Here is a 56,778-nt window from a genome sequence, read left to right on the forward strand (position 1 = left end):
TGGGCACACGCCCGCAATCCTTCACGCTTCCATGGCCGACTTCCCACCCGCACCAGCTGACCGAACCCAACCCGTGCCACCCCCCGAGACCCAAGCCGGCGTCGAGTCGCTGGGTGCGGGCGGTGCTGCCGATGCCCGCATCCAGGCCATCTGCACGTGGCTCGCCACGGCACCGGCCGGCCTGCACGCCGATGCCACGACCTTGCAGCCTGCGTCCAGCGATGCCAGCTTTCGGCGTTATTTCCGCGTGCACATGCAAAAGCCGCCGGCAACCACGCTCATCGTCATGGATGCGCCCCCTGGCCGTGAGGACATTGAGCCTTTCCTGCGAGTCGCCACACTGCTGAGGGCTGGCGGGCTTTCCGCACCCAAGATCCTGGCAAGCAGCGTCGAACGCGGTCTGGTGCTGCTGAGCGACTTTGGCTCCACCACCTATCTCAAAGCCTTGCAGGGCGCACGCGCCGAAGGCGACCTGTCACGCTGCGATGCACTGATGCGTGATGCGCTGACCGCGCTAGTGCGCCTCCAGGGCATCGGCGCACCCGACCTCCCCCTGTACGATGCAAGCCGGCTGCGCGCCGAGCTTGAGCTGTTCCCCCAGTGGTATGTGGCCCGCCATGTTGGTGCGGAGCTCTCGGTGGCCGAACGCAACGCACTGCAGGGCATTTTCGATGCGCTCCTGGCCAACAACCTGGCCCAGCCATGCGTGCTCGTCCACCGCGACTACCACAGTCGCAACCTGATGGTGCTCGAAGCTGACCAGGAGCTGGGCAACCCGGGCGTGCTCGACTTCCAGGACGCCGTGCGTGGCCCGATCACCTACGACCTGGTCTCGCTGCTGCGCGACGCCTACATCAGCTGGCCCGAGGAGCAGCAGCTCGACTGGGCCATCCGCTGGTGGGAACAGGCGCGCAAGGCGGGCCTGCCGGTCGACTCAGACTTCTCGGTCTTTTATCGCGACTTTGAATGGATGGGGCTGCAGCGCCACCTCAAAGTGCTCGGTATTTTTGCGCGTCTGTTTTACCGCGACGGCAAGGCTGACTATCTGGCTGAACTGCCCACCGTCATGGGCTATGTCCGGCCGGTGGCTGCGCGCTACCGCGAGTTCACCCCTCTGCTGCGTCTTCTCGACCGCCTCCAGGGTCTGGCCGTGCAGACGGCTTACACGTTTTGATGCGCGCCCTCATTCTCGCGGCTGGGCGCGGGTCACGCATGCAACCGCTTTCCGATCTGACGCCCAAACCGCTGCTTCCCCTTGCCCACAAAAGCCTCATCGTTTGGCAAATCGAGCGGCTGCGCAATGCGGGAGTCGCCGAGTTTGTCGTCAATACTGGCTGGCTTGGCGCGCAGATTCCTGCAGCGCTTGGCGATGGCAGCGCCTTGGGCGTGCGCATTGTGTACTCCGAGGAGCCTGAGGACGCCTACGAGACCGGAGGGGCCATCGCCACGGCCCTGCCGCTGCTGACAAGCCGCGACCACGAGCCGTTCATCGTGGTGAGCGGCGATATCTACACGGACTACGACTACGCCCTCCTGCGGGCTGCTGCAGCACGCATTGCGGCCGATCCGCAAGCCACCACCGCTCATTTCGTGCTCACCGACAACCCGCCCCATCATCCCCGCGGCGACATGGCGCTGGGCCCCGACGGCCGCGTGCGCAGACTGGGTCACCGCCTGTTCAACTATGGCAACATCGGCGTGTTCCACCCCGACTTGTTCGCCACCCAACCGGCGCGTCAGGCATGGAAGCTCTTTCCGTGGATGTACGCCGAGGTGGATGCGGGGCGCGTCAGCGGCGAACACTTCCGGGGCGTTTGGCACAACATCGGCACCCCGGAGCAACTTGCCAGCCTGGACGCCGAACTGCGGACACGCGCATTCCACCCTGCCGTCAGGGCGACGCCCTTGGGACTAAGCTGAGACCTGAAATTTGCACCGACCCATGAACCATCCAGACGCCACCCTCCTCGCCCGCTGTGCACAACGCCGCGCAAGCCTCGCCACGCAGATGGCGCGAGCCGGCGGCGGTGTGGCCATCGTCCCCACCGCGCCCGAAGTCATGCGCAACCGCGACAGCGACTATCCGTACCGGCACGACAGCTATTTCTATTACCTGACCGGCTTCAGTGAGCCGCAAAGCGTTCTGGTCCTGGTTGTTGAACCCGACGGGGGCAGTCGCAGCACCCTCTTTTGCCGTGCCAAGGATCCCGAGCGCGAAATCTGGGATGGCGTTCGGTTCGGCCCGGACGCGGCACGCGAAGCCTTTGGTTTTGATGCGGCTCGGCCCGTGACCCAGCTTGATGCGGAGCTGCCCCCAATCCTGGCGGACCGAGCCGGGGTGTGGTGGCCGTTTGCTGTGCACACCGGATTCGAGACCCGGGTCGAGCAGTGGCTTGCCGCCGTGCGCAGCCAGTCCCGGGCGGGGCACCGCACGCCGGCGGCACAGTATGACCTGTGCGCCCTGCTGGACGAGATGCGCCTGTTCAAGGACGACTTTGAGCTGTCCGTGATCCGCCGTGCCGCCTCCATCTCGGCTGCGGGGCACCGTCGGGCCATGCAGGCCAGCGCCCGCGGCTGCCGTCAGCCGCCCTCCGAGGGCCTGCGTGAATACCACCTCGAGGCTGAACTGCTGCATGCCTTTCGCGCTGGGGGTGCGCAGTCTCCGGCCTATGGCAGCATCGTTGCCGCTGGGGCCAATGCATGCATCCTGCATTACCGCGCCGACAGCGCACCGGTCAACCCGGGCCAACTCGTGCTGATCGACGCTGCCTGTGAACTTGATGGGTACGCCAGCGACATCACCCGCACGTTTCCCGCAGACGGCCATTTTGATGGCCCTCAGCGCACCCTGTACGCCATTGTGCTCGAAGCGCAAGAGGCGGCACTGGCGGCCTCTTGCGCGGGCAATCGCTTCCACGACCCGCACGACGCCGCGTTGCGCGTGTTGGCGCAGGGCCTGCTCGATACGGGGCTGGTGGCGCGCGACACCGCGCCTGACGTGGACGCCGTGATCGCCACGGGCGCGTACCGCCGCTTTTACATGCACCGGACCAGCCACTGGATGGGCATGGACGTGCACGATTGCGGCGAGTACACCGAGCCCGATGAACCCCCGCAAACGCTGCCCGACGGCACCACGCGGCCCGCTCCGCGGATCCTGCGCCCGGGCATGGTGATGACCATCGAGCCGGGCCTGTACATCCGAGCCGCAGCGGACGTCCCCGCGGCCTTCCATGACATTGGCATCCGCATCGAGGACGACGTGCTCATCCGTGAGAGCAGCTGCGAGGTCCTCACTGCGATGGCGCCCAAGAGCATCGCCGAAATCGAAGACTGGATGCAGGCGGGCTGATGCCAAGGCACGCCATGCGCGGGGCTTCCCTCCATCCATCGAACCTGCCCATGCACGAGCAGGCGGTTGGCCATACGCCTGGTTTGAACGCCAAGCGGTTGCGCGCGGCCATTATCGGCGCGGGACCTGTCGGCCTGAGCATGGCCCTGCACCTGCAGCGACTGGGCGCAGGCGTGGACGTCACGGTGTTTGATGCCCTGCCCGACCCCGGCACGGCTTTGGCCGATCCGCGTGTGCTGGCCCTGTCCGAAGGCAGCCGGCAGTTGCTCGTGGCGGCTGGCGCCTGGCCCGATGCGGCGGCAACCGCCATTACCCGCATCCACGTCTCCCAAGCCGCGCCCGGACTGGCTTCGCTGCCCCGCGTGTGGCTGAACGCGCAGGACGCCGGATTGCCTGCACTCGGTTACACGCTGCGCTATGGGGAGCTGCTCGCAGCGCTGCAGGCCGCAGCGCTGCGAGCAGGCATCGAGGTGCAGTACGGCCAGGCGGTACAGGCGCTGCCCACCGAGGGCGGTGTGCTCTTGCGTCGGGGCTCAACCGAAGACGACGGGGCGCAGGCGCGCACACAAAGCCCTCAGGCCGCGTCCGCGGCTCCAGCCTACGAGCTTGCCATACTCGCCGAAGGCGGCGCCTTTCACACCCAGACACCACGGGCCTTGCGCTACGACTATCACCAGACCGCCCTGGTGGGCCGCGTGCGCTGCGACCGTCCGCATGCAGGCCTGGCGATTGAGCGCTTCACGTCCGACGGCCCGGTGGCTTTGTTGCCGCGCGGCGCCGACTACGCGCTTGTGTGGTGTGTCCCGCCCGCCCAGGCCGATGTGCTACGCGACACGGACAAGACCGCCCAGATCGCTGCACTGCAGGCCCTTCTTCCCGCGGCGTGCGGCCGCGTGGTGGAGCTGGCAATTGCCGGAAGCTACCCTCTGGGGCTCAACGCCCAATGGCGCACGCGCCTGGGGCGCATCGTGCAACTGGGCAACGCGGCGCAGACTCTGCACCCGGTGGCCGGTCAAGGCTTAAACCTCGGGCTGCGCGATGCGGCAACCCTGGGGCAACTGCTCGGATGGACGCTCGCGCAGTCGTCACACCCTGACCATGACCTGGACGCGCTGTTGCTGCGCTACGACCGCGCCCGCCTCCCCGACCGCGCTGCCTTGGTGGGCCTTACGGATCTTCTCGCGCGCGGCTTTACCTGGAAGGCCCCAGGCTCTGCGGCAATCCGTGCCGGCTGCCTCGCAAGCCTGGCCATGCTGCCACCGTTGCGCCGCCTGCTTCAAGACCGCATGGTATTTGGCTGGCGGCTCTGACAGGGCCGGCTGGCGCCGGACGAACGTTGTCCGGGCACACACAGCGGTGGGCTCAGCATTCGTTGACCGGTTTTTTTGCAACGCCTGTCATGCGCAAGCCATCGAATCACGTTCATACTGTGTCTTCAGACACCTTGGAGTTCCGCCATGGGCCCGTTTGCTCGTACCTCTAGCCTGCTTGCCGTCGTGTTCGCCTGCATGGTGCCCGCCGCGCATGCCGAAGAGCCGCCAGCGATCGTGGGGCGACTGGACAATTTCGTGGGTCAGGTGAGCCTATTGCCCGCCGGCAGCGAGACCTGGATTGCGGCAAGCCTGAATCGGCCCATCAGCCTGGGTGACCGGATTTGGGTTCCACAGGGTGGCCGCGCCGAAATCCTGGCCGGACCGGATGCCGTGCGCATCGGCCCGGGAAGCGAGCTTGGCGTGCTTGACCTGCAGGAGCGGGACATGCAGCTTTCCTTGTCGCAAGGCACGGTGGAACTGCGCGTGCGTGACTTCGGGTCGCAGCAGCGTGTGGAGGTGGACACACCCAACCTTGCCTTGCAGTTGGAGGGGGCTGGGGACGCGCGTTTGGACGTGGATCCTTTCGCCGACACCACCACGGTCACGCTGCATGACGGCCAAGCCGCTGTCTTTGGGGACACGGCTGCACCGGCTTCCGTGCAGATGGGACAGCAGGTGCGCTTTGCGGGGCGTGATCTTACCGTCATTGCCGCCGAGAATGACCCGGCGCTTGATGCCTTCGACCACTGGGTCGTCGAGCGCAACAGGCGTGAGGATGCCTCGATCACGGCACGCTACGTTTCACCCTGGGTCACGGGTTACGAAGGCCTGGATGACTGGGGAACCTGGCAGGACAACACAGCGTTCGGCGCCGTGTGGTTCCCGCGTGTGCCCGCAGGCTGGGTTCCGTACCGGGATGGCCACTGGGCATGGATTGCGCCCTGGGGCTGGACCTGGATCGCCGACGAGCCTTGGGGATTCGCCCCCTTTCATTACGGCCGCTGGGCGTGGATTGCCGGATCGTGGGCGTGGGTGCCGGGGCCCGTCGCGGTGCGCCCGGTGTACGCGCCTGCCTTGGTGGCGTTTATCGGCGGCGGCTCATTCACGGCGGACATGGTCAACGCATCGGCTGCGGTGGCCTGGTTTCCCCTCGCCCCGGGGCAGCTCTACAGACCGCCCTATGCCTATACACCCACCTATCTGGTCGCCGTAAATCGCTGCACGGCCATCCGGCGCGAAGATGAGGACTTCAACGTACGCCGCACCGTGACACCCGGTCGCCTGCCCCCGCAATCGCTGACCGTTGTGCCGCGCGACGTGTTTGTTCGCGGCCAACCCGTGCGGCGTGCGACACGCCCCTTGCCGCTCGCGCGCATGCAATCGCTGTCCGTCGCCGATGGGCCGCACGTGCAGCCGCGAACTGAGAGCGTGCTCGGCCAAGCCCGGCCGGTGCCGGCCCCGCGCGGCGGACCGCAGCGTCCGGTGCTGGCCACGCGCCAGCCGGCGGCGCCGCCAGTCCTTCCCTACACACCGGGTCCAGGCGCAGGCGCCGCACCGCGCCTGTGGCCGGGCCATGCGGTACGCGTGGTGCCGCACCCATCGGAAGGCTACCGGCCGCAGCGACGTGTGGCGCCGCCGACCACCGTGATGCCGCTGGAACGCGCAGGCATGGTCCCACCCACGCCGCGCGATCGTGCTCTGGGGCAGCCCGGCCTTTCCCAGCCGCGCCCGTCTGGCATGCGGCCCTATGCGCCCTATCCTTCGCCCCGTCCTGCACCCAGCGCAACACCGCAGCCTGGCCTGTATGCCCCGCACCCGGGGTTTTCACCGCCACCGCCGGATCAATCCCACAGGCAACAAGGCCAGCGCCCCCTGCCGAGGTCCGTTGTGGAACCGCCGCGGACCCTGATGCCGCTGGAGCGCGCTGGCATGCTGCCGCCCCCGCAAGGTGTTCCACGCAGCATCGAGCGGCCTGGTGGCGCACGTCTTGACCACGGCTCCCCACCCGAACACCCGGCAGAGGGTCGTCGCGCCACCACCAACGAACGTGGAAGCGACCGGCCCAGCACGGCGAGTCCCTTGCAGCGCGCGAACATGGCCCCCTAGGACAGGGTGACCACGGTGCGCTCCTGCGTTGCGCCGCCAGGCGCGACCAGGACCCGGCGGGGATGCGGTACCGGGGGCCCGATACGCCCCCGGTCAGAACTCCAGATGCACGCGCACGCCCAGGACGGTACTCCCCGGGTTGCGTCCGCCTGGGTGCCAGATGCGCTGCAGGTCTGGCTGGATGAATACCGTGCGGCTGACCGCGTATGCGTAGTTCAGTTCAAGCACGGTTTCCGGATGCTTCTGCCCGGCCAGGCTTGCATGGGCGATGCCGACGCTCGCGTTATCCGCTGGACGGCTGGCGAAAGGCCGCTGCACGCGCAACCCGGCGCCCAGGTAATACGGCACCGCATTCACCCGTCCATTGCTGGCGGCCAGCTGCACGAACGCGCCCAGCCGCGGACCTTGCGCGACGTCCCATCGATGTTCGCCCAGCGCGTAGACGCCGCCGGTGGATGGCCCCAGCAACGCGTCGTTCTGACGCTCATGCCACACCCCAAGCTTGAGCACATCCTGAGCCTGGCCGTCAGCCAGGCGTCCCGTGCGCTTGGCCAGTTCCAACAGGCTGAGGGCTCCGCTGCGCAGCGCGGTGCGGAACGCCGGAGGATTCGCCTGCCACACTCCGGCCTGCGCCGACCAGCGGCCACCGAGCTCGGAGCCGGCCATCAGCCCGATCCCCGGCGTGGGAAACGTGGCGATATCGGCATTGGCCGTCAGCGTCGGGACCGGTCCAAATGAAGCGTTTTGCAATTGGCCGGCGAGGCCGACGTTCGCAAAGTAGTAGTTCATGTCCATGATGCCCGCGCGCACGAAACTCGGGCCGATGTCCTGTTTGTAGGTGAGTTGATAGATGCGCAGGAAATTGGCCGCCCAGTCGTTGCTTGGAGTCTGCAGTGCGCCGGTCTGCGCAGGCAGGTTGCCATTGGTTTTCAGCCCCATCGCGCTGAACTCGAACAAACCGTTGCCCCACAGCCCGGCCTGCGCCGTATCGAGCTGCCCACCCACCTGCAATAGCGTGTCGGAGGCAGCCTGGCGGCTCAGCCCCCCAGCGGTCACCGCCATGATCTCGCTGTCCAGGTGTCCGGACAGAACCAGGCCATTTTTCGGCGCCCGGGCAAACGGCAGCGCAGGCGCGTTGAATGGCGCAATCTGGAATTCGCCGGGCTTATCGGCGGTGCCCGATCCTTGTGCTTCGGCCATCGCCGGAACAGGCGCGAGTGCCGCCAGCACCGCCACCTCAAGCAAGAGCAGGCAGCCGCGACGCATGGCCGAGTGCTGTGTGTCATGCGCCACGCCAACCCTGCAGCGGCAGCTCCGGGCCATGCAAATCAAGTTGAGTTGTCGCCGGCAGGCGGCCAACCTTGCCAGCTTGGAGCCAGATCGTGCGTAATGCCGAACTGCTCCAGCACCCGACCGAGCGTGTGGTCGACCATCTCATCCAGGGTTCGCGGACGTTGGTAAAAGGCCGGTACCGGGGGAAAGATGCTGCCGCCCATTTCGGCCACCAGGCTCATGTTGCGCAAGTGCGCCAGTGTGAGTGGCGCCTCACGCACCAGCAAAACCAGCCGACGGCGCTCCTTGAGGCAGACGTCAGCGGCCCGCGTCAGCAGATTGTCCGACAAGCCGTGGGCAATGGCGCCCAGCGAGTTCATCGAACACGGGGCCACGACCATGCCACCGGTGGAAAATGATCCGCTGGCAATGCTTGCAGCCACGTCGCCAATGGGATGCACCGTGTCGGCCAGCGCCTCCACCGCCCTTCGGTCCAGGTCCAGCTCGGCCTTGACACTCAGCCAACCCGCGCTGCTAACGACCAGATGCGTGTGCACGCCACCGCGTTCGCGCAGGTGTCGCAACAGGCGTACGCCGTAGATCGCGCCCGTGGCTCCTGTGATGCCGATAATGAGACGCACGCCAAGGCCCGCGCGCGCGATTCAGGCAGCAGCCTTGTCAAGCAGTTGCTTGAGTTCACCGCTCTGGTACATCTCCATCATGATGTCCGAGCCACCAACGAACTCGCCGTGGACGTAAAGCTGCGGGATCGTGGGCCAATTGGCGTAGTCCTTGATGCCTTGGCGGATCCCCTCATCCTCCAGCACGTTGACGCTGGCGTACTGATTCACGCCACAGGCCTTGAGGATCTGCGCCGCACGCCCCGAAAAGCCGCATTGGGGAAACTGTGGCGTGCCTTTCATGAACAGCACCACATCGTTGGATTTGACAATCTGGTCAATGCGCTGGATGACGTCGGACATGGGAGCCTCGAAATAAAGTGGACGCGGCCTTGGCCGCATGCCGTGAATTGTAGGTTTGCGGCAGCCCGCACGTGCCTGCGGGGACTCCCGCCAGTTGCAGCCCGGGCGAATTCCCCTCGCGCCCTGCCCCCGCAGGGCACACGGCATCAGCGGCCTTCGACCGGTCGCTGACCGAATGTCATACGCGGGATGCCGGCCAGATCGGGCTGCGTGCCCACTGCGGTCAGCCCGGCTGCGCACAGCATCGCTCGCACCGCCTGTGCCTGGTCGTAACCGTGCTCCATGGCCAACCATCCACCCTCGGCCAGATGCGCTGGCGCGGCGGCAACGATGCGTCGGATATCAGCCAATCCGTCGCCGCCCGCAGCTCCAACGAGTGCCAGCTGCGGCTCATGCTGCAGCATTTCCAGGTGCACATCGCCCTTTGCGACGTACGGCGGATTACTCAGGATGATGTCGAAACGCGGCGGATGCGGCGGCAAGGCGGCGAACCAATCGCCAGCGAGCAGCCGCAGCGCACCGCCCGCTCGATGCGGGGGCAGCAGCGCCCGCGCGTTTTGCGCGGCAACCGCCAGTGCGTCCTCGCTCGCATCCACCGCCCAAACCTCGGCATGGGCCCGCTCGTGCGCCACAGCCAATGCGATGGCGCCGCTGCCGGTGCCGAGATCAAGAATGCGCGCACGGCCTTGGGGCGCGATGCGCTGAAGCGCAAACTCCACCAACAGCTCGGTTTCCGGACGTGGCACGAGCACCGCCGGGCTCACCGCAAAACGCAGGCCGAAGAACTCGCGCCACCCCAGGACATAGGCCAGAGGCTCGCCAGCATGGAGCCGAAGCGCCGCCTCCTGCAAGCGCGCCGCAACGTCAGCGCCAAGCAACGCATCGGGGTGCGCCAGGAGGGTGGCGTGCGACAGCCCTGCCACCTCACGCAGCAAAGCCAGCGCCTCAACGCGCTGCAGCTCGCAGCAGGCCATCCACTGCGCAGCGGTCATCGGAAAAAGCTCCTTCGCGTCATCGCAATCTGCTCAGACTTGCGGAAACGCCGGGCGCATCGAATCATCATGCCCCCACCACCTGCGTGGTTCGTACCGCAGCCACGGCTCGGCGCGACGCATCATCCACCGCACGTCGCGTGACCGCTTCCCTATGCCGCGCGCATGCAACGGGCTTCACGTCTCCCCCAGCGCCGTCAACAACTCGGCTTGATGCTCTGCGTGCAGCGCATCAAGCAACTCGTCGAGGTCTCCATTCAAAATCGCATCGATCTTGTAGAGCGTGAGGTTGATGCGGTGATCCGTCACGCGACCCTGCGGGACGTTGTACGTCCGAATGCGATCGGAACGGTCACCGCTACCCACAAGGCTTTTGCGGTGTGCTGCCTCGCGCTGCTGCGCCTCCTGTCGTTGACGCTGCTCAAGCCGCGCGGCCAGCACGGTCAGGGCCTGGGCCTTGTTGCGATGCTGCGAACGGTCGTCCTGACACTCCACCACGAGCCCCGTGGGCAAGTGCGTGATGCGCACGGCCGAATCGGTCTTGTTGATGTGCTGGCCGCCAGCGCCAGAGGAACGGAAGGTGTCAATCCGCAGTTCGGCCGGGTTGATCGCAACGGCCGTCTGCGCATCCGGCTCGGGCATGACTGCGACGGTCGCCGCGCTGGTGTGGATGCGGCCCTGGGATTCCGTGGCTGGAACACGCTGTACACGGTGCCCACCGGATTCGAACTTGAGCCGCCCGTAGACACCATCACCGCTCACGCGAAGAATGGCCTCCTTCACACCTCCGAGGTCGCTGTCGGAATGGCTCACCACCTCGGTGCGCCAACCCCGGCGTTCGGCGTAGCGGGTGTACATCCGCAGCAAGTCGGCTGCGAACAGCGCCGACTCCTCACCGCCGGTGCCGGCGCGCACCTCGACGAAAGCGGGCTTGCGGTCATCGGGGTCGCGCGGCAGGAGGGCGCGCTGCAACTCGCCCTCAAGCGTTTCGATGCGCGCATGCGTGGCCTGCACCTCGTCTTGCGCCAAGGCCCGCATTTCGGGGTCCGCAAGCAGCGCCTGCGCGCCTGCCTGGTCGTCTTCGGCGTGGCGCAACTGCGCATAGAGCTGCGCCACGGGCGCCAGTTCCGCGCGCTCACTTCCGAGCGCACGCAAGCGCCCGGGATCGGCTGCAGCATCGGGGGCTCCCAGCAGGGCGTCGATCTCGTCCAAGCGGCGCAGCATGGCGTCGAGCTTGTCACGAAGTGATGGTTTCATGGAATGGCACGCAGGCGTACAGGTGCGGGCAACGCGGGTGAAGCACCCGCCCGCGCTGCCCCGATCTGCTAGCTGTTGTTGGAGTCGCCGCCGCAGCCCGTCGAGCCGCGATGGGGTGTGAGAAACAAGCGCTGCACGGCGCGCGTCACCTGCTCACGGTGCGCCGGGTCCGTGTGGTGCATGGCGGCGAACGCGTTATGCAGAAACTTCTGCGACAGGTTGCGTGCCAGCATGTCCATCACCAGATCCGGTGATTCGCCGCGCGCCAAGAGCTTGCGCGCGCGCTCCAGTTCGGCGCCTTGCCACTGCCTGCTTTGCTCCTGCAACTGCAGGATGAGCGGCACCTGTTCGCGGTTGTCCATCCACTGCAGAAAGCCCTGCACACGCGTCTCGATGATGGCCTCGGCCTGCTCGACCGCGGCTTGCCGCTTTTCGGTGTTTGTACGGACCAGTTGCGTGAGGTCATCCACCGAGTAGAGATACACGTCGGGGAGTTTGGCCACCTCGGCCTCAATATCGCGCGGCACGGCCAAGTCCACCATCACGACGGGCTTGTGGCGACGCTGCTTGACCATCCGCTCCGCCGCGCCCAGACCGATGAGCGGCAAGGTGCTGGCGGTGGAGGTGACGACCACGTCGAACTCAGCCAAGCGCTGGGGGACATCCGCCAGGCGCATGGCCTCGGCTCCAAACTGCTGGGCAAGGCGCGCGCCGCGCTCAAGTGTCCGGTTGGCAATCGCCATGTGGCGAGGACGGCGCGACGAAAAATGCGTCGCGACGAGTTCAATCATCTCACCCGCGCCAATGAACAGGATGCGGCAGTCGGCAAGATTCTCGAACACGGTCTCAGCAAGCTTCACACTGGCGGCAGCCATGCTGACCGAGTGCGCTCCGATTTCCGTTGTGCTGCGCACCTCCTTGGCCACCGCAAATGTGCGCTGAAACATCTGACCCAGCGTGCTTCCCAGCGTCCCGGTGTCGGAGGCCGCACGCACGGCATCCTTCATCTGGCCCAGGATCTGCGGCTCGCCCAAGACCATGGAATCCAGGCCGCTGGCGACTCGAAACGCGTGCCGCACGGTACCGTCCTGCACCAGGCGGTAGCTATGCTCGTACAGATCACCCTCGCTCAGGGCGCGCGACTCGGCCAGCCAGTGCACCAGCGCCTCGCGCGGATCGTTGTCGGCGGCGCAGTAGATTTCCGTTCGGTTGCAGGTGGAAAGTATGGCCGCCTCAACCGCGCCCTCGCCACCCGGCACGCCTGTTCGATGCGCCAGAAGCGTGTCGCGCAGCGTGCGCAACGCGTCCTTCAGGCCTTCAGCTGAAAATGCCAGACGCTCGCGCACATCGAGTGGCGCGGTCTGATGGTTGACTCCGACGGCGGCTAATAACATGATGAAATTGCTATTTTACGGACGCGGCCCGCTTTTGGCGGCTGATGCAGATCAATCCACCTCGCGATACGGGACCCGGTGGCTGAAACGCCGCACACCGCGACAATGCCCCCGGCCACTCCCTCATCGTGGAGCGACTCCCATTTCCGGGCGGGTTTGACGTCGTGGATCAGCGACGTTTCGACTTCCACCCACCTGCTGACGCACATCAACCCCTTTCGAATGCAAACCCCATGCTGAGCCTATTGCTGTCATGGCTGGCCTCGACCAGCGTCATGCCGATTGCCGTGGGCGGCGCGATCGGCGCCGTTGGCAGGCGCGTTCTGCGTCCCTGCCGCGGCCGGCTTTTGCGCCAGGTCCTGTGGGGCGCGGCTGCGGCACTCATCGTGCATCTTGCGCTTGTCGGCAGCGGCTTCCTGCGCGAAGGCGCCATGATGGATTATGGCGCCGTCATGGCCAGCGCCGTTATCGCCTGCGTATTGGCCTGTCGCCTCGGCTGACCGGCATCAGGCGGCGACGCTGCGCCAGCGCAGCCGCACCAGCCCTTCGGCCAGATACACGGCTATGCCAACCCACACCAGCCCGAAGCCGATCGCCTTGTCGACGCCAAATGGCTCGTGATAGAGCCAGACCCCCAGACCAAGCAGGACCGTGGGCGTGAGGTATTGCAGAATCCCCAGTAACGAGAAGGGGATGCGCCTCGCTCCAGCAGCGAAAAGCAGCAGGGGTATCGTGGTCACGGGCCCAGCGGCGATCAGCAGCCAGCGCAGGCTCCAGTTGCCGGTGGCAAACGCATTGGCGCCGTGCGCGCCCTCCCAGCCCAGGTAGACCAACGCCAGGGGAAAAAGGACCGCTGTTTCGACTGCGAGCCCCTCAAGCGACCCCAGCGGCGCCGTCTTGCGCAGCAAGCTGTACCCGGCGAAAGTGACCGCCAGCGAAAGCGCAATCCATGGCACGTGCCCGACTTCAGTGGTCATCCAGGCCACACCGCAGGCGGCGATCGCCACTGCCACCCACTGCGCCGGGCGCAAACGCTCATGCAGAATGACCGTGCCCAGGGCGACGTTCATGAGCGGATTGATGTAGTAGCCCAGGCTCGCCTCGACCACATGGTCATGATTCACTGCCCAGATATAGGTGCCCCAGTTGCAGGCCAGCAGCAACGCACTGGCGGCAAAGCGCGCGAGCACGGCCGGTTGTTCGCGTAGCAGGCGCATCCAGGTCCAGCGCCTGCGCACGAGCAAAATGCCGAAAACCAGCAAAAGGGACCATACCATCCGGTGCGCCAGGATCTGCATCGCGGGCACGGCATGCAGAAGCTTGAAATACAGCGGAAACAGGCCCCACAATGTGTAGGCGCCCAGGGCGTAAGCAACGCCTGGATTCATGATCGTCGATCGTAATGTGAACGCAACCGTCCATCGTACGCGGCGCGGACAAAATATGCCGAAGTCGCGCGTGATCCCTTACGCTGCAGTGCCTGTCTTGATGGGGTTGCTCCCTCAGGGGACGGCATGCGCTGGAAGATTAACGTTGGGGCGGTACGCTTCGAGTGGGCTTCTTCCCGCCCTTGGCCCAATGCCACCGACGGCGCGGGAAGAGATCAGACTTCGGCGGCGCTGCGGGCGTGTCTGACCCCGAGCTAAACGTTAAACAGGAAGTTCAGAACGTCGCCATCCTTGACGACGTAGTCCTTGCCTTCGGCGCGCATCTTGCCGGCATCCTTGGCACCCTGCTCGCCACCGTACTTGATGAAATCGTCGAAGGCAATGGTCTGGGCGCGGATGAAACCGCGCTCGAAATCGGTGTGGATCACTGCAGCAGCCTGCGGCGCAGTGGCACCGATCGGAATCGTCCAGGCGCGCACTTCCTTCACCCCCGCGGTGAAGTAGGTCTGAAGCCCAAGCAACTTGTAGCCGGCGCGGATCAGCCGATTCAGCCCCGGCTCGTCCTGGCCAAGCTCGGCCAGGAACTCCCGCTTCTCCTCGGGCGTCATTCCCGCCAGCTCGCTTTCCAGCTTGGCGCAGATGGCGACCACCGGCGCGCCCTCGCGAGCCGCGTATTCCCGCAGGCGGTCAAGGTGCGGGTTATGCTCGAAGCCGTCCTCCATCACGTTGCCGACGAACATCGCCGGCTTGGCGGTGATCAGACACAGTGGCTTGATCAGGGCCAGTTCATCCTCCGACAGCCCCATGGCACGCACGGGCCGCGCCTCATTCAACGCCTTCTCGCAGCGCTGCAGCACTTCGGCCGTTTTCAGCGCTTCCTTGTCGCCCGCCCGGCCCTGCTTGTTCATGCGCACCAGTGCCTTTTCCACGGTGCCAAGATCGGCCAGGCAGAGTTCCGTCTGGATCACGCCGATATCGGCCAGCGGGTCGACGCGTCCGGCCACGTGCACCACGTTTTCGTCGTCGAAACAACGCACCACATTGACGATGGCATCGGTCTCGCGGATGTGGGCAAGGAACTGGTTGCCAAGCCCCTCGCCTTGGGAGGCGCCCGCGACCAGGCCGGCGATGTCGACAAACTCGACCACGGCCGGCACCATGCGCTGCGGCTTGACGATATCGGCAAGCCTCTGCATGCGCGCATCGGGCACTTCGACGATGCCGACATTCGGCTCGATGGTGCAGAAGGGATAATTCTCGGCCGGGATGGCGCTTTGGGTCAGCGCGTTGAAAAGGGTGGACTTGCCCACGTTGGGCAGGCCCACAATGCCGCATTTGAGGCTCATGAAAATTCCTTGGAAATCAACCCTCTATGCACCATCGAACCGAATGTCGGGACCGTGGATGTGTCCGGTCAGTGCCGGGCAAGGGGGCGTGAATGGAGCGAAGCCAAACCAGACTGCGCAGCACGTTTGCGCCACTTTTGTCCTGGTTTTGTCCTGAAAAACTGATGCCGATTGTAATGTTGAGCGACGCGTCGCTCCGTCGCAGCACGGCCGTGGATGGGCGCATCCTCCGCGACCGGATCCTCCGCGGATTTTGTATCCGCCTCGCTCGCACGCCCTGGAGTTGATGCGGACATGTCGCAATCGCGGGCATCAAAATTCGTCATATTTTTTGTTGGAGCCGTAAGCCCTGCCAATGGGGTATTTCTCGGCATTGAGCTTGAGCTTTTGAGATGCCGCCCGATTGAGATCGACCCCTAAGACGTCCGCTAACCGAACGAGGTAGAGCAGCACATCCGCGAGTTCCTGCTCGACCTTGATCGCTTTGGCGGGATCGTCGCAAGCCTTGCGGGATTCGTCTTCGGTCATCCACTGAAACAGTTCCGTCAGTTCGCCAAGCTCACCGGTGAGCGCCATCACGAGGTTCTTTGGGGAATGGAACTGTCCCCAGTTGCGATCAACGGCGAATGCCTCGAGCTTTGCGGCAAGCCCGCGAGCATCGATGAGCGGGGCATCCTCCTCGCAGGAGCTTCGTTCTGGCATCTTGACGTCCGTTGAAAACGATGGATCCATTATGTGCCAACGCCCTTACGCCTGCCTGCAGGCTCGCTCAGGGCTCGCGGCTTTCAAGCAATGCTCGCCTTGCAGTAAGTTGGCCGAGGCCAGCGTCTCTCCCGCGAAAGCCCGACGATTGTTACGATCTGCGACAACACAGCACCACCCGGATCTGCCGCCATGTTCCTCGTCGTCGTCATCGCAGCCCTTGCCGTTGCCCTGCTGCTCTACGGGGTGATGATCTACAACAACCTCGTGGGCCTCAAGCATGCGGTTGCGCAGGCTTGGTCCAACATCGACGTCCTGCTCAAGCAGCGTCACGACGAACTGCCCAAGCTTGTGGAGGTCTGCAAGCAGTCGATGCACTTCGAGCAAGAAACACTCGATCGCGTGATCCGCGCGCGTCAACAGGTACAGGAGGCGCGTGCCGCGCAGAACGTTGGCGCGCTCGGCCGTGCCGAGGGTGCGCTGCACGGCAGCATGGCAAGGCTTTTTGCGGTCGCCGAAAGCTACCCCGATCTGAAGACCAACGAAAGCTTCGGTCATCTGCAGGCGCGGATCAGCGGCCTGGAGGAGAGCATCGCGGACCGGCGCGAGTTCTACAACGCAGCGGTCAACGCCAACAATGTGCGCATCGAGCAATTCCCCGACGTGCTGGTTGCGCGGCTGTTCAGCTTTAACCCTGCGGTCTTCTTTAAAGTCGTCGATGCCGACAAGGCCGACGTGGATCTGAAGATTTCTTTCGGCGGGGCAGCGTGACACCTCGCCCCTCGCCATCCGCTGCATCAGCAACAGATCAATTGCAGCTGTGACGGCCATGGCGCGATGGCTGCCGCATGACCCCGAAGGCGCTGTCATTCTGCTCTTTGCGGCAGTCCTCGGCGCGGTGCAGTTTTTCCGGCTGCAGCGCCGCAGGCGGCTCATGGAGGACACCCCCACTGCGCGCATCCGCTCGGCTGCACAGGGTTATGTGGAGCTCAGTGGCCGGGTGCGGCTGCCCGATGCGCCATTGCACTCGCCGCTCACGGCCACACCCTGCGCCTGGTGGCGGTTTCGCATCGAGCGGCGCAAAAGTGAGGGGCGCAACGCCGGCTGGGAGCTTGAGCAGCGCGGCGTCAGCGAGGCTCAGTTCTGGCTGGACGATGAAAGCGGGCGTTGCATTGTCGATCCCGCCGGCGCGGAGGTGCGCGCAGTCAACCACCGCTCCTGGGTGGGTGCCACGCCCGTGCTTATTCCGGAGTCTCCTGGAACGACGATTTGGTCGGGAGATGCCGAGCATCGCTACACCGAGGAACTGATCTTGCCTGGCGAAACCCTCTATGCCCTGGGCCAGTTCACCAGCATCGATCCGCTACAGACTTCGGCCCGCGACGATCTGCGCGATCTGGTCATTGCCTGGAAGGCCGAACCCGCCCGGCGCGCGGCATTCGACAGCAACGGCGACGGCGAGCTCGACGCCGCCGAGTTCGACCAACTGCGCTCAGCTGCGGCGCAGCAGGTTGCTGTGAACCGCCGCGAGGAGGCTGCCCGGCCGCAAACCCATGTGCTGCACAAGCCGCCAGGGCGCCAGATCTTTCTCCTGTCCACCGTGCCGGCACAAAGGCTTGGGACCCGTCTGCGCTGGCAATCCTGGGCATGGCTCGCGGCGTCCTTGATCGCCGCAGGGTTGGCTGGGTCGACGTTGCTGGGCTGACGCGCGCTACTCGAGGGCATCCAGCAGACGGTCGCTCTGCCGCGCCGGTTCCCCGCCCTTCGGCCCCAGAAGCGCATAAAGCAATATGGCGCCGAAGGTCGCGGTCCCGATGCCGCCCAAGGCAAAGCCGCCAAACTTCAATGTGAAGTCCGCCGTACCCAGCATGAGCGTAATGGCGACGATGATGAGGTTGCGACTTTCGGAGAAGTCCACCTTGTTGTCCACCCAGATGCGCGCGCCCGACACGGCGATGAGCCCGAAAATCACGATGGCTACGCCGCGCAGCACCGGCGCCGGGATGAGGTGAATGAGCGCGCCGAACTTGGGGCTGAAGCCCAGGACGATGGCGACAACCGCGGCCGTGGCGAAGATGAGCGTGGAGTAGATTTTGGTCGCCGCCATCACGCCAATGTTCTCCGCATACGTGGTAACCCCGGTTCCACCCGCCGCGCCCGAAACGATGGTTGCAAGCCCATCGCCGAGAAAGGCGCGACCCATGTAGCGATCGAGATTCTGCCCGGTCATGGCCGTAACGGCCTTGATGTGCCCAAGATTCTCCGCGACGAGGATCACCACCACAGGCACGATCAATGTCATCGCTCTGGGGTTGAACACGGGCGCCGTGAAGTTTGGCAGGCCAAACCAGGCGGCGCCGGCCAGGTCCGAGAAGTTCATCGGCGTACCCAGACCCAGACCATTGGCCAGGATGGCGTAGACGACGCTGGCAATGACGAGTCCGACCAGGATGAGCAGTCGCTGCACCATACCCCGCGTGTACACCGCGACCAGTCCGACCGCCAGGAACGTCACCACGGCCATCCAGTCCTCGAAGTTGCTCGCGCCATGCGATTTGATGGCGATGGGGGCAAGATTCAGGCCAATCACGGCAACCACGGAGCCGGTGACGACCGGAGGCATCAGGCGCTCGATCCAGCGCGTGCCTATGCCCATCACGATCAGGCCGATTGCCGCATACACCACGCCACAGGCAACGATGCCGCCCAGCGCCACAGCGATGTTGGGATTCATGCCACCGCCCGAATAACCGCTGGCGGCGATGACCACGCCGATGAACGAGAACGACGAGCCCAGGTAGCTTGGCACCCTGCCGCCCACGACAAGAAAGAAAATCAGCGTGCCCACCCCGCTCATCAGAATCGCGATGTTGGGCGAGAAACCCATCAACAGCGGAGCAAAGACGGTAGAGCCGAACATGGCCACCACATGCTGCAAACCCATCGCCAGTGTCTGGGCCGGGGGTAAGCGCTCGTCAGGCGCAACGACGCCCCCGGTATTCAAGCGCCATTTGGGAAAATACGCATCAGCCATCTTCACCTCCCTGGTTGTCGGTCATGCCGCGTGCGCCGCCGCCTGATTTTGAACGCTCAACGTCGCCTCTTCCCTGCACCCGAAATCATGGGACCTTCTGCACGACTTGCGCATTTTCGTGGATCCGATGCCGCGAGTGCAGATGCAGCCATTGGCAGCGCCGCGTCGTGCCGGCCCCGCGGCGCACCCCGGCGTGCAGCTCGATGACGCGCCCGTCAGCGTTGTGTCGCATGCCGATGCGAAAGGCCGCGCTCACGCGCCGCAACCCCATCGCGCAAGGCATGCCTGCACGACGGGCTGGCGCAGCCATCACTTCGTGCCAAAAATGCGATCACCCGCATCGCCCAGGCCGGGGACGATGTAGCCATGTTCATTCAAACCCTCGTCGACCGCGGCAAGGGTGATGGGGACGTCGGGATGGGCTCGGTGCACGGTGCGCACGCCTTCTGGCGCAGCCAAAAGATTGACGAGCTTGAGCGTGGTGGCCCCCGCCTGTTTCAGCCGGGACAGGGCCGCGGCTGCCGAATTGCCCGTCGCCAGCATGGGGTCGACCACAATCACCAGACGCTCGGCCATGTCATCGGGCACCTTGAAGTAATACTCCACCGGCTCCAGGGTGGCGGGATCCCGGTACAGGCCAATGTGGCCCACGCGTGCGTTCGGCAACAGATCGATCATGCCGTCGAGCATGCCATTGCCGGCGCGCAGGATTGACACCAGACACAGCTTCTTGCCGGCAAGGATGGGCATGCGGCAATCGGCAACCGGAGTACTCACATCCACCAGCTGCGTGGGCAAATCACGCGTGGCCTCATACGCCAGCATCGCGGCGATTTCACGCACGAGCCGCCGGAAGTTGTCTGTGGTGGTATCACGGCTACGCGCAAGCGTGAGCTTGTGCTGCACAAGCGGATGCTGGACGACTTGGAGCATGGGCAGATCCATGGCGGATTCTCCGGTGTTTTCGGGTTGGGTCGCAGTGGCATTATCAGACCACAGCGTTGGCGGTGGCCCGACGCGCGTACGGCACACCCGCAGGAGCCAGGCCGGGGCCGCGCGTGCTGCACCTCGACGTGGAGTGCCACCTGCAAGGAGCTGAACGCTCAACAGGCTGGCGCACCTCCATCGACTGCGGTTCGAGCAAAGCTCGTGGCGGACATTTCGGCGACTGGCGAACTGCATGGGTGCGCGGAAGCGACGTCATGCCATCAACCACGGATCCCCCGCCGATGCAAACCATGAAGCATTCAGTTGCATTTAAGTGCAGGCCATGCGTTGACCTGCGATGCGTCGACAACGAGAATCAAAAGTGACAATTCAATTCAAAATCACTTCACAATCGAACCGCAGTTTGGCCACGCGATACAGGCCAAGAACCCAGGAGACTCTCTCATGCAAATACGCATGCCCAAAGCCATGAAAGCCATGGCAGCAGCCGGCGCCCTCACCCTGTCCACGCTCGGCGCACACGCCGCAACGGCCCCAGCAGAACTCAAGATCGGCACGCTGTATGCGACGAGCGGCCCATTCGCGGTGGCCTCGCAGGGGCAGTACGAAGGCTTGCAGTTCTGGGCGGCCGCAGTCAACAAGGACGGCGGCGTATTTGTGAAATCGTTTGACAAGAAAATTCCGGTCAAGATCGTGGCCTACGACGACCAGAGTTCCACCTCCACGGCAACCACGCTGTACAACCAGCTCATTACGCAGGACAAGGTGGACATCCTGGTGGCCGACTTCGGCTCCGTGCTCACGTCCGTTGCGGTCCCGCTGGCGGCCGAGCACCATATGTTGCTGATCGATCCAACGGGTTCCGGAGCCAACTTCTTCACCAAGAAGACCGACTACCTGGCCGATGTGAGCATTCCGTCGTCGACCGTGTGGCCTGTGCCCCTTGGGAAGTATGTGCTGCAGCAGAAAATCAAACGTGTTGCCATCGTCTATGACGCCAACGACTTCGATGCATCGCAAGCCAACACCCTCAAGGACGTCCTGGTCAAGGGCGGTGTGACCCCGGTGTATTTCCACGCCGTGCCGACCAGCGAGTCGAACTACACCATTCTTCTGCACACCGTGGCGGCCACAAACCCGGATGCCGTGCTGGAGTTCGGCTATGCGCCCAACGACATCGCCTTTTTGCGCGCGCTGTCGCAAAGCGGGCTGCACTTCAACATGACGTTCACGATCTTCCCCGGTCAGCTTCTGAGCCTGATCACGAAGAACGTGGGGGCCAAGGCTCTGGCCTACACCTACACCTACCCCACGCCCCCGCTCGTGAAATACGACAAGGTGAGCTATGGCATGAACACTGCACAGTTCGTGCAGGCCTTCCAGGCAGCCCAGCACAAGGAGCCCAATTTCCTGGATTCGGCTGGCTACAACACGGGCCTGATCATCCAGCACATGCTGGACATGGCGCCCAAGTTTGAACAACTCGCTTTTCATCAGGCATTGATGGACATGTCGGGCAAGACCACCACGCTGCTGGGTGAGTTCAAGATCAACGAAAACGGAGCGCAACTCGGGCAGCCCTTCCCTGTGGCCCAGCTCGTTCCGGAAGGCAGTGGCACCAAGATTGTCGTGGTGTACCCCGACGACAAGGCAACGGGCAAGGCCGTATACCCGGCGCCGAAACCCTGACCCTGACCCTCACCCTGACTCTGGCGTCGCCCTGCCCCTGGCCTCCTTCCCGTTGTTGGGGGGAGGCGGATCATTTCCGCCGCGCTGTGGGTGGAGAGGATTGGCAGGAGCGACATCCGGCAAGGACGAGGCTGGACTGACACGCGGATCGCGGAGGGCGATTGGAACTGCTCGAATACGCCATCATCGGCGGCATTCTGTACGGCATCTTTTTTAGCTTGGTGGGCATCGGGCTGAATTTGATTTTCGGCGTCATGCGCATCATCAACCTGGCCCACGGACAGTTCATCGTTCTGGGCGGCTATACGGCATGGCTGGTTTCGCGGCACTTCGGACTCAATCCGTTGTGGGCGGTTCCGCTGTCGATCGTTGGTGCCGTCGTGATTGGGTGGCCGCTATACCGCGCCGTGGTGCCACGCCTGCAGCGCTCGGGCGACCCCGAGATGCTGTCCTTCATCCTGTTCTTTGGAATTGGGCAGATCATCGAGGCGCTCACCGTGCTTGCATTCGGTGCCGACCAGCGCTCGCTGCCGAGCGAGGCGCTGGGCGCAGGCAATATTGGCGTGCTCGGCCAGCAATTTCCGGATAGCTGGTGGTGGGCTGCAGCGGTGAGCCTGGCGGCGATCGCCGGGCTTTGGGCCTATTTCTCTCACACCCGCCTGGGCTACGCAACGCGCGCCATCATGGCGAACCGTGACGAAGCCCTTGCCACTGGCATCGATGTGCATCGGGTCTCGAGCATTGCCTTCGTGGCCGGCCTGGCGCTGGCGGGGATCGCAGGCGTTTTCGTGCCCTACCTGCTGGGCTCCGTGTCGCCCGATCTGGGCAACGAACTCACGACAACCTCATTTGCCATTGTCATCATCGGCTCGCTGGGCAACCCGCTGGGCACTGTGGTCGGCGGCCTGGTGTTTGGCCTGGGCACGATGCTGATGCAGACCTACTACTCGTCCTGGTCCAACGTTGTGCCCTACGCCCTGCTGCTCGTCATCGTCCTCATCAGACCATCCGGGCTGCTCGGAAAGGCGGTGCGCCTTGCATAACTCCTGGTTGACTCGCGCACGCCCTGGCGCCATCGTGCTGGTGCTGGTGGCTGCCGCTTTCATGCTGCTGCCGCACGTCTACGGCAATCAGACCCTGCTGTTCACCCTGATGACCTTCATCGTGCTCGCTCAGGGTTTGAACCTGCTGTACGGCTTCACCGGCTACCTGCCCTTTGGCTATGTGGGCTTTTTCGGATGCGGCGCCTACGCCACGTCGCTTTTGGTCCTGCATACGCATTTGCCGGTGTTCGGCTGTGTGGCGGGCGGCGGGCTGGCCGCGGTGCTGATGGCGCTGATCCTTGGGCCGCTGCTGCGCCTGTCCGGCGCTTATTTTTCGATCGCCAGCCTGGCGGCGTCGCAAATTCTCTATTTCGTCGTGTCCAACCCCAATCTGGCCGATATCACCGGGGGACCCTACGGGCTGAAGATCGAGCAGGTCTATGCACCAGGCACCAGCTACGGGGCGATGCTCGGGCTCTTGCTGGTGGCCACGGCGGTCGCGGCCTATTTTCGGCGCTCGCGCTTCGGCATGGCCCTGCGCGCGATGAAGCAGGATCCCACGAGCGCCTCCATGGCCGGCATTGATGTTGTGCGCGTGCGACTCATCGTCTGGCTGGTGTCGGCGCTCGTGGCAGGCCTTGCGGGCGGCATTTATGCCTGGAACCTGTCGGTGTTCTACCCCGACGCGGTCTTCACCCTGCAAATCTCCGTATTCGCCATCGTGTTCGCGCTGTTCGGCGGCGTTGGCACGGTGATCGGGCCCATCGTCGGCGCCGCGGTTCTGTATTCGCTGTACTCGGCAATCGGCATTTCCACGCCGCAGTATTTCCAACTCATCTACGGCGCACTGATCGTCTTGCTGGTGATGTTCCTGCCCGGCGGGATTCTCTCGCTGTTTACACGCAGGGGCGTGCATGTCTTCTGAACTCCTGCACCTTGCCGGGGTGAACAAGCGCTTCGGTGGACTCGTGGTTCTGAACGATGTGACGTTCGGTGTTTCGCCCGGCGAGATCCTGGGCCTTGTCGGTCCCAACGGCTCGGGCAAGACGACGACCATCAACCTGATTTCGGGTATGTACCGCGCCGATGCCGGCTCGATCGTCTTCGACGGCCACAGCATCAATCGCTTGCCCATGTTCCGCCGCGCCCGACTGGGCATCAATCGCACGTTCCAGGTGCCCAAGGTGTTTCGGGACATGACGGTGCGCGAGAACATCGAAGTGGCCGCCCACTTCGGGCGCGCGCATGAGGCCGACGTGGATACGATCCTGGCCGATGTCGATCTCATCCCGAAAGCCGACAAACTCGCCGGTTCGCTCACGGTCAACCAGCAAAAGCAGCTTGATTTGGGCCGTGCGCTGGCAACCAACCCGAAGCTGCTGCTGGTGGACGAGATCGGCGCTGGACTGAACCCGGCTGAACTCGGCGCCATCGCTGCGCTGCTGCAGAAGCTGGCGGCGCGCGGCATTGCGCTCATCGTTGTGGAGCACCTTCTCGATTTTCTCAACCGCATCACCGAGCGTGTCATTGTGCTTGGCGCCGGTCGCATGCTGTTTCAGGGCTCGCTTGCCCAGGCGTCGCATGACCCGGAAGTGGTTGCCGCCTTCATCGGAGGCTGATCATGGCAACGCTGCTCGAAGTGCAGGGTTTGGAAACAGGGTATGGCCCGCTGCAGATCCTCTGGGGTATCGACCTGAATGTCTCCGCTGGTGAGACGGTGTTGCTGCTGGGTGCCAACAGCGCCGGCAAAACCACGCTGTTGCGCAGCCTGATCGGCCTGCTGCCCAGTTGGCGCGGCACGATCCGTTTTGATGGCGAACGCATCGACGGGTTCGCGCCCGACCAGCGCATCCGCCGCGGCATTGCATTCATGTCCGAGCTTGGCGTGTTCCCCACCTTGTCCATCGATGAGAACATCGCCCTTGGTGGCTACTTCTTGCCCGATGCGCAGGTGCGGCGGCGCCGCGACCAGTTGTTCCAGGTCTTTCCCGATCTCGCCGCCAAGCGACGCGACGCTGCCGGGTCCCTGTCAGGCGGGCAGCGCAAGATGCTCGGCATTGCCAAGGTGCTCGTGTCTGAACCACGTCTTCTGCTCATGGATGAGCCGTCATCGGGCCTGGCCCCGGTTTTCGTCAAACAGGTGATTGACGTGCTCAAGACGACGATCGGCGGCGGCACATCCCTGCTGATTGCGGAGCAAAACGTGGCCTTCCTCGCTCTCGCTGATCGCGGCTATCTGATCGACCACGGCAAGGTCAAGCTCAGTGGCACGCGCACCGAACTGCAGACAAGCAGCGCGGTGCGCGAGACGTACTTCGGACTGTGACGGGTGCCGCGTCCGGCTTTGCCTGAACCGCCAGAGGCAACCCCCGGCCGGGCTCAGCGTCCCAAGCCGCGCAGACCCTTTTGCACCTGCTCCCGGAGTTTTTCTGCATCGCGTGGGCCGAGGCTCTTGCGCAATGCCCGCTCAGCGCGCTGCTTCAGCAGGTTTTCAGCGCGGGGAGCAACGGCCCGCGACCAGAGGACTGCATAGACCGGTTGGGCAAACGGTCCGCTCACGCGGACAGGCACTGTCAGGCCCTGGAGCTCTGCCGCACGCGCGCCAGCCACGCCGGGCAGCTTGCCTGTCAGCGTTGGGCTCAGCGTCATGTCCAGCGTTCGCGCGGGCAGGTCGACCACGCCATGCCCGGTGACATGCAGCAGGGGACTTTGCAGCGCGATGTCATGGCTCGTGGCAACGCCGTGCGCGAGATCAAACCGGGCACTCGCCGCACTGAATGTCGTGCGTAGCTCGCCGCTGGCTGGCATCACGCGATCAAGCCCCCCAAGCGGCAAACTTCCAGCCAGGTGCAGCGACCGTTCAAGATCAAAGCCCTTGACGGCGCCATTGCTCAGCTTGAGCCGGACCGTGCCGTCGAGCTCACGCAGCCAGTTGACCGGGGCCAGGCCCCGGGTCGTCACATCGATCGAAGCGTCAGCCACGCCTTGCAGAGCGTCGTGCCCACTCAGCGCTTCGACAATGGGCTGGATTTGCACATTGCGCGCGACCTGCGCAAGGGTGATGCGCGTGTCCTTCAATTGGAGTTGGGCACTGCCGTTGAGCGTGCCGCCATATCCTTGCATGGAAAAGGGCTCGACAGTGAGCACCTGGCCATCGTCGCGCACATGCGCTTGCACATGGCGCCACTCCATGCCTTTGACGCGCAGCGCGCCGACCTCCAACTGGGCATCCAGATCAAGGTCCTTCAGGAGGTCCATATCCGTGCTTCGGGCTGCTGCTGCGGCCGGCTCCGCCATCGGTGGCTTGCCCGCCTGAGCCTTCGCCGTCCCGGGCTCGGTGCCGGGTCGCGCGTCGATGTCGAGCCTGTCCACCGTAGCGCTCATCGTGATGGCGTTTTTCAGGCTGCTGCCGCTGAGTGTGAGTTGCGACGCACCGACTCGTCCGGCAACATCAAAACTGCTGGTGCGCGCGTCAAGCGCGTAAGCCGCGTGACCTTGCAGTGCAAAGTCCACCGGCTTGGCGCGCGCACCAGCAGGGCGCCAACTTCCCTGCAGGCTGCCTGCGTCGAGAACAGCGCTCATGGCCGGCACATTGATGCTCAGGGCTCCCGCAAGCCGAGCCTGCAACGCGCTCGCCCGCCCATGCACGGCCTGTTGCACGTCGAGCTCGACAGGGGCCAGGCGCAGCGCCTCGGCCGGCCCCGATGCGGCAGGAACGTGCAGCTCCATGTGCACTGTCGTGGGCGCAGCGCCAAACAACGCCTGCGCGGTCAGTGCCGCGGTTTCGAGGTGGTCTGCCGCCCAGCTCAGTGCAGGCAAGGACGCATCAAACTGAAGCGGTTGGCCATGGCCATTCTGGCCCTGGGCCTTGATGAGCAGCCCTCGCACACTCAGGCTGCCGCCCGGGTGCCTGGACGCAGGCGGCAGCGGCATGTAGTCCACGCTACCCGAGACATTGCTCAGCAGTTGCGTGACACCCAGCATGCTGCCGTCACAGCGCAGCATGAAGTCATGCAACTGCACCGACCCCTGCGGCGTGGCCTGCAGCTGGCCCTTGAGGTCGATGCTTGCATTGAGCGACGGTTTGATAAACACAGCACGCGCACTCAAACGCATGGGCCCCGGCACGGCGTCGCCGAAGCCGTCCACCGTCAGGTTCAGATTGGTAAGGCGTCCATCAATCCCCGTGCGACTGTCATTCAGGGTGACGTCGCCGCCGCTGATGCTGAGATTGCGCACCACAAGAGCCATATGCGACGGCGCTTCACCCGGCGTTGACCCGCCAGGAGCACCGGCAGGCGCGGGCAGCAGGTCATGGAAATTGAACTGGCCGTTCGCGTCGCGCTGCACCACCACGTGTGGCGCGTCCAACGCGATGCGGTCGACCACCAGGCGACGCCGCAGCAAAGCCAGGAAATCAAGGTGCAAGCGCATGTCGCCGGCCTGGGCAAACAGCGCGCTGCTTCCCGGCTCGCTCAGGCGCATCGGGCCGGTGTGCAGCGTGAATGGCGGAAAGAGGTGGAGTTCCAGCGTGCCGGGCAGTGCCAGGGTTCGGTGGTAGCGCTCCTGCACGGCGCTGATCAGGGCGGCCTTGTACTGGTTCGGGTTGAAGGCCAGCAGCATCAAGCCTGCGCCACCCACCACAAGGATGATCAATGCGAGCAAAGCAGCTACGACAAAGCGAATCAGCTTTGCGCCCATGCCTGCTTCCTGGGCGTCGGCCGCCTTGCGCAATCTTGCATTCGAGGTGTCATCGGTGTCTTCAAACGCGCCACCCTGCCGAGCGGGCGCAAAATGGAAGGCCTTTCATTCTAGGCACAGGTTTTTTGACCATGACTTCGCGCACAACACAGGCCGTGATCGCGGGCGGCGGAATCGTCGGCAAGGCGCTGGCACTGGCGCTCGCGCAGGGTGGCGTGCAGGTGTTGCTGTGCGGTGCACGACCCGCTGCACCAACACCAGCCGCCGGGTACGGCCAGAGGGTTTACGCCATCAATGCCGCGTCACGGCACTTTCTGGACGGGCTGCGCGTTTGGGCGCAGATCCCGGCCGAGCGTGTGCAAAGCGTTGAGCGCATGCGCATTGCGGCCGACGGTGCGGAACTTGTCTTCACCGCCTACGCACAGGGTGTGGAGGCGCTCGCATGGATCGCCGAGTCCGACGCCATCGAGCGCGCGCTCGATCTGGCCTTGCAGTTCGAGCGCGGCGTCAGCAGCACCCCGGCGAGCCTGGAGCAGGCAACCCGGGACGGCGCCCTGTGGAACCTGCAGTTGGCCGACGGGCGCCACACGTCCACCGGACTGCTGCTGGGCGCAGACGGACGTGCAAGCCGCGTGCGGGACTGGGCTGGCATCGGCTTGCGCAGCAAGGCCTATGGTCAGACCGGCGTGGTGTGTAATCTGCACTGCGCGGCCTCGCATGGAGCCACCGCCTTTCAAACCTTTACCCAGGATGGCGTGATTGCCCTGTTGCCGCTGGCTGCGCAGGGCGGGCAGAGCCAGGTTTCGCTCGTGTGGTCCGCGCCCGATGCGCTCGCAGCGCAGCTCCAAGCAGACGGCGCGCAACGATTGGCCGCGCGTGTGCAGGAGGCATTGACGCTGCTTGGCGCCGAGCACCTCGGGCCGCTGAAGGCTGCCGGCGAGCTTGGCGCCTGGCCCCTGGTGCTGCAGCGCGCCCACCACCTGGTGGGCGAAGGCGTGGCGTTGCTCGGTGACGCCGCACACGTCGTGCATCCGCTGGCGGGCCACGGATTGAACCTTGGCCTGCAGGACGCGCAGGCGCTTGCCGCCGTCGTCAAAGCCCGCGCGTCTTCCGAGGGCGTCGGCGATGCGCGGGTTCTTCGCCGCTACGCCCGCGCCCGTGCAGAACAGGTGCTCGCGCTGGAACTGGCCACTGACGGCCTGCACCGACTGTATGCGCCCGGCATGCAGTGGCTTGCGCCCTTGCGCGCACTGGGACTTGCCGGCACGAATCACCTGGCGCCGCTCAAGCGCTGGCTGGCGGGCTATGCTTCAGGTTTGGCCGTGCTGGGCTGAAATCGGCCACAATTTCCGGCATGGCCGTCTCTTTATATCGTCAGGAATTTCCATGAACTTTCGTTGCACAACCGCTGCGCTCGCCCTGATCGGCAGCCTGCTTCTGGCGACCACGGGCCAGGCACAGACCACGGCCGACGTGCGTCAGGCCCTGGCCAAGGTCCTTCCCCATTTCCCGGCCTCGGCCCAGATCATCAAAACGCCGTACGCAGGCCTGTACGAGGTGGATATCGGCGACCGCGTGTTTTACACGGATGCGAAGGGATCGTTCCTGTTCGCGGGCGAGATTCTCGAGACCAAGAGCGGCACGAACGTGACCAAGGAGCGCGTTGAGCAGTTGCAGAAGGTCAGCTGGAAGGATCTGCCGCTGAAGGACGCGTTCAACGTCGTGTACGGGAACGGCAAGCGCCAGGTCGCCGTCTTCGAGGACCCCTACTGCCCCTATTGCCATCAACTCGACAAGACCCTGGAGAGCATGAGCAACATGACGGTGCACGTGTTTCTGTTCCCTGTCATTCGTCAAGATTCCCCGGCGAAAGCACGGGATATCTGGTGCTCAGCTGACAAGGCCAAGGTATGGCAGGCCTGGATGAATGATCAAAAGGCGCCACCCAAGGCAGCTGCGTCCTGCGCCACGCCGTTGGAAGCCAACCTTGCCCTCGGGCAACGCCTGGGCATCCAGAGCACACCCACGATGTTTTTGGAGAATGGCCAACGCATCAGCGGCGCCGTGGACGCAGCCGAGATCAACCGGCGCATGGCCATGAAATGAAGGCGGCGGGACGGCCCGCAACTGACGTCCCGCCGGGCGGTCGGCATCCGCCGGCACCCACGAGGCGCAGCACGTTCCTCAGCGTACGCACTCGGCTCACCGCTTCGTCGCCTGGCGCGTGCGCATCACGCCTGCGTGCGCACAGCGACCACGGCTGATCCCACAATGAGCAGCGCCGCGACGACGAGCGGCCAGGTGAACGTCCCGCCGGTCACCCAGACCAGCAGGGCTGTGGACGCCAATGGAGTGATGTAACTGAGCACCCCAATGATGCGTGCGTCGCCCAGTTTGAACGCCCGGTCCCACAGGTAGAACGCCGCCCCCAACGGCCCCAGACCGAGCATGCCGATGCGCAGCAACTGGGGCACGCTCAGACTCACATGCGGCTCCAGTAGCGCATGACAAACGAGTGCGAGCAGCCCGGACACCAGTCCAAACAGTCCGATGGCAGCCGTCGGGAAACCACGCCCCTGCAGCGCCAGGCGCCTCGTGCCGAGCGAGAAACATGCCCAGGCCAGCGCGGCGGCAAGCGCAGGGGCGTAACCCCAGGCCAGTCCGCCGTGCAACGTTCGCCCCCCCAGGATGGCAAGCGCCGCACCGGCGAACCCGATCAGGGCTGCGCCGATGTGCACGGCGCGCAAGCGCATGCCGGGCAGCAACAACGGCGCCAGAACCACGATCAGCAGCGGCCACAGGTAATTGACCAGATTGGCCTGGACTGGCGGCGCATGGCGAAGTGCGATGAACAGCAGGAAGTGGTATCCGAACAGACCGCCCACGCCGAGCGTGAGCGCCGCGGGCCCCACGCGCCAGTGCCGCATGTACGGCCAGGCAGGCACGCTGCCGACGATGAGCGCCAGGCCCGTCAGCAGGAACGGCGGGACTTGCGCGAGTTGCACGGCAAGCGTTGCAAGGCTCGCCCACAGCGCAATAGCGCCGAGCGCGTACAGATTGGCGGCGGTATGGCGCGACGTGATCACAGCGCGGCACGCCGCTGGACCCAGGGCTGGGCCGCTTCAAGCTGCGCCGCCAATCGCAAGAGCTGGTCTTCGCGGCCCCAGGCCGCAAGGAACTGCACGCCAAGCGGTAACCCACCGGAGTCCGTGTGCAACGGTACCGACATGGCCGGTGTTCCGGTGAGATTGGCCAGTTGCGTAAACGGGGTGCGCGCAAGGCTGATGCGCGCGAGATCATCCACCACGCCGGTACGGCGCAGCAGTCCGCCCAGACCCAGCGCGAGCACGGCACGCAGAGCAGCTTTCTGCGAGACTGGCGTCTCAAGCTCGCCAATGCGCGCCGGAGGCTGCGCGGTGGTCGGCGTGAGCAGCAGATCGTACCTGGCATGAAAGGCCGCCAGCGCCCGCGCAAAGCCGTTCCATCGCTCGCGCAGGCTCACATACTCGGCCGCCGGCAGACTTTCGCCGATGGCGGCCAGCGCCCGGGTCTCGAGTTCGAAATCCGTGTGCTTGGCACCGAATTGGCGCACACACCGCCGCACTTCTGCGGCAACGTGCCCAAAATAGATGCCCAGATAACTTTGCGCCAGCTGCAACCCGTCAATGGATGGCGCGGCAGGCTCAACGTGGTGGCCCAGACCCTGCAGCAGGACACTGGTGCGCTCCACCGCCGCACGCATGTCGCGATGCACGGGAGTGCCAAGCGGGGATTCAGTGCTGAACCCTATGCGCAGCCGTCCCGGCTCGGCACCCACTTCCTGTACCCAGGGGCGGGCGGGCGGAGCCACAGCAAAAGGATCGCCTGGCTCAGCCACGGCAATGAGGTCCAGCAACGCGGCGCTGTCACGCACGCTTCGGGACAGCACATGGGTGCTGCTTGCACCGTCCCAGAATTCGTCCGCCTCGGGCGCTTGGCTGACCCGGCCACGCGAAGGCTTGAGTCCGAACAACCCGCAGTACGCGGCCGGGATGCGTATCGAGCCGCCGCCGTCCGATGCTCCGGCAACTGGCACGATGCCGGCAGCCACGGCGGCCGCAGCTCCACCAGACGATCCACCGGGGGTGAACTCCGGATTCCAGGGATTGCGGCAAGGACCAAACAGCTCTGGCTCTGTCACGGCCTTGAGCGCCAACTCGGGCAGATTCGTCTTGCCTAATACCACGAGGCCCGCATTGATCCAGCGCTGCACCACGCTGCTTGTGGCCTGCGCGCGCACGCCCCGCCGAGCGCGCGAACCCCAGGTCGCGGGCAGACCGCCAATGTCCTGCCCCAGGTCCTTGAGCAAAAAGGGCACACCGGCAAAGGGACCTTGCACGCCTGCGGCAACTTGGGCACGCGCGCGTTCGCGCCAGTCCATCACGACAGCCCCCAGACGGGGGTTCACCGTGTCCATGCGCGCCACTGCCGCATCGAGCACTTCGGCGGCACTCACCTCGCCGGATGCGACCAGTGCGGCCAAGGCTGTGGCGTCAAGGCTGGCGTATTCCGTGAACACATTGAGTCTCCTGGCATCGTCGATGCATCGAGCCTACCAGCGAACGCGGCAGGTCCGTGCTCTGCGCAGCAGCTGCAACGGCGCCTTGACCTCCCGCCAGGGGCGTGAGTGCTGACTTGACGAACGGGGGCAGGCGCCGCTCACAGGCGCAAAGCAAAACGCGCGGGGCCGTCTGGCCCCACCATCACCGTGGACGCGCAGTGCGCCAGGCACAAGGTCGAACGCCAGCAAGGCAGCGAGCGCTTGCCCCTAGGGTGATCCCCGGGACGCATGGGGCCATACGGACCAGCCTGGTTCCGCTTGGCGCCCGCCGATCGGCTGGACGGTCTCAACCAGCTAGGCGGATGCCCGACAATCCCGTGCCATCGCGACCAGGGCGTTGCGCACTGCACCGGGATCGCACACCGGCTGCGCGAAATCGAAGCGCAACACGCGGGCATCGGCGCGCACATCGAAGCCGTCGGTGTCGACGCCGATCATCGCGACCTCCTGGGCCTGCACACCGTGCACGTGCAGGCAATAGGCGCGAAGGTTATGCACATGATCCGCGTTCATGTGCGCGATGATGCCTTCCTCGGCTTCGGCCAGGCTGTTGCCTGGCGGCGCGAATGCCTCGGGATCCACCCAATGGATCTTGCCGAAACCGCCGATGTAGCGCACCGCCTGCACGGCGATCGCATAAAAATGGAAATCGTGCATGCCGAAATACTCCTCGGCTTCGGGAAGGTAACGCAGGTAGCGCGGCCCGAGGGCAGTTTTGTCGGGCAAGCGCTCGGCTGTGCCGCTGAGGGTCACCCTTCCGGCAGCTTGTGCATCCTGCGCACAGGGATGCGCAATGATGCTGCAGCGAGCGTCGGCAGCGAGGTTTTTCGTGTGTTCGGCCAGCGTCGAGATGAGAATGACGGGGCGTCCGGCATGGTCGAGCATGAAGGGCGCAATGGACCCGAACGGCGCTCCGCCCAGACGCTTGGACAGCGTGGACAGCACACCATTGGGGTGGGCGCGCATGAAGCGGCGCGCTTCGAGGCCGAGGTCGGGTTTTGCGGACATGGGTAAAGCCTCACGGAGTTTGGAGCATGCACCAGACGCGGCCGCGTGCGCCGCGCAGACTGGATTGTGCCCCGTTCCCGGAGGCGCGTGGCACCGCCTACGTCGTCGCCAGCAGATGCTCGACTTCGGCGAAGCTTTGTGGCCGCTCGGAGGCCTCGATTGGGGCGCCCAACTGGCGACCGATCTGTGTTGTCGAGAAAATCCCTCGAATGATCGGAACATGGCCGCGCTCGAGTACGAGCGCATGCTGTCTTCCACTGTCATGCAACGTTTTCACCACATCGCCGACGCTTGAATGCTGCACTTCCTCAAAGTCCAGAACCTGGATGTGCTCGCGCCGCACCATCACACGCTGCACCGCCACTGCGTTGCGGGCTGTGCCCTCGTCCACTGCAATGCGGATCGGCTTCTCACCAAGAAGGTCGCGGGCCGTCACCAATCCCACCACGTTACCGGCCGCATCCATGACCAGGAGCAGACGCACTCGGGCATGGATCATGCGCTGGTTCGCCACCTCAACCGTCGCATCGGGGCCGATGGTCACGGCCCTGGTCTGGCGCAGATCGGTCATCACCGTGATGGCCGAATGGTCCATGTCCACATGCGCGGGACGGTCCATGTCAACTTCGCACAAGCGGGTCTGCGCCGGTAACAAGCTGGGGTGCAGGCTGCGGTACATCGTCATGGCGTTCTCCTTGGATGCCGGCCCGGGTGGGCCTCATGCTTCCTAATCTAGGACGATCAAGAAATCCACGTTGTGTCGACCTGTCCCCATTCGCAAAAATTTGTTGCATTGCAACATCACCGCAACCTTACGCTCTCACGGGACCGAGCCGGCGCAGCGCACGCCCGCCTCCCCTGCTGGCTTCGCGCCATCGAACAATACGCGCCGGCACCCTAGCGGTCAACGCACGTGAAGATCGCAGCGATCGCCAATTCCGTCTCGCCATACGGAAATGCGACTGGGCAGCAAGCCCGAGCCCTGGAGGGCACCATGGATGAACATGCACAAATTCTCCAGGGTCGGGGCCTTGAGCCCCGGCACGGTGTCGAGGAACTGGTGATCAAGACGCTCCCGCACAAGCGCCAACTCCCGTCGGAGCACCCCGAGATCGATGACCATCCCGGTTTGCGGATCTGGCTGCCCTTGCACCGCCACCTCGGCGTTGTAGGTATGCCCATGGATACGGGCGCTTTGTTCGGTTTCCAGCTCGCGTCGAAGGGTGTGAGCTGCATCGAAGAAGAAACGCTGAGAAATTTCAAATCTCATCGAATATCCAGGAATTTGTGAGTCTGTGTGCTGAGGCGCCAACGAGGGTCGGCGAGGCACTGCGCGATGGCCCAATCCGTGTTCGCCCGCTTCAATGGTCCGTCCATCGGCTGCAGCAACCGATGCTTGAACGCAAGCTGCACGAGGGCCGCGAGGTCGAGGCCCTCCTGTGGCACGACGACCTTCAATTCATCCCCGCGCATCTGGCGCAAAGGTGCGCCGGCCTTCGGGCTTACGCAGACCCAGTCGATGCCCTCGGGCACCGCGACGGTGCCATTGGTTTCGACGGCGATCTCGAAGCCCTGGTCATGCAGGGCTTCGATCAGCCCGGAATCGACCTGCAGAAGCGGTTCGCCACCGGTCAATACGCAAAAAGGCTGAACCTCGCGCACTGGCCACAGTGCTGCAAGCTGTGCAGCCAACGCATGTGCATCGGAGAATTTGCCCCCCAAGCTGCCGTCGGTGCCCACGAATTGCGTATCGCAGAAGGTGCACACAGCGCTGGCACGGTCCTTTTCGCGTCCGGACCAGAGGTTGCAGCCGGCAAAGCGACAGAATACGGCCGGCCTACCCGCATGCGTCCCCTCGCCCTGCAGCGTGTAAAAGATCTCTTTGACCGAATAGGTCATGGTCGATGCCAGCTTTGTGAAACCCGCCATTATCCCGGATCCTGCATGCGCCTTGCCCCAAACGGGTATCGCGCCGACAACCTTGCAACAAGGCAAGGCCGATCCCCCCGGCTGGCCCCGAACGCTGGGCGGCGGGCGAACGGGCCACGAAAGCGAACGCAGGCGCACATCTGCAGGGCGCAAGCAGCTGCTGCGAGTCCCTGTTGGCCGCTGCCGACTTTGATGCGCCCCCCCTGCGCCCATTCAGGTGGGGACTCAACCCAATCGTGCGACCTCGCGCACGGCGCGCTCAAAATGCCCTGGCGGCGTCCCAAGCGGGGTCAAACGGCGGTCATGCGTTGATGGTGCCCGCCGCTTGGGACGTTGCATTCGTTGCCACGCGCTGCCCCTGCGTGACCATCAGTCCGGCAGGCCTTTGTTGGCGGTTTCGGGCAACAGCCACGGAATGACAAGCCCGAGAAGGTACACCGAACCCAGGATCAACGCGGCATGACTAATGCCCCCGAACGTCTTGATCATGGATCCCGCGATGATGGGGAAAACCCACGCGATGAGGCGCGCCGCATTGAAGATAAAGCTGACTGCCGTGGACCGAACGGTTGATGTAAAAAGCTCGGTGGGGTAGATCGCCATCCAGACATAGGCACACCCAAGCGTGAAGAAGCCGTTGATCGGCGCGACCATCATCATGCCTTGAACGGAATGGGTCAGCGCGTAGGTCATGACGGTGGTGACCAGCGCGCCGAGGAAGGTCAGAAAAATAAACACGCGTCTGCCGACGGCGTCCACGATGAAGCCTGCAATCATGTAGGCAATGATGGCGCCGACGGTATAGGCAATCGACACCCTGGACGCCCAGGCAGCCGGATTGCCCAAGCCCTGCGCCTTGCCAATGGCAATCGTGTAGATGGGCAGCCAGCTCGAAATCGCCCACCAGCCCGTGGTCGTCACGATCGAGAGGATTGTCGCCAACACCGTGCGGCGCCGTGCCTCGGGCTCACGAAACAGCTGCGTCAGCGTGAAAGGACGCGCATCCGATGAAGATGCTCCTGCGGATGCCATCGCGCCTGCCTCGGTGGCCGCCCACCGCCTGGAGCGCACGGCATTGACCCACTTTTCGGATTCCTGGATGCCTCGACGGATGTAGAGCACAAACAGAGCTGGAACCGCGCCGATCGCAAACATCAGCCGCCAGGTTTCGGCACCCAGCGGGTGTGCAGTGGAAAGCACGTACCAGATCACTGCGGCCAGTAGCGTGCCCCACCCAAAGCCCGACTGCAGAAAGCCCGCGCCTTTGGCGCGCGCGCGTTCGGGCCACGTCTCGGCAAGCAGGGCAATGCCCGTGCTCCACTCGCTGCCCATGGCAAGGCCCGTGAGAAACCGCAGGGCACACAGTTGCACGAATGTCTGGGAAAACGCTGTCAGCCCAGAGAAGACTGCGTACAGGAAAACCGACCAAAGCATCATCCGCTTGCGGCCGACGTAATCGGCCATGATGCCGCCGACCATGCCTCCGAACCCCCAGCCAAGCAAAGTAATGCCAATGGCTGTTCCGGCATAGATGGGAGCCGAGGCAAGCTGAGCGGGAGTCAGCAGCGAATGCAGCATGGGCAGCAGAACCATGATCAGTGCGAGGGCCTCGTAGCCATCGAAGACCCACCCAAGAAATCCGCCGGTCAGCACGCGCCAATGCATCGACGTGAGACCGCTGCGCCATGACTCGGCGCGGCCGGAATCGATAGCCAACTCCTTCATGCCTTTCCCCTCATAAATATCGTTGTTGTCCACAAACGGTGCCGCCTTGCTGCAAACCGATGATGATCCCAAGCCAACGGATCGTCGCCCACATGCGCGCGCCATCAACGCCACCCCGACGACTGCGACTTCGCACTCAAGCCAGCGCCCTGCCTGCCACACGCGCAAACATTCGCTTCCGACGTCGGCCTCACCCGTGGCGGCAGGAGTCAATCCCAGACGAGCACCGGAACCGTGCTCCATGCTGGCCCTGCGCCCGCCTCTGCCCAGTTCTTGTTCTGGATCCGTGCACTCGCATTATGTTGACGCGTGCAGTCCTTCGGTTCGTTTCTTGTTGACGTATCCTTAACCAATGATTAAGGAAAGGGCAGCCATGGCCATGAACCCGAGCCGTTTCGATCTGGCGTCCTTGCGCCTGTTCGTGTTCGCGGCCGATGCGGGAAGCCTGACAGCAGGCGCCGAGCGCTATGGGATCTCGCTGGCCGCAGCCAGCAAGCGCATTGCAGAGCTCGAAGCACGCGTTGGCAGTGCGCTCCTGCTGCGAAGCAAGCAAGGCGTGACACCCACCCCTGCGGGGCATACGCTAAAAAGGCACGCGATTGAACTCGTGGCCCGGCTCGAGCAAATGGCCGTGGCGATGGCCGATTTCCAGCGTGGAGCCCATGGACACCTGCGTCTGTGGGCCAACACCTCGGCATTTGCGGGATTCCTTCCGGAGGTGCTTGCGGCCTACTCAACCGCTTATCCCCACATCAAACTCGACCTGGAAGACATGTTGAGCGACGTCACGGCGCGAGCCGTCGCAACCGGAGTCGTTGAGCTTGGAATCATGGGGGAAAACACGCCTGCCGAAGATTTGGAAACGCTGGTGTGCGACGTTGATGATCTCGTGCTGTTGATCCATCCCGGCCATACGCTGGCGGGCAAAGGAACAGTGTCGTTTGCGCATGCAATCGAGTATGACTTTGTGGCGCTCGGCAGAACGACGTCCCTGACACGACAGATCCATGCCGCCGCAGAGGCCGCCGGCCGTAGCCTGAAGGTGCGCGTGCAGGTGCGCAGCTTCGATGCCATGTCGCGCATGGTGGCCACGGGACTTGGGATTGCCATTCTTCCAAGCGCAGGTGCGCTACCGCATGCCTCAGCACTTGGCCTCGAGATCCTTCATCTGGAAGGTCCATGGACCAAGCGTCGCCTCCTGCTTGCCATGCGCGACCGCCAGTCGCTTTCCGGGCCGGCCAGAGCGTTCGTCACTCTTGTTGAGAATCGCATGGCGGCGCATGCCGCAAACTGAGCAGCCCCACGACGGGGTTCGACGCAGACGCGGTTGTTCGCGCTTTGCTTTGTCATCGCCCAAACCCACCTCCCGAGCCAGAGGATGACCCGCGTTTGCCGCAGATCAAGGAAACGTCGTCCCTGGGTTGCAAAGGGATACAGTCGGTCATAGATTGGAAATGTGCGGCAGACCGATTCGATTGCCTGGCGTTCCCAGTTTGGTCGGGGATGGAGTGCAGCAAAGCGCACATGGGCTTGCCCGTGAGTGTCATCGGCTCTGCCGCACCTCGTTATTCAGATCCGATCGGCAAGGCTTGCGAAGGCGTAAGCTCATACGCGACAGTCATGCTGCGATGCAGCGTTTGGTTGCATTGAGCCCTGCGGAGGGCTTTCAAGGAACATCTGTGATGAACAAAACGCGCATCAGCTCGCTGATTGCCACTGCTGCGTTGGCAATCAACCTGACCGGCTGTGTCGTTGCCCCGGGGCCACCGTACGTGGCAGCTCCGGCCCCCTACCCCTACTACGCGGAAAGCACCTTGCCGCCTCCGGCACCACGGGCAGAAATCGTGGGTGTGGCACCTTATCCCGGCTATTTTTGGATTGCCGGCTATTGGGGCTGGGCCAGCGGTCGATACCTCTGGCATCCCGGCTATTGGGAAGCGCCACGTCAAGGGTACCGTTGGGTGCCGCATCAATGGGCGCAGCACGGCGGAGCCTGGCGGGCCCAACCGGGTCACTGGGAACGCCGCCATTAGCAGCCAAGTGTGGCTCTCGGAATTCTGGGCCCAGCATTTTTCCAGGTGCGCAATGGCGGGCTGGCGCGTGATGCGGCCGCCATGCGTTAGCGCCTGAGCGATGCCACCAGGTGTGATGGCTAGCGGCGCGTAGGTGCATGTTTGATGCGAGTCGCCTCCTCGGGGGCGCCGTAGAGCCTCAAAAGTGTGCTCGGTGCCTCGTCCGAGATCGCTTGTGTGAAGTCTGATTGCGGCTGAGGTCGCAGGCATGGGCTTTGTCCTGCACAGGGCCGCGCTGGCGACCCACGGCGTCAGCTGCTGCTTGCTCACTGTCGACGCGAGACCAATTCTGGCGTCCGCCGTCGGCGCCCAAGCGCGCGGACGATCCCTTGTTTTCATGAAGCGAACGGGCCGTCGGCTTCTTCGGGCCTTGTACGAAGCCGCGCGGTGGTCGTTGCCGTCGCTCAGGTGCGGGATGCTGTTGCTTTCACGATAACTCCGGAATCCAAGAAGTTGCGTGGAACCAGCGCGTTTGGTCAATGGGGCTGGGCGTTTGGTACGGCTTTAGCCCATTTAATGTAAGGACACAGCCGCTGCCGCGCACACGTTGCAGTCGCCTGGCGCCGTGCACGTGCTCATCCTTCTTCACCGCGTTGCCAGAGGGCATTGGAGACATTGGCCTGGATCTGACGAAGCAGGGGGCTGGGTTTTTTAGCATGAACTGCCCCTTCATTCGGGGATTGATACAGGGGCTCGCTCCTGTCTATCTTTCTACGCACATTCGTCAAGTGTTGATGATGCCAGCTTTGGGGACGCACAATGGCCGTGGTAAACGAGATTGCGATCGACGGAGCGTCGACATGTGCCCCACCAAAGGGCCACGAAGAAGCGGCAACTTTCCCATTTGGCATTACCTCATGCGAAAGCAGCCGCTTCTCGACCCATAACGTCAGCCCGATTCGTCACAATTTTGACCAACATCCGCTGATGCAACTGCCACGACTGGCGCAGCTCGCACATGACTTGATGCCGAGCCGACAGTGCCGATTTATTCGCCCGGGTACTACGCAGGCGTCCGAGTTTTTTCATACGCCGAAAACGCCTGATGGCGCAGCCATCGATGAGGTGTTTGCCCGGATCGAGGAGCCAGGGTCGTGGATCGCGCTTTACAACGTACAAACAGATCCAGCCTATGCCGGCTTTCTTGACGAAGTCATGGCCAGCGCGAAGTCACTGCTTCAGGCCGAGCAACCTGGAGTGTTTCGCGTCGCAGGATTTATCTTCATCTCTGCGCCGCCATCAGTCACGCCGTTCCATATCGACCGCGAGAACAATTTCTGGCTGCAGATTCGAGGCCGCAAGATCATGACCGTTTTTGATCATCGCGATCGCGCGGTCGTGAAGGCGAAAGACGTGGAAGATTTCATCGTAAGCGGGTCGCTCAAAAACGTCCGCCTGGATCCGACGCATCGCGCGCTCGGGCACGACTTTGATGTAGGCCCTGGTGACGGCGTGTACTTTCCTGCCACCTCACCGCACATGACGCGCACCCCGACAGGCTGGGTCCAGCCTGGGAACGGCGTTTCCATATCGATAGGCGTGGTCTTCTATACGGACGTCACCCGCCATCATGCAAGAGTCCACCAGTGCAATCGAGTTTTGCGTAAGTTTGGCCTCACCCCGACCTTCCCTGGTGAAAGCGCTTGGCGCGATGCGATCAAAGCTCCACTTGGAAGGGCCATTGCCGCATCAAGGACACGGTGGCGTAATTATGTCGCACCTCCAGGAGCCTATTGAGTCAGCGTGCGCGAAGCAGAGGCGCATTGACAGTTCAGTTGTCAGTTCACACCTTGGTTGACGCCGCGGCCAGGTAGTTCATGGTCTCACCCTCGTGCCACGTGCCCGCAACGATCTGCTCTGTCGCTTTGCAGTCGACCACAACAGCTGTCGCGGTGGCGTGGACGGAGATGGTGCCCAAGCGCATGGCAGGAAGCGCCGCATGCGTCGACCGGTTTCGCAGCCGCTTCTGGGTAGAGGTTTGGGAAGAGCAGGTGCAACTGGTCGAGCGGAAAACCCAGGCTCACGGCCCCCTTGGGTGAGTCCGACCGCAGAAGGCCGTCAGCCACCGGTCGCGACAGCGAGTGACGTGCCGCGCGCTCGCCCAAGCCGGTCATCTGCACGAATTCACCACGGCTGAGCGGCCCCGCGGCCAGCACGTAATGGAGCGGAACGACGAGTTCACTGCGGTACGCCGAAGTGTCCTCGGTTTGACTCTTCCCCAGCACGAGGACATGCAAGCGTTTCTTTAGAGCTCCGAGGTCCAGCATCTCGGTCATGAACGGGACCTGGTCCTCGCACACGCCGATAAAAAAGCGGCACCGCTCGAGCAGCATGCGCTCACTCAGGTTGCCGCGCCCGTCGAGGTCCCCTTGGCGCACCATGTCTGCGTTGGACAGATGTGAGTAGCATGCGTCGCGCTGGCGTGCCAAGCCTCGATTCATCGACCAAAGACCTGCGGATAGCGGCTGCACCGCAACGTGGGTCTGAAGGCGTGCGGCAAGGAGGCGGATACGCTCGCTTCTCCCTTGGGGTCGATGAATCGGCCTCTTGCGCAGATCACAAAGGGCTAGGGTGCACGACTAACGTGCCGTTGAATGCTGGTGCGCCGCCGGGATCAGCGACGAAGTAAGGCAGCGACCAGCAGCAGTGAACAAGGAAAGATGCGAGGAGCCTATCGCTACAACAGAGCGCTGTCGATGACGGACGCGAAGTTCTCGGCGATGTCCAGAAACCGGATGTGTAGAGCGCACTCTATGTCATGGCAATCATTGAAATCCATCGCCGCCCAGGACGTTCATGAACGTCTGCATGATGCTTGTACGGACGGAATTGTTCAGCCGTGGGAGGGATCCCCCTACCGCCACATCTCTCCGAGGGTGCACGGTTTTAATGCTGGGTCAAGGCGAAGTGGTAGCCATGATATTCACTCAGGCTGCGATCGCGACTGAAAGGGATCAGGCACGACTTGTCGGGGTTGATCCAGGCGTCCCGCAGCGTATAGCCCAGTGCCTGCAGACTTTTAACAAACGCGTCTTCGCGATCGATGCGATAGGGACAAAACGCCGTGCCGATGCTCTGCAGTGTGAAATACGCCGCGTCCGGATGCAGCGGCGTAAGGTTGACGAGTACATTCGGGGGGAGGCGCTTCAGGTCCTGCAACCGTTCGGCCAGTGTCTGGGGCAGATACTGCAAAACGCCCATCGCCAGAAAGATGTCGGCCTGCGCTGCCTCGGAGAAATCGTCCGCGAATTGGAGCTTTCCCAGACTGTCCCTATTGCGCGCGAGAGCCGCGCCGCGCTCCATCACTGCCGGGACGTCATGGATGACCCATTGCAAATTGGCGGGATAGGTCAGTACCGATTGGTACGCGTAGTAGCTCACGCCGATGTGGCCGCCCAATTCAAAGATCCGAACCCTCCCCTGCCCGAACAACTGCTGAAGCCAGAACAGCACTGGATAGTCCGTGGGAAAAAGGTGCTTCATCCGATCGCGGTACATCAGCGCGGAGTCCGGATTGTCGTAGCCCATCGGCCGGGTCCGTGGTGCCGAAGCCGCGGCTTCCTCGAACGTCTGGAATACGCCGCGAAACAGGTTTCCCGACGTATTGGCCGCGAAACGCCGATCGTAACGCGAAGATAGCCACTGATGTAGCCCAGGCATATCGCCAAGCTTGTCAAGTAACCCGTGCGCGCGGCGCATCAACAGCATGTTGATTTCCCCTTGATGCCGAGATAAGTGGCTGACGTAGCCCTTTGAACAGGCATCATATGAACTTTGAGTGCTAGCGAACACTGTACTCGATGCCCTGCGCGGCGGCGCCAAGCCGCGTGCCAGCCTGATGCCATGCTCATCCAAGTGCGATGGACAACCGATGGCGGTGACGCACGCACAAGTCGTGGCCACAAAAGGCCGCCTGCGTGTGCTCCGGCGAAGAAATTGGCGCCGGTTTTGAGAGAACAGAGAGCAGAAGCGAGTCGAACCGGGCGACTTCAGGACGCCGGGCCGCCACGGCGTGGCCCATGCAGATCGGCGCCGAACCCCGCGTGGTGTCGCGGAACTCGGAAATGAAAACACCCAACTGAGAACAGTTGGGCGCTAAATTTTGGTGGCCAGGGACGGAATCGAACCGCCGACACGCGGATTTTCAATCCAAATCAGGCATGTCCATGCGTGCGAAACATGACGCAACACATAACAAAATCAAGCGCTTGCAGCGCATTCAACCGCACTGGTCGTAAAGATTCGGTGATGACGTCGGCAGCCGTTACCGACGCAGGATGGCTGCGTAGTCGGGACGCAGCGGGTACAGCCAGATGTCCTTGATGGGCAGCGCCTGTTGGTGCGAGAGGCTCTTCTTGCCGCGGCCGGTTGTTTTGCCCACGAGGACCCAGTTGGCGGCCTTGTAGCAGGTGCCTTTGTGCCTGGGGCTTTCGACGAAGGTCTCCAGCATCACGGGCGAGTAGCCGTAGCGCTGCTGCCAGTCTTTGGGCAGGCGACGCGCGGCGAGGGCCAGGATCTTCGAGGCAAGCCCTTTGGACTGCACCCACGGCAGGATCAGGAAACGCGTGTTGTTGACGACGCGCTGCAGGTTGTTCTGCCGCTGATCGTGATTCCAGCCGATGAATCGTTCGCGATCGGCCAGCTTCCAGGCGCTGGCGCCGAAGCTCAGCAAGGCAACGAGCCGGTCGCCAGCGTAGACGTTGTAACGGATCTGGCTGCCCGACATGGGCGTGTAGCCCAGGTAGTGGTAACGCGCCACATATTCGTTCCACAGCCTGGAGGCCGCGCCGACACCGGCGACCACCTCCAGGCGCAAGGCATCCAGAGCATGCACGGGCATGTCGATCGCACCTTGCGCATCGGTGGCCGGTGTGGGGTCGAACTGCGCCCGGCGCCGCGGGTGAGGCATCTGTGAGGGTGGCAGCGTGATCAAGCCGTCAGTCTGCATGCGCAGCATCGCCACGCGGCAACTCATGTCGCTGAGGCGTCCATCAGGGCGGCGCCAGTCGATCATCTCGCACACCCTGCGCGACAGCGGCGCGCGCTTGAGCTGGGGGTTTTGCGCCATCAGCCAGGCGATGGCGTCAAGCTCCTCCTGCGTGAACACGCGCCCGCAGTACCGTTTGTTCATGAGCTGTCGATTGTTGCGCAGGCCACGCCGCGCATCGCGCTCAGCCGGGCCTCATCCATCCGCCAGGGCAGGAAGCGGTCGAGGTCCGCCGGCATGCAGCCGCCCGCGTGTGCGCAGGCATGCAGATACGCGCTCAGCCAGGTGCGCGGATTGATCCCCCAGCACTTGAGCGTACCCAACACGCTCATCATCGTGGCGGCCAGCTGCCCCGACCACTGGCTGCCCGAACCATAGAAGTTCTTGCGCCCGACCACCGCGGGCCGCAGCGCGCGTTCGGCGGCGTTATTGTCCAGGTCGATGGCGGGATGATCCAGGAACAGGATCAGTCCCGCCCAGTACGTGCGCAGGGTACGCAGCACCTTGTGCGCCGCGCCTGCCAGTGCCGTGTCGGCCAACTCATCCAGGCAGCGCTGCTCCATCGAGGCCACCAGCGCGCGCGTCTCGGCATCGCTGTCCTTGAAGGCAGCGTCGCCATCCGCCCATTGTTGCCGCCGCCGGGCGTGCAAGGCGTACAGCTCGCCGATGAGCCCGACCCATCCCATGGCCCAGTCCCACAGCGCCGGATAATCATTGGCCGCGCGCAGGAAGTCGCGCCGCTGGTGCGCCCAGCAGATCGACAGCTTCACCCCCGGGTTCAACCGGGCGAACTTGCGGTACGAGGCGTAGCGGTCGACACTGAGAATCCCCTCGTCCACATGGTTGAGTGCGGCCGCCGGCACCGAGGCCGAGCGTGAAGGATCGAGCACAAAGCACACCGCAGTGGCCGACTGAAACACCCACAGGTACCAGCGATGCCCGACCTTGCCGGGCTCCTCCTCGAACACCTCCCAGCGTGTCTCGTCGGCATGCCAGTGCGAGCCACGTCGCAGCTCATCCAGGCCAGCCTCGGCCACCGGCCCCAGCAACGGCCACAGCATGCGCAGGCCCTCGGTGAGCGTGCCCTGCGCGATGTGCAGCCCATGATCGTCCCAGTCCTGCAGCAGCCTGTGGCTGGGCTGCCCATAGAGAAACTTCGACAGCAGTGCCTCCACCCAGACCGACACGCCCAGCTTGCCCCGTGGGATGAGTTGCGCCGGCGGCGGCGCCGTCACGATGCCGGGAAGTGCGCCGCAGCAGCACAGCGGCCGGTAGCGGTGTCGGCGGACGATGCGGCGGTACGCCTTGACCTCGATCTCCAGAATCTCGGCATCCTGCGTGCCGGGAAACGCGCTCAGCCCCAGGCCGCAGCGTGGGCACGTCGTCTGCAGCGTCACCTCCTCAACCCTGGCCGGCAATCCGCCCAGGCGCGTGCGGCCGTGACCACGCCGCCCACGTTGCTGGCCCCGCGGCCGTGGAGGGCCAGCGCTGACCTGGCACACCGCATTGATCCGGCGCGACTGTTCCGTCTTGGCGCCAAACACGCGCAGGCGAAGATCGCGGATCTGCGCCTGCGCGGCCTCCAGCGCCGCCTTCAACTCGGCTTCACGCTGCGCAAATCGCGCCTTCTCGGCCTGATGCCGACGTTCCACGAATTCGATGCGCGCCACGGCTCGCGCATGCAGGGATCGGTATGAACTTGCCCGCTGCACCAACTCGATGTGCTCGCGCCTGGTCAGCGTGACCAACTCCTGGTCATAGGGTTTCGGCGTCGGCCGTCTTGCGTCGGGCACCGTCCCGATCGCCGAGTCCAGGTCTGCGGCTGTGTCGTTCACAGCAAACAGGGTACGGCGAAAAAACTTCTGTGTCCAGCACGTTCTGCTCGCGACTCGGTCAGCCTACGTCATCACCGAATCTTTACCACTGGTCTGTACCTGCCATTGCGACCCATTGCCAGAAAACATGCCAGATTGGGGCCGCTGGCAGTAGTGTAGAACACCGCGCTCGAACAGTGCTCCCCGCCTGCCCGCCGAGGCGACGACAGCTCGGTGTGAACACGCCGCGTGAGACCAAACCGTCTTGTGCACGCCGATGTGGGGCTCGGTCGCTTGGCAATCGACGACAACAGCTATCGCGGTGGCTCAGACGGAGAAGGCGCCCAAGCGCATGGCAGGCAGCGCGTCATGCGTCGACCGGTTTCGCAGCCGCTTCTGGGTAGAGGTTTGGGAAGAGCAGGTGCAACTGGTCGAGCGGAAAGCCCAGGCTCACGTCCCCCTTGGGTGAGTCCGACCGCAAAAGTCCGTCAGCCAACAGTCGCGACAGGGAGTGACGCGCCGTGCGCTCGCCCAAGCCGGTCATCTGCACGAATTCACGTCGGCTGAGCGGCCCCGCGGCCAGCACGTAATGGAGCGGCACGACGAGTTCACTGCGGTACGCCGAAGTGTCCTCGGTTTGGCTCTTCACCAGCACGAGGGCATGCAAGCGTTTCTTTAGAGCGCCGAGGTCCAGCATCTCGGTCATGAACTGCACCTGGTCCTCGCACACACCGATAAAAAAGCGGCACCACTCGAGCAGCATGCGCTCACTCAGGTTGCCACGCCCGTCGAGGTCCCCTTGGCGCGCCATGTCTGCATTGGACAGGTGTGTGTAGTACGCATCGCGCTGGCGTGCCAAGCCTCGATTCACCGACCACAGACCTGCGGATAGCGGCTGCAGCGCAACGTGGGTCTGAAGGCGTGCGGCGCGGCCGTTGCCGTCGCGGAAGGCGTGAACCCAGGCCACACGGTGGTGCAAGCAAGCTACCGCCACCAAGCCCATATCCAGGCTCCAGCGACGACCGTAGAACCCGTCCATGCGCGACAAGAAGCCTGGCAGCGAAGTCCAGGTCGGCGGGTGGTGGCGGTGCACAATCACGTCTTCCTGCCGCAACTGACCAGGCTGCACCACATGGCCATCTTCGGTCGTGCGGTCTTGCGGCGTCAGACGACCGTAGAGCGCAGCATGCGCGCGCAACAACATCGGGCTTTGCAGCACCGCCTCCTCTGGAGCCCCCAGGCCTTCGAGTTCGCGTTCGGCTTCGATGTGTGCAAGTGCGATGCGCTGGCGCTGGGCCACGTCGGGCTTGTCAGAGAAATCCTTCCTGAGGGCGCTTTCGATGTAGCGCGGATGCGTGCTCTGGCCCTCGATGCAATTCGAATAGTACGAGTTCATTGCTCGCACCAACTCGCGCAGGCGTTGGCGCGTGACCGGATGTGCCGAACCCTGCAGTCGCAGAGATGCCTCGACCACGCCGCGAATGCGAAGCGCGAGCTCCTGCATCGCGGCGGCATTGCCGGGCATCAGGGGCTCGAACTGCGCGGGGTGGTCGTACACCACGACTTGGGTTGGGGTGGAATGCATCACAGCGAGATTTGGGGCTTCAGACGGGAGACAAATTGCCGATCATTTTGCCGTTCATGTTAAGCCGCAAACCATTGTCATGCATGTCATTTATGAATGAAACAACCAACCATTCGAAGATTTTTTGCCGATGTTCATGCCGATCGCTTGCCATGCTTGTCGCAGTCGCGCCCCGATGCGCCTCCTCTTTAAGGTCGCCAAGACTGAGGGAAGCGTGCTCATCAGCCGATGTCCACGAGTTCAGTCGGCCGACGATGCAAAGTCAATCCATGGTCCGTCCAAAGGGTCGCGCCAAGAGCACGGACGCCGCCGAAGTCGGACCCCGGCCGATCGTTGTCGCAGTCCTCCCCGCAGGCCAGGGAGGACGCCACCAAGCAAACCGCCCGCCTGTGGCCGGCGCCACGCGATCTGTGCTGCTCAGTGGTGACATTGTCGCCGACGTTACCGGTTTGCCCCTCACCTGGTTCGCGCATCTGCGCGATCCCCAGAGGCTTAGCATTCCGTTCTACGCACTGGGCAATGCCGGCGTGATCAGGTTCAGCCTCGAGAAGGTGTTCCGCTGGGAAATGACCAGACTGGTGCCGCGAGCTCTGCCGTTGGTCAACGCCGGGTTGAGACACTCGAACGATAGTAATGCATCTGCATTGACATAGCAATGCAGATGCATTACTATTGCGATCAGTTGCCTGACGAAGACGCGCCATGCCCGCCACCCTGCAAGTTGAATCGACGCTGACCGACCGCTACCAGACCACCGTGCCCGAGACGGTGCGTCGAGCGTTGCGCCTGGGCAAGCGCGACAAGATCCACTACACAATCCGTCCCGGCGGCGAGGTCGTGCTCACGCGCGCGACCCCTGGCGACGGCGACGATCCGGCGTTGGCGCCGTTTTTGGACTTCCTTGCCCGCGACTTGGCCGAGCACCCTGAACGGCTCCAAGTCGTGGACGCTGGTCTCGCACAGCGCATCCAGGCACTGGTCGGCGGTGTTGAGGTTGATCTGGGCGCGCCGCTGTCGGCGGACGATGAATGAGCGGCGGCACGCCGCTGGTCGTCAACGGGTGGACCCTCTTTGCCCACCCGATCTTCCTTGACCAACTTGACTCCCTGACCGCCCAGGTCGAAGCGCTCAAGCGCAAGGACTCGGTCGGCTACGTCAGGAAGAACGCCACCAAGCGCCTGGCGGCCATCGCCAAGTTGGCGTTCGAGGTGATTCCACAGGACCCCACCCGACCGGAGTACCGCCAGGGCAACATGCTCGGCGACGAGCACAAGCATTGGTTCCGGGCCAAGTTCTTCCAGCAGTACCGGCTGTTCTTCCGCTTCCATGCGCAGGCCAAGGTGATCGTGTTCGCTTGGGTCAACGACGAGGACACGAAGCGGGCCTACGAGAGCTCTGACGACGCCTACCGGGTGTTCCGCCGGATGCTTGACAGCGGCCACCCGCCGTCGGAGTGGGGCCAGTTGCTGGCCGAAGCACGCGCCGAATCGGAGCGCCTTGGCCGACTGGCGTCAGGCGGCGCACGCGCAAGTCCTTGATTTTTCGACCTGCCGGGCCATGCGGTTCGCTGTATCGCACTGGGTAGGCAGGAGCAACGCTCGAACTGGCCTCCTAGCGAGTCGTTCGACCTCACGCGTGTCGTGCCGCCGGAGGATGTGAACTTCCTGACCACGCACCTGCGCTTCCACTGGCTTGAGTACCCCGCAGGGCTTGAACGATAGCGTTCCACTCTGCTTGCGTGAGCACGCGGTCGCGCGCGTTGTTGATTTTCGGGATGTCCACCCCGGCCGCCGGGTTCACGCCCGGCTGGGTCCAGGACCATTTGGTTCGGGCGTAGTTGAACAGGCGGCTGAGCTGCGCCTGCTCGAGATTGACGCTCGCCGGCTCGTAGTGCTCGTCGCGCATCGCGTACATCAACTGCTGCACGGCGTAGGTGGTCACATCGGCGAACGCCATCCGTGCCAATTGCTGAAGTATTTTCGTCGACTTCTGGCCCCGCGCGTCCTGGCTGCAGCGGTGCGGCTGCAGGCTCTTGGGAATCGTGCGCGCCTCCTCGTCGACCAGCTCGACCTGCCAGTGGAGCGCTCCCGCCTGGGTGACCGGCTCGACCTTATGCAGGCGAATCACCGGCAGGCCACACGCGCGCAGATAGCAGTTGATACGACTGGCGTCCTGACACGCGCCCTTGAGCTCGGGCAGCTTCTCCAGCGCATAGTCCATGAACGCCACGCCAACGCTCGTCTGGTGGGGACCGAGTTTGGCCGGCTTGCCGGTTTCGAGTATCGCCAGGCGCTGCTGTTCGGCCGCGTTTCGCGCGTCCGCTGCCGAGCTGTAGCCGCTGAGATAGATGTCCTGGCCGCGCACACGCACGCGCACCGCCCATCCCCTGCCCTCCGGATACGGCTTAGCCATGACGCACCCCGCGGCGGACGGTGTGTCCTCGAACCTGGAACCTGGGGAACGCAAACCAATGTTGAATGATGACCTTCACGAAAACTCCTTGAGTGGAGTTGCGTGTAGGAACACCGGTCGGAGAGCGTCCTGGCCGGTGTATTTACGGCGCAGTGGCGCACATGCAGGCGCCGTCGATGCCGGATGCCTTGGCCAGACCGAGTGTCAGAAAAAACAAAGCCCCGTCACAGGGACAGGGCTAAGTTGTTGAGTCGGCTTGGTGGTGGAGTGTAACAGAAAACCAAACCCACATATCAGCAGTCTCTCAGCCCCGGTCGGAAGCCTTGAGACCCTCGCGCGATTCCGGGGAAGGATTTCGCGCAACCGCACATGTCCATGATGGTAAGTTCAGAGAGGCCGATTGGCACTCGCAGTTGCCGCAACTGCCAGGGAATCTGGTGGATGCAACTTGGCTTTCCTCTCGTCTATCGCCGTAATGCCCGGCACGAACGACGAAAGGAAATGCCATGCAAACCGAACCCGCCTTCACCGAAACGGGGCTCGCACGTCGGTGGAACGTCAGCATCAAGACCCTGCAACGCTGGCGCAGCGAAGAACGCGGCCAGCCGTACATCAAGCTCTCAAAGGCCATCCGCTATCCAGTCGATGAGATCGTCACCTATGAGCAGGCGATCCGCCAGGGCATGTCCCACGAAGTGCCGCTGCCATCCTTGAACGACGCGCAGCCCGTTGTCGAATCTCCCGCGCCCGCCGCCCCCGAACCGAAGCGGTATTACTTGAGCGAGGCCTTCGCACTCATCGCGCAGTACGGCAGTCTTGAAGCGGCCGAGGCCGCGCTGACGGAGGCGCGCGATGAAGCCCAAGGTTGATGCCGATAGACAGAGTGTTGTGTCCAGCCCGGAAGAGCCAGTCATCACGTATCCGGTCCTCGATGAAACCCAGTTGTCCTCGAGGTGGAATCTCTCACCCAAGACGCTGCAAAAGTGGCGCTCGGAAGGAATCGGCCCGCCCGCCTGGCACCTCAACAGATCTATCCGTTACCTTCTGATGGAGGTTGAGGCCTTCGAGCGCAAGGCTCGGGTCACTTGGAAATCCCCTGCCGGACGCCCTTTGTCCGAATCCTCGCCCACGGCACGTGAAGACGCCATCGAGCAGATGATGCAGAAGCGGCCTGAACGCCGTGATCGGGTTTTCTACTCAGCCAAAGAGGTGGTCGACATCACTGGATTGCCCGGTTACTGGATTCACCAGAATCAGGAACGCCTGCGGCTCGGCATTCCGTTCTACCGGATCGCAAACGGTGACGCCATCCGCTTCAGCATCGAGGAACTCTTCCTCTGGGAGATGCATCACCTGCGCCCATGCCGGTACCCAGCAAAAGGGAATGCTGATGCCCCGTAGTTGGGACGGGGCGTGGCGAAGTGTGTTGCCCTACGTTCCTATATTTCGTTGATTAGTTGAAATTGGAGAACAAATGGAACACACTCCATCAATGCTCTCCGAGACCCACACCCAGCGCATCCTTGATCTGGCCAGCCAGAGAGTGCTGCTACGTGCCAGCGATCTGGACGCCATCAGCTCGCCCCGGGTCATCCTGACGCGCATGACTGCAGCAGGACTGCTGGAACGGGTCGGGCGTGGTCTTTACCGTCTGCCAGGCGCACAGGTGACGGAATTTGAGAGTCTTGCCCTTGTCGCCACCAGGGTGCCACAAGCCGTGTTCAGCCTACTCACAGCACTCCAGTTGCACGGGCTGACCACCCAACTGCCGCGTCAAATATGGATCGCCATGCCACGCGGCAGCCACTCACCCCGGATCGACTTTCCGCCGATCCGGATGGTTCAGATGGCCGGTAGGGCTTATCTGGCAGGCGTCGAGGAGCACTTGTGCAACGGGGTGAAGGTGCGGATCTACAGCCCGGCCAAGACCGTGGTCGATTGCTTCAAACATCGCAACAAGATCGGTCTGGATGTGGCGCTGGAAGCCTTGAAAGACGCCTGGAGGACGCGCAAGGCCTCTGTGGACGATCTGTGGCGCTACGCCCAGGACTGCCGCGTCGCCACTGTGATGCGCCCCTACATGGAGGCAGTCGCCCACGAGTGACGCCACGGCCTCCGAGACGGGTAGGGTTCTCTTTGGTTTAAAAATTTGGTAGGATGACGGTTGTTTTAAACCCAACCAAAGGAGGCGTCATGATTGCAGATCGCATTCGTCAAGCACGATTGGCGGCAGGCCTGACCCTGGGTGCGTTGGGCGAACAGGTGGGTGTTTCTCACACCGCCATCCAGAAGTACGAGAAGGGCCTGCTGACGCCATCGTCGACTCAGCTACTCAAGCTGGCCCGCGCCTGCGGCATCCGGACCGAATACTTCTTTCGCACGCATACGGTTGAACTGCTGCAGCCCGAGTTCCGCAAGCTCTCGACCTTTGGCAAGACGGCGCAGGATGCGCTGAAGATCAAGGTCGTCGAGTTGGTGGAAAAGCGCGTGGAGTTGCTCGGCGCATTTCCCGAACTGCCGTTCCCGGCGTTTGCACCGCCCGCGAATCTGCCTGAGCACATCACCTCGCTGGATGAGATCGATGCGTTCTCGGATTCGGTCCGCAACGCTTGGCAGTTGGGGCTGAATCCGATTGCTGACCTCACCGACACCCTCGAAGGCCTTGGCTTGCTGGTCATCGTGGTAGATGAGGAGAACCCGGGCTTCTCTGGCTTGACGGCCAAGGCACGGACCGAAGATGGCCGGGAGTATCCGGTCGTGGCGGTTTCCAAGCGCTGGCCCGGTGATCGGCAGCGGTTCACGCTGGCGCATGAGTTGGGGCACCTGCTGCTCGAAGGACGACTGGCTGACGGCATCAACGAAGAGAAAGCCTGCGACCGGTTCGCCGGTGCCTTCCTGGCTCCGGGTGTCGCGGTATTGCAGTTGCTTGGGGCACAACGCCATGCGCTGGAATGGCAAGAGCTGTATGTGCTCAAGCACGAGTTCGGTCTGTCGATGACCGGATGGCTGCAGCGCGCCAAACAGTGTGGCGTGATCACCGAGGCCGCTCACCTCTCTATGTTCAAGCGGTTTTCGGCCAAGGGCTGGCGCAAGACCGAGCCTGGCCAGCCACTGCCGCAAGAGCATCCACGACTGTTTGATCAGTTGGTGTACCGCGCCTTGGCCGAGCAATACATTTCCGAAGGCAAGGCGGCGGAATTGCTGGGCATCCCGATGATGCGCTTCCACAAAGAACGCCAGCTGGAGTCATCGGATGCGGTTGCTCATCAGTGATGCGAACATCTTGATCGATATGGAAGCGGGAGCGTTGATGGAGACGCTCTTCCAGCTTCCGATGCAGTTCGGCATCCCTGATCTGCTGTACTACGAAGAAATTGAACCGGGCAGCCCTGGCCTTGAGGACCTGGGCTTGCAGGTCATGGAGGTCAGCGGCGACTTCGTGGCGTATGCCGAGCAGTTGCCAGGCCAGCACAACCATCTGCTTCCCGCTAAAAACGGTCCCAAGCCCAGTCACAACGACTACTTGGCGCTGGCGCTTGCGAAGCAAGAGACTTGCACTTTGCTGACCGGCGACGCCAATTTGCGGATTGTTGCCAACAAGGAGCAGGTCAACGTCATGGGCACCATCGGGCTGCTGTGCGCCATGATCGAGAACCAGCTGCTGTCAGTCGACGACGCCTTCAAGGCACTTGACCGCATGAAATCAGGCAAGCGACGGCTGCCCTGGCCGGAAGCCGAAAAAGTGCTGAAGGCGCTGCGTTGATCAGGTTCTGCCATCGGCAGGCAACCATTGCGGGCCAGTGGCTTTAGGCCAATGTCCGCTGCAACACGCTCCATGCGGTAGCCCAGTCGATCCGCTCCTGCTCCAAGCGAACGTTTTGCCCCCAGCGCTGCTGCTTGAGATCCCGATAGAGTTGCTGCTCTGGCTCCGTCAGTAGCGTCAGTTCCGTTGCCGGATGCTGCGCCAATTCATCCACCCACAGCGCCTTGTGTTGCAGCAAGGTGTCACACACAGGACCCCGGTCGCACACGCAGAATGTGCGGGAACCCCGCGTGGCATGCGGGAAGCACAAATGAAAACGCCCAACTGAGAACAGTTGGGCGTTGAATTTTGGTGGCCAGGGACGGAATCGAACCGCCGACACGCGGATTTTCAATCCGCTGCTCTACCGACTGAGCTACCTGGCCGCAATGACATTGCACACGGGTTGGGGCGCTGAGCCTCCCGATCGGCACACCCAATCAGGTGCGCCTGCAAATAAAGCTCGCAATCATAGCAAACCAGCGGGCTCACGTTTGGGATGGACCATCTTCCGACGTTGATGGTTGGGCGAGCGCGCCTTTGCGGCCCGACCGACCCCAGTCCACGCCGAGTTGCTTGAGCTTGCGATACAGGTGCGTGCGCTCCAGCCCGGTCTTGTCCGCCACCCGGGTCATGCTTCCACCTTCGCGTGCGAGGTGAAACTCAAAGTAGGCGCGCTCGAAGTCATCGCGTGCTTCGCGCAGCGGGCGGTCGAGGGGAAACGATTGCTCAGCGATCAGCGGTGGTGGGGGCTCAGGCACTGCCTTGACTGCGGGAGGTGCGACGAGGTCTGCGCGAGATTTGGGCGCTGGCTTGCTCAAGCCTTGCTCGACGGCCCGCAGCAGTTTTTGCAGGGCGATCGGCTTCTCAAGAAAAGCCATCGCGCCGATGCGCGTGGCCTCCACAGCGTTGTCGATCGTTCCATGGCCAGACATCATGATCACGGGCATCGTCAGCTGGCCCGCTCCGGCCCACTCCTTGAGCAGCGTCACGCCGTCGGTGTCGGGCATCCAGATGTCGAGCAGCACGAGATCAGGCTGGTACTGCATGCGTATCTCACGGGCCTGCTGGGCGTTCTCGGCTGCCTCCACCGTATGGCCCTCATCGCTCAATATTTCGGACAACAGATCGCGAATGCCGATTTCGTCGTCCACAACCAGAATGCTTGCCATACGCTCAAAGGGTTCCGAAGTTTGCTGTCATGCAACGCCGTCTGGCGTTGGGCATGTCACAGCGGGAAATATAAGGGATACACGAGCCCCGCCAGATAAGGTCGCCGAGGCCAGATTTTGCACCTCAACGCGTGCATGATGCTCCTCAGCGATTTTCTTCACCACCGCCAACCCCAAACCAGTGCCGCGCAGCTTGGTTGTCACGTAGGGCTCGAAGGCACGCGACAGCACTTTATCGCTGAAACCGGGGCCGCTATCTTCCACCGACAGGCGCACACGCTGCGCGCCGCTGGTCGGCGAACGGTAGGTTTCGGTGCGAATGCTGACCTCGCGCCGCGCCTGACCGGCTACCGCATCGAGTGCATTTTGCAGCAGGTTGTGAATGACCTGGCGCAACTGCGTGGCATCCCCCTCGATACAGGGCAGTTGTGGCGCGAGCTCAGCGCGCACGATCGGCGCATCTTCGCCGTGAGGCGCGTCGCGCGCGCTCATGCCGCTGTAAAGATTCAGGACATCCCCCACCAGGCTGTTGAGGTCCATTGACGCAAGCTGAGTGGCCGGTGTACGGGCGTAATCGCGGAACTCATCGACCATGCGCCGCATGGCGGTGACCTGATTGACGATTGTGGTCGTGGCACGACCGAGCATCTCACGATCAGCGCCTTCGAGTTTGCCAGCCAGCTTCATCTGAAGGCGCTCGGCGGACAGCTGAATGGGGGTCAGTGGATTCTTGATTTCATGCGCCAGGCGCCGTGCCACCTCACCCCACGCCAGGGAGCGCTGCGCCGAGATGAGTTCGCTGATGTCGTCAAACACGACCACCGCCGCCCCTTGCCCGGGCAGCGCGAGGCGCGCCCCGCGCACGAGAAGGTTGAGCGCCGTTTCACTTCCCGGCGGGACGTAGTCGATCTGCTTGAGCCAGTGGTCGGCGCCACCACTGCCCATGAGTTCCTGGAACGCCACCTCAACCGCCGCCGCGAAGGGCTCAAGGCTTTCGACGCGATCGATGGGTGTGCCAATGCACCCCTGTAGCGGCACACGCAAGACGCGTGTGGCGCTGGGGTTTGCCAGGGTCAGGCGCATGCCATCACCCAGCACCAAAACACCCGCCGAAAGATTGTCCAGCACGCTTTGCAAGTACGCGCGCGATGCCTCAAGAGCCTGCCGACTGGTTTCCGCCTGCTGACGCGCCTCTGCCAGCTGCGCCGTCATCTCGTTGAATGAACGCGTCAGCGTGCCGAGCTCGTCTGCCGACTGCAACTCCGGGCGCGGTCGCAGATCCCCTCCGGCGACGGCCTTCATCCCGTCGGCCAGCAGCAGCAGGGGACGTGCAAGCTGGTTGCCCAGCAGCACGGCCATCAAGACGGCGGCGAACACGGCGAGAAAAAGGGTCAAGGTCAGCGTGGAGATGTACATGCGCCGCAGCCCCTCGCGCCCCAGCGCGCGCTCCTGGTACTCGGCGTAGGCGCGTTGCACCTCGAGTGCGCTGTGCGTGATCGCCGATGGCACGTTCTGCACCAACATCAAGTAGCGCTGGTGCCCCGGCAACAGAAGGCTGTGCGAAGGCAGTGGCACGACCACGCGCAGCTTCAGATTTTGGCCGCCCGCGGCCACCCCGTCGTCCCCCCCCTCCACGCTCGCCAATTGCCCAATCAGGCGCAGCTGGCGCATGGACTCTGCGCCCGGCAGATCTGGAATGAGTGCGAAGGGGTTCCCGCCTGCCGTCGCCAGGACGTTGCCGTTGCTGTCAAACACAGTGGCCTGTTCAGCGCCGATCTGCTGCAGCAACTGCTCGAGTTCGATGGGAGCAACGCCACCATGCCCATCACCGAGCTGCCCAGCCACGTTACGGGCCTTGGTCTGGAGATCCGCAAGCAACACGTCCAGTGTCGTGCGCCCAAGATTGAGGCCCGAGTCGAGGGCGCGCTCGACTTTCACGTCGAACCAGGTTTCGATGCTTCGCGCGACAAACTGGTAGGAGACGACATAAATCACGACGCCCGGCAGCACCCCGACCAATGTGAACACGATCGCGAGTTTGAACAACAGCCGGCTGCCGAAACGGCGCCTGCGAAGCCGCCAAAGCAGGCGCATCGACAACCCAAGAATGAGCAGCAACAGCAGCCCGGCGACGGCAATGTTGATCCAGTAC

54 protein-coding genes and 1 tRNA gene (1 of these 55 cut by a window edge) are annotated in these 56,778 nt (G+C 63.7%); 25 read left to right on the forward strand and 30 right to left on the reverse strand.

Annotation, left to right across the window (positions count from 1 at the left end):
* The first annotated feature begins 31 nt into the window (after nt 1–31).
* The 5 genes from CD04_RS0117270 (at nt 32) to CD04_RS22175 (ending at nt 6,771) form a co-directional block, all read left to right on the forward strand.
* Nucleotides 32–1,174 carry an aminoglycoside phosphotransferase family protein gene (locus CD04_RS0117270; RefSeq protein WP_081858067.1) on the forward strand — a complete coding sequence of 381 codons (1,143 nt, stop codon included), beginning with the start codon at nt 32–34 and terminating at the stop codon, nt 1,172–1,174.
* Entirely contained in the window at nt 1,174–1,920 is a 747-nt protein-coding gene (gene murU, locus CD04_RS0117275; RefSeq protein ID WP_038168497.1) for an N-acetylmuramate alpha-1-phosphate uridylyltransferase MurU, read from the forward strand. Before CD04_RS0117270 ends, murU begins: the two co-directional genes overlap by 1 nt.
* 22 nt (nt 1,921–1,942) lie before the next feature.
* Entirely contained in the window at nt 1,943–3,352 is a 1,410-nt protein-coding gene (locus CD04_RS0117280) for an aminopeptidase P N-terminal domain-containing protein (RefSeq protein ID WP_031409035.1), read from the forward strand.
* A gap of 50 nt (nt 3,353–3,402) precedes the next feature.
* A complete protein-coding gene (locus CD04_RS0117285) occupies nt 3,403–4,662 on the forward strand; it encodes an FAD-dependent monooxygenase (RefSeq protein WP_081858137.1) in 1,260 nt (419 codons plus the stop codon).
* A gap of 147 nt (nt 4,663–4,809) precedes the next feature.
* Nucleotides 4,810–6,771, forward strand: coding sequence for a DUF6600 domain-containing protein (locus CD04_RS22175; protein ID WP_051849378.1), 1,962 nt, complete (start codon nt 4,810–4,812; stop codon nt 6,769–6,771).
* Between the two features lie 93 nt (nt 6,772–6,864).
* Here CD04_RS22175 and CD04_RS0117295 read toward each other — a convergent pair whose 3' ends face one another.
* The 6 genes from CD04_RS0117295 to hemA form a co-directional block, all read right to left on the reverse strand.
* Nucleotides 6,865–8,064: a carbohydrate porin gene (locus CD04_RS0117295; RefSeq protein ID WP_197033154.1), complete on the reverse strand. Its 1,200-nt coding sequence runs from the start codon at nt 8,062–8,064 to the stop codon at nt 6,865–6,867.
* A gap of 35 nt (nt 8,065–8,099) precedes the next feature.
* Nucleotides 8,100–8,684 carry a UbiX family flavin prenyltransferase gene (locus CD04_RS0117300; protein WP_038168499.1) on the reverse strand — a complete coding sequence of 195 codons (585 nt, stop codon included), beginning with the start codon at nt 8,682–8,684 and terminating at the stop codon, nt 8,100–8,102.
* Nucleotides 8,685–8,705: 21 nt separating this feature from the next.
* Nucleotides 8,706–9,026 carry a Grx4 family monothiol glutaredoxin gene (gene grxD / locus CD04_RS0117305; RefSeq protein WP_031409045.1) on the reverse strand — a complete coding sequence of 107 codons (321 nt, stop codon included), beginning with the start codon at nt 9,024–9,026 and terminating at the stop codon, nt 8,706–8,708.
* Between the two features lie 146 nt (nt 9,027–9,172).
* Complete coding sequence (gene prmC / locus CD04_RS0117310; protein WP_031409047.1) at nt 9,173–10,018, reverse strand: peptide chain release factor N(5)-glutamine methyltransferase; 846 nt, start codon at nt 10,016–10,018, stop codon at nt 9,173–9,175.
* 177 nt (nt 10,019–10,195) lie between these two features.
* Nucleotides 10,196–11,275 carry a peptide chain release factor 1 gene (prfA, locus tag CD04_RS0117315; protein ID WP_031409049.1) on the reverse strand — a complete coding sequence of 360 codons (1,080 nt, stop codon included), beginning with the start codon at nt 11,273–11,275 and terminating at the stop codon, nt 10,196–10,198.
* A gap of 68 nt (nt 11,276–11,343) precedes the next feature.
* Nucleotides 11,344–12,669 carry a glutamyl-tRNA reductase gene (hemA, locus tag CD04_RS0117320; protein ID WP_031409051.1) on the reverse strand — a complete coding sequence of 442 codons (1,326 nt, stop codon included), beginning with the start codon at nt 12,667–12,669 and terminating at the stop codon, nt 11,344–11,346.
* Between the two features lie 233 nt (nt 12,670–12,902).
* On the opposite strand from hemA, the gene CD04_RS0117325 reads away from it, so the two are divergent.
* The gene (locus CD04_RS0117325; protein WP_031409053.1) at nt 12,903–13,169 is read left to right on the forward strand and encodes a hypothetical protein; all 267 of its coding nucleotides are present in this window, start codon (nt 12,903–12,905) and stop codon (nt 13,167–13,169) included.
* A gap of 6 nt (nt 13,170–13,175) precedes the next feature.
* Here CD04_RS0117325 and rarD read toward each other — a convergent pair whose 3' ends face one another.
* From rarD to CD04_RS0117340, 3 genes are all read right to left on the reverse strand, one after another.
* A complete protein-coding gene (rarD, locus tag CD04_RS0117330) occupies nt 13,176–14,057 on the reverse strand; it encodes an EamA family transporter RarD (protein WP_031409055.1) in 882 nt (293 codons plus the stop codon).
* 254 nt (nt 14,058–14,311) lie between these two features.
* On the reverse strand, nt 14,312–15,403 hold the full coding sequence (ychF, locus tag CD04_RS0117335) for a redox-regulated ATPase YchF (protein ID WP_031409057.1): 1,092 nt from the start codon (nt 15,401–15,403) through the stop codon (nt 14,312–14,314).
* Nucleotides 15,404–15,715: 312 nt separating this feature from the next.
* Nucleotides 15,716–16,135: a nucleotide pyrophosphohydrolase gene (locus CD04_RS0117340; RefSeq protein ID WP_231480679.1), complete on the reverse strand. Its 420-nt coding sequence runs from the start codon at nt 16,133–16,135 to the stop codon at nt 15,716–15,718.
* Nucleotides 16,136–16,297: 162 nt separating this feature from the next.
* Between CD04_RS0117340 and CD04_RS0117345 the strand changes: the two genes are divergently transcribed.
* The gene (locus CD04_RS0117345; RefSeq protein WP_031409062.1) at nt 16,298–16,876 is read left to right on the forward strand and encodes a LemA family protein; all 579 of its coding nucleotides are present in this window, start codon (nt 16,298–16,300) and stop codon (nt 16,874–16,876) included.
* 58 nt (nt 16,877–16,934) lie between these two features.
* Nucleotides 16,935–17,810, forward strand: a complete 876-nt coding sequence (locus tag CD04_RS0117350) for a GIDE domain-containing protein (RefSeq protein ID WP_038168505.1) — start codon at nt 16,935–16,937, stop codon at nt 17,808–17,810.
* Nucleotides 17,811–17,816: 6 nt separating this feature from the next.
* Here the strand turns inward: CD04_RS0117350 and CD04_RS0117355 are convergent, their stop codons facing one another.
* The 3 genes from CD04_RS0117355 to upp all read right to left on the reverse strand — a co-directional run bounded on the left by CD04_RS0117355 (nt 17,817) and on the right by upp (nt 20,084).
* Nucleotides 17,817–19,139, reverse strand: coding sequence for a solute carrier family 23 protein (locus CD04_RS0117355; protein ID WP_031409066.1), 1,323 nt, complete (start codon nt 19,137–19,139; stop codon nt 17,817–17,819).
* A gap of 85 nt (nt 19,140–19,224) precedes the next feature.
* The gene (locus CD04_RS24875) at nt 19,225–19,449 is read right to left on the reverse strand and encodes a hypothetical protein (protein ID WP_031409068.1); all 225 of its coding nucleotides are present in this window, start codon (nt 19,447–19,449) and stop codon (nt 19,225–19,227) included.
* The gene (upp, locus tag CD04_RS0117365) at nt 19,449–20,084 is read right to left on the reverse strand and encodes a uracil phosphoribosyltransferase (protein ID WP_031409070.1); all 636 of its coding nucleotides are present in this window, start codon (nt 20,082–20,084) and stop codon (nt 19,449–19,451) included. The genes CD04_RS24875 and upp overlap by 1 nt, the downstream gene beginning before the upstream one ends.
* Before the next feature lie 447 nt (nt 20,085–20,531).
* On the opposite strand from upp, the gene CD04_RS0117370 reads away from it, so the two are divergent.
* The 5 genes from CD04_RS0117370 (at nt 20,532) to CD04_RS0117390 (ending at nt 25,145) form a co-directional block, all read left to right on the forward strand.
* Entirely contained in the window at nt 20,532–21,776 is a 1,245-nt protein-coding gene (locus tag CD04_RS0117370) for an amino acid ABC transporter substrate-binding protein (protein WP_031409072.1), read from the forward strand.
* 161 nt (nt 21,777–21,937) lie between these two features.
* Nucleotides 21,938–22,819, forward strand: coding sequence for a branched-chain amino acid ABC transporter permease (locus CD04_RS0117375; protein WP_031409074.1), 882 nt, complete (start codon nt 21,938–21,940; stop codon nt 22,817–22,819).
* Nucleotides 22,812–23,744 carry a branched-chain amino acid ABC transporter permease gene (locus CD04_RS0117380; protein WP_231480680.1) on the forward strand — a complete coding sequence of 311 codons (933 nt, stop codon included), beginning with the start codon at nt 22,812–22,814 and terminating at the stop codon, nt 23,742–23,744. The genes CD04_RS0117375 and CD04_RS0117380 overlap by 8 nt, the downstream gene beginning before the upstream one ends.
* On the forward strand, nt 23,734–24,438 hold the full coding sequence (locus CD04_RS0117385) for an ABC transporter ATP-binding protein (RefSeq protein WP_031409078.1): 705 nt from the start codon (nt 23,734–23,736) through the stop codon (nt 24,436–24,438). Before CD04_RS0117380 ends, CD04_RS0117385 begins: the two co-directional genes overlap by 11 nt.
* A 2-nt stretch (nt 24,439–24,440) precedes the next feature.
* Nucleotides 24,441–25,145 carry an ABC transporter ATP-binding protein gene (locus CD04_RS0117390; protein ID WP_031409080.1) on the forward strand — a complete coding sequence of 235 codons (705 nt, stop codon included), beginning with the start codon at nt 24,441–24,443 and terminating at the stop codon, nt 25,143–25,145.
* A 53-nt stretch (nt 25,146–25,198) separates the two neighbouring features.
* Here the strand turns inward: CD04_RS0117390 and CD04_RS0117395 are convergent, their stop codons facing one another.
* Nucleotides 25,199–27,520 carry an AsmA family protein gene (locus CD04_RS0117395; RefSeq protein WP_156030321.1) on the reverse strand — a complete coding sequence of 774 codons (2,322 nt, stop codon included), beginning with the start codon at nt 27,518–27,520 and terminating at the stop codon, nt 25,199–25,201.
* 131 nt (nt 27,521–27,651) lie between these two features.
* On the opposite strand from CD04_RS0117395, the gene CD04_RS0117400 reads away from it, so the two are divergent.
* Together CD04_RS0117400 and CD04_RS0117405 are read left to right on the forward strand one after the other, a co-directional pair.
* Nucleotides 27,652–28,854, forward strand: a complete 1,203-nt coding sequence (locus CD04_RS0117400) for an FAD-dependent monooxygenase (RefSeq protein WP_031409084.1) — start codon at nt 27,652–27,654, stop codon at nt 28,852–28,854.
* A 52-nt stretch (nt 28,855–28,906) separates the two neighbouring features.
* Complete coding sequence (locus tag CD04_RS0117405; protein ID WP_031409086.1) at nt 28,907–29,626, forward strand: DsbC family protein; 720 nt, start codon at nt 28,907–28,909, stop codon at nt 29,624–29,626.
* A gap of 125 nt (nt 29,627–29,751) precedes the next feature.
* Here the strand turns inward: CD04_RS0117405 and CD04_RS0117410 are convergent, their stop codons facing one another.
* The 7 genes from CD04_RS0117410 to CD04_RS0117440 form a co-directional block, all read right to left on the reverse strand.
* On the reverse strand, nt 29,752–30,606 hold the full coding sequence (locus CD04_RS0117410; RefSeq protein WP_231480681.1) for a DMT family transporter: 855 nt from the start codon (nt 30,604–30,606) through the stop codon (nt 29,752–29,754).
* Nucleotides 30,603–32,078 (reverse strand): amidase, encoded by a 1,476-nt coding sequence (locus CD04_RS0117415; RefSeq protein WP_031409090.1) that lies wholly within the window; start codon nt 32,076–32,078, stop codon nt 30,603–30,605. Before CD04_RS0117415 ends, CD04_RS0117410 begins: the two co-directional genes overlap by 4 nt.
* A gap of 336 nt (nt 32,079–32,414) precedes the next feature.
* Complete coding sequence (locus CD04_RS0117420; protein WP_031409092.1) at nt 32,415–33,128, reverse strand: HugZ family protein; 714 nt, start codon at nt 33,126–33,128, stop codon at nt 32,415–32,417.
* Between the two features lie 97 nt (nt 33,129–33,225).
* Complete coding sequence (locus CD04_RS0117425; RefSeq protein ID WP_031409094.1) at nt 33,226–33,813, reverse strand: CBS domain-containing protein; 588 nt, start codon at nt 33,811–33,813, stop codon at nt 33,226–33,228.
* 219 nt (nt 33,814–34,032) lie between these two features.
* Complete coding sequence (locus CD04_RS0117430; RefSeq protein WP_031409096.1) at nt 34,033–34,398, reverse strand: 6-carboxytetrahydropterin synthase; 366 nt, start codon at nt 34,396–34,398, stop codon at nt 34,033–34,035.
* Nucleotides 34,395–35,027 (reverse strand): 7-carboxy-7-deazaguanine synthase, encoded by a 633-nt coding sequence (gene queE / locus CD04_RS0117435; protein WP_031409098.1) that lies wholly within the window; start codon nt 35,025–35,027, stop codon nt 34,395–34,397. Before queE ends, CD04_RS0117430 begins: the two co-directional genes overlap by 4 nt.
* A gap of 399 nt (nt 35,028–35,426) precedes the next feature.
* Nucleotides 35,427–36,782: an MFS transporter gene (locus CD04_RS0117440; protein ID WP_031409100.1), complete on the reverse strand. Its 1,356-nt coding sequence runs from the start codon at nt 36,780–36,782 to the stop codon at nt 35,427–35,429.
* A 373-nt stretch (nt 36,783–37,155) separates the two neighbouring features.
* Between CD04_RS0117440 and CD04_RS0117445 the strand changes: the two genes are divergently transcribed.
* The 3 genes from CD04_RS0117445 (at nt 37,156) to CD04_RS0117460 (ending at nt 40,591) form a co-directional block, all read left to right on the forward strand.
* Nucleotides 37,156–38,076 (forward strand): LysR family transcriptional regulator, encoded by a 921-nt coding sequence (locus CD04_RS0117445; RefSeq protein ID WP_031409102.1) that lies wholly within the window; start codon nt 37,156–37,158, stop codon nt 38,074–38,076.
* 388 nt (nt 38,077–38,464) lie between these two features.
* Entirely contained in the window at nt 38,465–38,815 is a 351-nt protein-coding gene (locus CD04_RS0117450; RefSeq protein WP_031409104.1) for a YXWGXW repeat-containing protein, read from the forward strand.
* A 1,104-nt stretch (nt 38,816–39,919) separates the two neighbouring features.
* Nucleotides 39,920–40,591, forward strand: a complete 672-nt coding sequence (locus CD04_RS0117460) for a hypothetical protein (protein WP_156030322.1) — start codon at nt 39,920–39,922, stop codon at nt 40,589–40,591.
* A gap of 86 nt (nt 40,592–40,677) precedes the next feature.
* Here the strand turns inward: CD04_RS0117460 and CD04_RS0117465 are convergent, their stop codons facing one another.
* From CD04_RS0117465 to CD04_RS0117490, 5 genes are all read right to left on the reverse strand, one after another.
* Nucleotides 40,678–41,235 (reverse strand): hypothetical protein, encoded by a 558-nt coding sequence (locus tag CD04_RS0117465; protein WP_156030323.1) that lies wholly within the window; start codon nt 41,233–41,235, stop codon nt 40,678–40,680.
* 505 nt (nt 41,236–41,740) lie between these two features.
* Nucleotides 41,741–42,562: a TIGR04325 family methyltransferase gene (locus CD04_RS0117475; RefSeq protein WP_031409112.1), complete on the reverse strand. Its 822-nt coding sequence runs from the start codon at nt 42,560–42,562 to the stop codon at nt 41,741–41,743.
* Nucleotides 42,563–43,118: 556 nt separating this feature from the next.
* Nucleotides 43,119–43,985, reverse strand: coding sequence for a Druantia anti-phage system protein DruA (locus CD04_RS0117480; RefSeq protein WP_031403962.1), 867 nt, complete (start codon nt 43,983–43,985; stop codon nt 43,119–43,121).
* Nucleotides 43,982–45,676, reverse strand: coding sequence for an IS66 family transposase (locus CD04_RS0117485; protein ID WP_031403963.1), 1,695 nt, complete (start codon nt 45,674–45,676; stop codon nt 43,982–43,984). The genes CD04_RS0117480 and CD04_RS0117485 overlap by 4 nt, the downstream gene beginning before the upstream one ends.
* 346 nt (nt 45,677–46,022) lie before the next feature.
* Nucleotides 46,023–47,240, reverse strand: coding sequence for a Fic family protein (locus CD04_RS0117490; protein WP_031409114.1), 1,218 nt, complete (start codon nt 47,238–47,240; stop codon nt 46,023–46,025).
* A 702-nt stretch (nt 47,241–47,942) separates the two neighbouring features.
* Between CD04_RS0117490 and CD04_RS0117505 the strand changes: the two genes are divergently transcribed.
* Together CD04_RS0117505 and CD04_RS0117510 are read left to right on the forward strand one after the other, a co-directional pair.
* Nucleotides 47,943–48,272: a type II toxin-antitoxin system PrlF family antitoxin gene (locus tag CD04_RS0117505; protein WP_031409119.1), complete on the forward strand. Its 330-nt coding sequence runs from the start codon at nt 47,943–47,945 to the stop codon at nt 48,270–48,272.
* Nucleotides 48,269–48,778: a type II toxin-antitoxin system YhaV family toxin gene (locus CD04_RS0117510; protein ID WP_031409121.1), complete on the forward strand. Its 510-nt coding sequence runs from the start codon at nt 48,269–48,271 to the stop codon at nt 48,776–48,778. The genes CD04_RS0117505 and CD04_RS0117510 overlap by 4 nt, the downstream gene beginning before the upstream one ends.
* A gap of 91 nt (nt 48,779–48,869) precedes the next feature.
* On the opposite strand, the gene CD04_RS0117515 is transcribed toward CD04_RS0117510, so the two are convergent.
* On the reverse strand, nt 48,870–49,652 hold the full coding sequence (locus CD04_RS0117515; RefSeq protein WP_031409123.1) for a hypothetical protein: 783 nt from the start codon (nt 49,650–49,652) through the stop codon (nt 48,870–48,872).
* A gap of 506 nt (nt 49,653–50,158) precedes the next feature.
* Here CD04_RS0117515 and CD04_RS22180 point away from each other — a divergent pair.
* The 5 genes from CD04_RS22180 to CD04_RS0117540 all read left to right on the forward strand — a co-directional run bounded on the left by CD04_RS22180 (nt 50,159) and on the right by CD04_RS0117540 (nt 53,415).
* The gene (locus CD04_RS22180; RefSeq protein WP_038168507.1) at nt 50,159–50,521 is read left to right on the forward strand and encodes a hypothetical protein; all 363 of its coding nucleotides are present in this window, start codon (nt 50,159–50,161) and stop codon (nt 50,519–50,521) included.
* On the forward strand, nt 50,505–51,053 hold the full coding sequence (locus CD04_RS24230) for a hypothetical protein (RefSeq protein ID WP_197033155.1): 549 nt from the start codon (nt 50,505–50,507) through the stop codon (nt 51,051–51,053). The genes CD04_RS22180 and CD04_RS24230 overlap by 17 nt, the downstream gene beginning before the upstream one ends.
* A gap of 91 nt (nt 51,054–51,144) precedes the next feature.
* Nucleotides 51,145–51,756 carry an AbiEi antitoxin N-terminal domain-containing protein gene (locus tag CD04_RS0117530; RefSeq protein WP_031409127.1) on the forward strand — a complete coding sequence of 204 codons (612 nt, stop codon included), beginning with the start codon at nt 51,145–51,147 and terminating at the stop codon, nt 51,754–51,756.
* 89 nt (nt 51,757–51,845) lie between these two features.
* Complete coding sequence (locus CD04_RS0117535) at nt 51,846–52,925, forward strand: XRE family transcriptional regulator (RefSeq protein WP_031409129.1); 1,080 nt, start codon at nt 51,846–51,848, stop codon at nt 52,923–52,925.
* Complete coding sequence (locus CD04_RS0117540; protein ID WP_031409132.1) at nt 52,906–53,415, forward strand: PIN domain-containing protein; 510 nt, start codon at nt 52,906–52,908, stop codon at nt 53,413–53,415. Before CD04_RS0117535 ends, CD04_RS0117540 begins: the two co-directional genes overlap by 20 nt.
* A 43-nt stretch (nt 53,416–53,458) precedes the next feature.
* Here the strand turns inward: CD04_RS0117540 and CD04_RS23365 are convergent, their stop codons facing one another.
* From CD04_RS23365 to CD04_RS0117560, 4 genes are all read right to left on the reverse strand, one after another.
* Nucleotides 53,459–53,665 carry a Wadjet anti-phage system protein JetD domain-containing protein gene (locus tag CD04_RS23365; RefSeq protein ID WP_231480682.1) on the reverse strand — a complete coding sequence of 69 codons (207 nt, stop codon included), beginning with the start codon at nt 53,663–53,665 and terminating at the stop codon, nt 53,459–53,461.
* A gap of 99 nt (nt 53,666–53,764) precedes the next feature.
* Nucleotides 53,765–53,840, reverse strand: a tRNA-Phe gene (locus CD04_RS0117550).
* A gap of 102 nt (nt 53,841–53,942) precedes the next feature.
* Complete coding sequence (locus CD04_RS0117555; RefSeq protein ID WP_031409136.1) at nt 53,943–54,626, reverse strand: response regulator; 684 nt, start codon at nt 54,624–54,626, stop codon at nt 53,943–53,945.
* Between the two features lie 27 nt (nt 54,627–54,653).
* Nucleotides 54,654–56,778, reverse strand: the 3' portion of a protein-coding gene (locus CD04_RS0117560) for an ATP-binding protein (RefSeq protein WP_038168510.1). It continues 146 nt past the right edge of the window; only the last 2,125 of its 2,271 coding nucleotides appear in the window; its start codon lies beyond the right edge, outside the window; its stop codon occupies nt 54,654–54,656.

Source organism: Thiomonas sp. FB-Cd, from assembly GCF_000733775.1.
Taxonomy (GTDB): domain Bacteria; phylum Pseudomonadota; class Gammaproteobacteria; order Burkholderiales; family Burkholderiaceae_C; genus Thiomonas_A.

Coding starts and splice junctions, on each gene's coding strand:
- CD04_RS0117270 (WP_081858067.1), top strand. CDS start 32: ATGGCCGACTTCCCACCCGCACCAGCTGACCGAACCCAACCCGTGCCA.
- murU (WP_038168497.1), top strand. CDS start 1,174: ATGCGCGCCCTCATTCTCGCGGCTGGGCGCGGGTCACGCATGCAACCG.
- CD04_RS0117280 (WP_031409035.1), top strand. CDS start 1,943: ATGAACCATCCAGACGCCACCCTCCTCGCCCGCTGTGCACAACGCCGC.
- CD04_RS0117285 (WP_081858137.1), top strand. CDS start 3,403: ATGCACGAGCAGGCGGTTGGCCATACGCCTGGTTTGAACGCCAAGCGG.
- CD04_RS22175 (WP_051849378.1), top strand. CDS start 4,810: ATGGGCCCGTTTGCTCGTACCTCTAGCCTGCTTGCCGTCGTGTTCGCC.
- grxD (WP_031409045.1), bottom strand. CDS start 9,026: ATGTCCGACGTCATCCAGCGCATTGACCAGATTGTCAAATCCAACGAT.
- prmC (WP_031409047.1), bottom strand. CDS start 10,018: ATGACCGCTGCGCAGTGGATGGCCTGCTGCGAGCTGCAGCGCGTTGAG.
- prfA (WP_031409049.1), bottom strand. CDS start 11,275: ATGAAACCATCACTTCGTGACAAGCTCGACGCCATGCTGCGCCGCTTG.
- hemA (WP_031409051.1), bottom strand. CDS start 12,669: ATGTTATTAGCCGCCGTCGGAGTCAACCATCAGACCGCGCCACTCGAT.
- CD04_RS0117325 (WP_031409053.1), top strand. CDS start 12,903: ATGCTGAGCCTATTGCTGTCATGGCTGGCCTCGACCAGCGTCATGCCG.
- rarD (WP_031409055.1), bottom strand. CDS start 14,057: ATGAATCCAGGCGTTGCTTACGCCCTGGGCGCCTACACATTGTGGGGC.
- ychF (WP_031409057.1), bottom strand. CDS start 15,403: ATGAGCCTCAAATGCGGCATTGTGGGCCTGCCCAACGTGGGCAAGTCC.
- CD04_RS0117340 (WP_231480679.1), bottom strand. CDS start 16,135: ATGGATCCATCGTTTTCAACGGACGTCAAGATGCCAGAACGAAGCTCC.
- CD04_RS0117345 (WP_031409062.1), top strand. CDS start 16,298: ATGTTCCTCGTCGTCGTCATCGCAGCCCTTGCCGTTGCCCTGCTGCTC.
- CD04_RS0117350 (WP_038168505.1), top strand. CDS start 16,935: ATGGCGCGATGGCTGCCGCATGACCCCGAAGGCGCTGTCATTCTGCTC.
- CD04_RS0117355 (WP_031409066.1), bottom strand. CDS start 19,139: ATGGCTGATGCGTATTTTCCCAAATGGCGCTTGAATACCGGGGGCGTC.
- CD04_RS24875 (WP_031409068.1), bottom strand. CDS start 19,449: ATGGCTGCGCCAGCCCGTCGTGCAGGCATGCCTTGCGCGATGGGGTTG.
- upp (WP_031409070.1), bottom strand. CDS start 20,084: ATGGATCTGCCCATGCTCCAAGTCGTCCAGCATCCGCTTGTGCAGCAC.
- CD04_RS0117370 (WP_031409072.1), top strand. CDS start 20,532: ATGCAAATACGCATGCCCAAAGCCATGAAAGCCATGGCAGCAGCCGGC.
- CD04_RS0117385 (WP_031409078.1), top strand. CDS start 23,734: ATGTCTTCTGAACTCCTGCACCTTGCCGGGGTGAACAAGCGCTTCGGT.
- CD04_RS0117390 (WP_031409080.1), top strand. CDS start 24,441: ATGGCAACGCTGCTCGAAGTGCAGGGTTTGGAAACAGGGTATGGCCCG.
- CD04_RS0117395 (WP_156030321.1), bottom strand. CDS start 27,520: ATGGGCGCAAAGCTGATTCGCTTTGTCGTAGCTGCTTTGCTCGCATTG.
- CD04_RS0117400 (WP_031409084.1), top strand. CDS start 27,652: ATGACTTCGCGCACAACACAGGCCGTGATCGCGGGCGGCGGAATCGTC.
- CD04_RS0117405 (WP_031409086.1), top strand. CDS start 28,907: ATGAACTTTCGTTGCACAACCGCTGCGCTCGCCCTGATCGGCAGCCTG.
- CD04_RS0117420 (WP_031409092.1), bottom strand. CDS start 33,128: ATGTCCGCAAAACCCGACCTCGGCCTCGAAGCGCGCCGCTTCATGCGC.
- CD04_RS0117425 (WP_031409094.1), bottom strand. CDS start 33,813: ATGACGATGTACCGCAGCCTGCACCCCAGCTTGTTACCGGCGCAGACC.
- CD04_RS0117430 (WP_031409096.1), bottom strand. CDS start 34,398: ATGAGATTTGAAATTTCTCAGCGTTTCTTCTTCGATGCAGCTCACACC.
- queE (WP_031409098.1), bottom strand. CDS start 35,027: ATGACCTATTCGGTCAAAGAGATCTTTTACACGCTGCAGGGCGAGGGG.
- CD04_RS0117440 (WP_031409100.1), bottom strand. CDS start 36,782: ATGAAGGAGTTGGCTATCGATTCCGGCCGCGCCGAGTCATGGCGCAGC.
- CD04_RS0117445 (WP_031409102.1), top strand. CDS start 37,156: ATGGCCATGAACCCGAGCCGTTTCGATCTGGCGTCCTTGCGCCTGTTC.
- CD04_RS0117450 (WP_031409104.1), top strand. CDS start 38,465: ATGAACAAAACGCGCATCAGCTCGCTGATTGCCACTGCTGCGTTGGCA.
- CD04_RS0117465 (WP_156030323.1), bottom strand. CDS start 41,235: ATGGTGCGCCAAGGGGACCTCGACGGGCGCGGCAACCTGAGTGAGCGC.
- CD04_RS0117475 (WP_031409112.1), bottom strand. CDS start 42,562: ATGCTGTTGATGCGCCGCGCGCACGGGTTACTTGACAAGCTTGGCGAT.
- CD04_RS0117480 (WP_031403962.1), bottom strand. CDS start 43,985: ATGAACAAACGGTACTGCGGGCGCGTGTTCACGCAGGAGGAGCTTGAC.
- CD04_RS0117490 (WP_031409114.1), bottom strand. CDS start 47,240: ATGCATTCCACCCCAACCCAAGTCGTGGTGTACGACCACCCCGCGCAG.
- CD04_RS0117505 (WP_031409119.1), top strand. CDS start 47,943: ATGCCCGCCACCCTGCAAGTTGAATCGACGCTGACCGACCGCTACCAG.
- CD04_RS0117510 (WP_031409121.1), top strand. CDS start 48,269: ATGAGCGGCGGCACGCCGCTGGTCGTCAACGGGTGGACCCTCTTTGCC.
- CD04_RS0117515 (WP_031409123.1), bottom strand. CDS start 49,652: ATGGCTAAGCCGTATCCGGAGGGCAGGGGATGGGCGGTGCGCGTGCGT.
- CD04_RS22180 (WP_038168507.1), top strand. CDS start 50,159: ATGCAAACCGAACCCGCCTTCACCGAAACGGGGCTCGCACGTCGGTGG.
- CD04_RS24230 (WP_197033155.1), top strand. CDS start 50,505: ATGAAGCCCAAGGTTGATGCCGATAGACAGAGTGTTGTGTCCAGCCCG.
- CD04_RS0117530 (WP_031409127.1), top strand. CDS start 51,145: ATGCTCTCCGAGACCCACACCCAGCGCATCCTTGATCTGGCCAGCCAG.
- CD04_RS0117535 (WP_031409129.1), top strand. CDS start 51,846: ATGATTGCAGATCGCATTCGTCAAGCACGATTGGCGGCAGGCCTGACC.
- CD04_RS0117540 (WP_031409132.1), top strand. CDS start 52,906: ATGCGGTTGCTCATCAGTGATGCGAACATCTTGATCGATATGGAAGCG.
- CD04_RS0117555 (WP_031409136.1), bottom strand. CDS start 54,626: ATGGCAAGCATTCTGGTTGTGGACGACGAAATCGGCATTCGCGATCTG.